Annotated in this window: 44 protein-coding genes, 1 other RNA gene and 3 pseudogenes; 18 read left to right on the plus strand and 30 right to left on the minus strand. The window is 40.4% G+C overall.

Translation table 11 applies throughout. The annotated features are described in order from the left end of the window. Nucleotides 1-185 precede the first annotated feature (185 nt). Nucleotides 186-928: pseudogene (locus F4W09_RS15415) on the minus strand (tyrosine-type recombinase/integrase); the annotation flags it as partial. Between the two features lie 2,351 nt (nt 929-3,279). On the opposite strand from F4W09_RS15415, the gene F4W09_RS17475 reads away from it, so the two are divergent. Further along, complete coding sequence (locus tag F4W09_RS17475; RefSeq protein ID WP_418655099.1) at nt 3,280-3,366, plus strand: helix-turn-helix domain-containing protein; 87 nt, start codon at nt 3,280-3,282, stop codon at nt 3,364-3,366. Here the strand turns inward: F4W09_RS17475 and F4W09_RS15425 are convergent. The 9 genes and pseudogenes from F4W09_RS15425 to ssrA form a co-directional block, all read right to left on the minus strand. Continuing rightward, nucleotides 3,350-4,420 (minus strand): hypothetical protein, encoded by a 1,071-nt coding sequence (locus F4W09_RS15425; protein WP_151505306.1) that lies wholly within the window; start codon nt 4,418-4,420, stop codon nt 3,350-3,352. The two genes, F4W09_RS17475 and F4W09_RS15425, sit on opposite strands and share 17 nt — an antisense overlap. 396 nt (nt 4,421-4,816) lie before the next feature. Next, nucleotides 4,817-7,250 (minus strand): annotated as a pseudogene (locus F4W09_RS17505) (DUF927 domain-containing protein). Continuing rightward, on the minus strand, nt 7,247-7,564 hold the full coding sequence (locus tag F4W09_RS15435) for a hypothetical protein (protein ID WP_151505307.1): 318 nt from the start codon (nt 7,562-7,564) through the stop codon (nt 7,247-7,249). Before F4W09_RS15435 ends, F4W09_RS17505 begins: the two are co-directional and overlap by 4 nt. A 2-nt stretch (nt 7,565-7,566) precedes the next feature. Further along, the gene (locus tag F4W09_RS15440; protein ID WP_151505308.1) at nt 7,567-7,905 is read right to left on the minus strand and encodes a hypothetical protein; all 339 of its coding nucleotides are present in this window, start codon (nt 7,903-7,905) and stop codon (nt 7,567-7,569) included. Nucleotides 7,906-7,908: 3 nt separating this feature from the next. Further along, entirely contained in the window at nt 7,909-8,610 is a 702-nt protein-coding gene (locus tag F4W09_RS15445) for a phage antirepressor KilAC domain-containing protein (protein WP_151505309.1), read from the minus strand. 3 nt (nt 8,611-8,613) lie between these two features. Beyond that, nucleotides 8,614-8,829 carry a transcriptional regulator gene (locus F4W09_RS15450; protein WP_151505310.1) on the minus strand — a complete coding sequence of 72 codons (216 nt, stop codon included), beginning with the start codon at nt 8,827-8,829 and terminating at the stop codon, nt 8,614-8,616. A gap of 160 nt (nt 8,830-8,989) precedes the next feature. Next, nucleotides 8,990-9,718 (minus strand): hypothetical protein, encoded by a 729-nt coding sequence (locus tag F4W09_RS15455; RefSeq protein WP_151505311.1) that lies wholly within the window; start codon nt 9,716-9,718, stop codon nt 8,990-8,992. Between the two features lie 429 nt (nt 9,719-10,147). After that, nucleotides 10,148-11,377 (minus strand): tyrosine-type recombinase/integrase, encoded by a 1,230-nt coding sequence (locus tag F4W09_RS15460; RefSeq protein WP_151505312.1) that lies wholly within the window; start codon nt 11,375-11,377, stop codon nt 10,148-10,150. Between the two features lie 180 nt (nt 11,378-11,557). Then, nucleotides 11,558-11,917, minus strand: a transfer-messenger RNA (tmRNA) gene (ssrA, locus tag F4W09_RS15465). A 129-nt stretch (nt 11,918-12,046) separates the two neighbouring features. On the opposite strand from ssrA, the gene glpK reads away from it, so the two are divergent. Next, complete coding sequence (gene glpK / locus F4W09_RS15470) at nt 12,047-13,531, plus strand: glycerol kinase GlpK (protein ID WP_151505313.1); 1,485 nt, start codon at nt 12,047-12,049, stop codon at nt 13,529-13,531. Nucleotides 13,532-13,577: 46 nt separating this feature from the next. Here the strand turns inward: glpK and F4W09_RS15475 are convergent, their stop codons facing one another. The 3 genes from F4W09_RS15475 to F4W09_RS15485 form a co-directional block, all read right to left on the minus strand. Then, the gene (locus tag F4W09_RS15475; protein WP_151505314.1) at nt 13,578-15,101 is read right to left on the minus strand and encodes a DHA2 family efflux MFS transporter permease subunit; all 1,524 of its coding nucleotides are present in this window, start codon (nt 15,099-15,101) and stop codon (nt 13,578-13,580) included. Between the two features lie 6 nt (nt 15,102-15,107). After that, the gene (locus tag F4W09_RS15480) at nt 15,108-16,241 is read right to left on the minus strand and encodes an HlyD family secretion protein (RefSeq protein ID WP_151505331.1); all 1,134 of its coding nucleotides are present in this window, start codon (nt 16,239-16,241) and stop codon (nt 15,108-15,110) included. A 274-nt stretch (nt 16,242-16,515) separates the two neighbouring features. Next, on the minus strand, nt 16,516-17,013 hold the full coding sequence (locus tag F4W09_RS15485) for a thioesterase family protein (protein ID WP_151505315.1): 498 nt from the start codon (nt 17,011-17,013) through the stop codon (nt 16,516-16,518). A gap of 108 nt (nt 17,014-17,121) precedes the next feature. Here F4W09_RS15485 and hemB point away from each other — a divergent pair, with 108 nt between their 5' ends. Both hemB and thiO read left to right on the plus strand, forming a co-directional pair. Continuing rightward, nucleotides 17,122-18,135 (plus strand): porphobilinogen synthase, encoded by a 1,014-nt coding sequence (gene hemB / locus F4W09_RS15490; RefSeq protein WP_151505316.1) that lies wholly within the window; start codon nt 17,122-17,124, stop codon nt 18,133-18,135. Nucleotides 18,136-18,151: 16 nt separating this feature from the next. Then, nucleotides 18,152-19,270 carry a glycine oxidase ThiO gene (thiO, locus tag F4W09_RS15495; protein WP_151505317.1) on the plus strand — a complete coding sequence of 373 codons (1,119 nt, stop codon included), beginning with the start codon at nt 18,152-18,154 and terminating at the stop codon, nt 19,268-19,270. Nucleotides 19,271-19,285: 15 nt separating this feature from the next. On the opposite strand, the gene F4W09_RS15500 is transcribed toward thiO, so the two are convergent. Together F4W09_RS15500 and F4W09_RS15505 are read right to left on the minus strand one after the other, a co-directional pair. Continuing rightward, on the minus strand, nt 19,286-20,182 hold the full coding sequence (locus F4W09_RS15500) for a TIGR01777 family oxidoreductase (RefSeq protein ID WP_151505318.1): 897 nt from the start codon (nt 20,180-20,182) through the stop codon (nt 19,286-19,288). A gap of 67 nt (nt 20,183-20,249) precedes the next feature. Continuing rightward, the gene (locus tag F4W09_RS15505) at nt 20,250-20,696 is read right to left on the minus strand and encodes an ABZJ_00895 family protein (protein ID WP_151505319.1); all 447 of its coding nucleotides are present in this window, start codon (nt 20,694-20,696) and stop codon (nt 20,250-20,252) included. Between the two features lie 307 nt (nt 20,697-21,003). Here F4W09_RS15505 and F4W09_RS15510 point away from each other — a divergent pair, with 307 nt between their 5' ends. The 3 genes from F4W09_RS15510 (at nt 21,004) to F4W09_RS15520 (ending at nt 26,339) form a co-directional block, all read left to right on the plus strand. Beyond that, nucleotides 21,004-21,381: a VOC family protein gene (locus F4W09_RS15510; RefSeq protein ID WP_151505320.1), complete on the plus strand. Its 378-nt coding sequence runs from the start codon at nt 21,004-21,006 to the stop codon at nt 21,379-21,381. A gap of 98 nt (nt 21,382-21,479) precedes the next feature. Next, on the plus strand, nt 21,480-22,733 hold the full coding sequence (locus tag F4W09_RS15515; protein WP_151505321.1) for an exonuclease SbcCD subunit D: 1,254 nt from the start codon (nt 21,480-21,482) through the stop codon (nt 22,731-22,733). Nucleotides 22,734-22,742: 9 nt separating this feature from the next. Further along, entirely contained in the window at nt 22,743-26,339 is a 3,597-nt protein-coding gene (locus F4W09_RS15520; protein ID WP_151505322.1) for an AAA family ATPase, read from the plus strand. A 111-nt stretch (nt 26,340-26,450) separates the two neighbouring features. Here the strand turns inward: F4W09_RS15520 and fur are convergent, their stop codons facing one another. Continuing rightward, nucleotides 26,451-26,888, minus strand: a complete 438-nt coding sequence (gene fur, locus F4W09_RS15525) for a ferric iron uptake transcriptional regulator (protein ID WP_016167254.1) — start codon at nt 26,886-26,888, stop codon at nt 26,451-26,453. A 114-nt stretch (nt 26,889-27,002) separates the two neighbouring features. Here fur and F4W09_RS15530 point away from each other — a divergent pair, with 114 nt between their 5' ends. Further along, nucleotides 27,003-27,401 carry an outer membrane protein assembly factor BamE gene (locus F4W09_RS15530; RefSeq protein WP_016167255.1) on the plus strand — a complete coding sequence of 133 codons (399 nt, stop codon included), beginning with the start codon at nt 27,003-27,005 and terminating at the stop codon, nt 27,399-27,401. Between the two features lie 45 nt (nt 27,402-27,446). Here the strand turns inward: F4W09_RS15530 and F4W09_RS15535 are convergent, their stop codons facing one another. The 10 genes and pseudogenes from F4W09_RS15535 to F4W09_RS15580 form a co-directional block, all read right to left on the minus strand. Next, complete coding sequence (locus F4W09_RS15535) at nt 27,447-27,770, minus strand: RnfH family protein (protein ID WP_044738227.1); 324 nt, start codon at nt 27,768-27,770, stop codon at nt 27,447-27,449. Next, nucleotides 27,770-28,852 carry a hypothetical protein gene (locus F4W09_RS15540; RefSeq protein ID WP_151505323.1) on the minus strand — a complete coding sequence of 361 codons (1,083 nt, stop codon included), beginning with the start codon at nt 28,850-28,852 and terminating at the stop codon, nt 27,770-27,772. Before F4W09_RS15540 ends, F4W09_RS15535 begins: the two co-directional genes overlap by 1 nt. A gap of 174 nt (nt 28,853-29,026) precedes the next feature. Continuing rightward, the gene (locus F4W09_RS15545) at nt 29,027-29,482 is read right to left on the minus strand and encodes a bacteriohemerythrin (protein WP_044738243.1); all 456 of its coding nucleotides are present in this window, start codon (nt 29,480-29,482) and stop codon (nt 29,027-29,029) included. Nucleotides 29,483-29,744: 262 nt separating this feature from the next. After that, nucleotides 29,745-30,592: pseudogene (locus F4W09_RS15550) on the minus strand (class II glutamine amidotransferase). Between the two features lie 99 nt (nt 30,593-30,691). Next, nucleotides 30,692-31,474 carry a GNAT family N-acetyltransferase gene (locus tag F4W09_RS15555; protein WP_151505325.1) on the minus strand — a complete coding sequence of 261 codons (783 nt, stop codon included), beginning with the start codon at nt 31,472-31,474 and terminating at the stop codon, nt 30,692-30,694. 145 nt (nt 31,475-31,619) lie between these two features. Beyond that, the gene (gene argB, locus F4W09_RS15560) at nt 31,620-32,519 is read right to left on the minus strand and encodes an acetylglutamate kinase (protein ID WP_104441502.1); all 900 of its coding nucleotides are present in this window, start codon (nt 32,517-32,519) and stop codon (nt 31,620-31,622) included. A 12-nt stretch (nt 32,520-32,531) separates the two neighbouring features. Continuing rightward, nucleotides 32,532-33,956, minus strand: coding sequence for a phosphomannomutase/phosphoglucomutase (locus tag F4W09_RS15565; protein ID WP_151505326.1), 1,425 nt, complete (start codon nt 33,954-33,956; stop codon nt 32,532-32,534). 206 nt (nt 33,957-34,162) lie between these two features. Next, nucleotides 34,163-34,615, minus strand: a complete 453-nt coding sequence (gene dut / locus F4W09_RS15570) for a dUTP diphosphatase (RefSeq protein ID WP_151505327.1) — start codon at nt 34,613-34,615, stop codon at nt 34,163-34,165. Nucleotides 34,616-34,650: 35 nt separating this feature from the next. Beyond that, nucleotides 34,651-36,690, minus strand: a complete 2,040-nt coding sequence (locus F4W09_RS15575) for a UvrD-helicase domain-containing protein (RefSeq protein WP_044738233.1) — start codon at nt 36,688-36,690, stop codon at nt 34,651-34,653. A 147-nt stretch (nt 36,691-36,837) separates the two neighbouring features. Beyond that, nucleotides 36,838-37,485, minus strand: a complete 648-nt coding sequence (locus F4W09_RS15580) for a YiaD family glycine zipper/OmpA-like lipoprotein (protein ID WP_016167265.1) — start codon at nt 37,483-37,485, stop codon at nt 36,838-36,840. Between the two features lie 268 nt (nt 37,486-37,753). Between F4W09_RS15580 and F4W09_RS15585 the strand changes: the two genes are divergently transcribed. The 6 genes from F4W09_RS15585 to F4W09_RS15610 all read left to right on the plus strand — a co-directional run bounded on the left by F4W09_RS15585 (nt 37,754) and on the right by F4W09_RS15610 (nt 42,134). Further along, on the plus strand, nt 37,754-38,692 hold the full coding sequence (locus tag F4W09_RS15585; protein ID WP_104441500.1) for a 1-acylglycerol-3-phosphate O-acyltransferase, YihG family: 939 nt from the start codon (nt 37,754-37,756) through the stop codon (nt 38,690-38,692). 4 nt (nt 38,693-38,696) lie between these two features. Further along, a complete protein-coding gene (locus F4W09_RS15590; RefSeq protein WP_104441499.1) occupies nt 38,697-39,746 on the plus strand; it encodes a hypothetical protein in 1,050 nt (349 codons plus the stop codon). Between the two features lie 122 nt (nt 39,747-39,868). Beyond that, the gene (gene minC / locus F4W09_RS15595) at nt 39,869-40,597 is read left to right on the plus strand and encodes a septum site-determining protein MinC (RefSeq protein ID WP_104441498.1); all 729 of its coding nucleotides are present in this window, start codon (nt 39,869-39,871) and stop codon (nt 40,595-40,597) included. Nucleotides 40,598-40,662: 65 nt separating this feature from the next. Continuing rightward, nucleotides 40,663-41,475, plus strand: coding sequence for a septum site-determining protein MinD (gene minD, locus F4W09_RS15600; RefSeq protein WP_016167269.1), 813 nt, complete (start codon nt 40,663-40,665; stop codon nt 41,473-41,475). A gap of 2 nt (nt 41,476-41,477) precedes the next feature. Next, a complete protein-coding gene (gene minE / locus F4W09_RS15605; RefSeq protein WP_016167270.1) occupies nt 41,478-41,750 on the plus strand; it encodes a cell division topological specificity factor MinE in 273 nt (90 codons plus the stop codon). Nucleotides 41,751-41,846: 96 nt separating this feature from the next. After that, nucleotides 41,847-42,134, plus strand: coding sequence for a PA4642 family protein (locus tag F4W09_RS15610; protein WP_016167271.1), 288 nt, complete (start codon nt 41,847-41,849; stop codon nt 42,132-42,134). Nucleotides 42,135-42,185: 51 nt separating this feature from the next. On the opposite strand, the gene F4W09_RS15615 is transcribed toward F4W09_RS15610, so the two are convergent. Next, entirely contained in the window at nt 42,186-43,088 is a 903-nt protein-coding gene (locus F4W09_RS15615) for an AEC family transporter (RefSeq protein ID WP_151505328.1), read from the minus strand. Nucleotides 43,089-43,195: 107 nt separating this feature from the next. Here F4W09_RS15615 and F4W09_RS15620 point away from each other — a divergent pair, with 107 nt between their 5' ends. After that, nucleotides 43,196-44,077: a LysR family transcriptional regulator gene (locus F4W09_RS15620; protein WP_151505332.1), complete on the plus strand. Its 882-nt coding sequence runs from the start codon at nt 43,196-43,198 to the stop codon at nt 44,075-44,077. A gap of 53 nt (nt 44,078-44,130) precedes the next feature. Here F4W09_RS15620 and F4W09_RS15625 read toward each other — a convergent pair whose 3' ends face one another. Continuing rightward, nucleotides 44,131-47,205, minus strand: coding sequence for a DNA translocase FtsK (locus F4W09_RS15625; RefSeq protein ID WP_151505333.1), 3,075 nt, complete (start codon nt 47,203-47,205; stop codon nt 44,131-44,133). A gap of 252 nt (nt 47,206-47,457) precedes the next feature. Here F4W09_RS15625 and trxB point away from each other — a divergent pair, with 252 nt between their 5' ends. The 3 genes from trxB (at nt 47,458) to F4W09_RS15640 (ending at nt 50,065) form a co-directional block, all read left to right on the plus strand. Next, nucleotides 47,458-48,411 (plus strand): thioredoxin-disulfide reductase, encoded by a 954-nt coding sequence (gene trxB, locus F4W09_RS15630; RefSeq protein WP_151505329.1) that lies wholly within the window; start codon nt 47,458-47,460, stop codon nt 48,409-48,411. 84 nt (nt 48,412-48,495) lie between these two features. Then, on the plus strand, nt 48,496-49,230 hold the full coding sequence (gene aat / locus F4W09_RS15635) for a leucyl/phenylalanyl-tRNA--protein transferase (RefSeq protein ID WP_044738239.1): 735 nt from the start codon (nt 48,496-48,498) through the stop codon (nt 49,228-49,230). A 19-nt stretch (nt 49,231-49,249) separates the two neighbouring features. Further along, nucleotides 49,250-50,065, plus strand: a complete 816-nt coding sequence (locus F4W09_RS15640; protein WP_044738240.1) for an arginyltransferase — start codon at nt 49,250-49,252, stop codon at nt 50,063-50,065. A 49-nt stretch (nt 50,066-50,114) separates the two neighbouring features. Here F4W09_RS15640 and rimI read toward each other — a convergent pair whose 3' ends face one another. After that, nucleotides 50,115-50,576, minus strand: a complete 462-nt coding sequence (rimI, locus tag F4W09_RS15645; protein WP_044738241.1) for a ribosomal protein S18-alanine N-acetyltransferase — start codon at nt 50,574-50,576, stop codon at nt 50,115-50,117. Between the two features lie 117 nt (nt 50,577-50,693). Continuing rightward, complete coding sequence (locus F4W09_RS15650; protein WP_151505330.1) at nt 50,694-51,575, minus strand: metal-dependent hydrolase; 882 nt, start codon at nt 51,573-51,575, stop codon at nt 50,694-50,696. Nucleotides 51,576-51,909 lie beyond the last annotated feature (334 nt).

The following is a 51,909-nucleotide window of genomic DNA, read 5'->3' on the forward strand; positions in this document are numbered from 1 at the left end:
AGCTGAATTTTATGACACTTTATGACGTAAATTGACAATCTAGAAAGGAAATTAGGCAGTATTATTTACACTATAGATGCATGATTTTATGAATGAAATGCGATAAATATTTAACGGCTTTGTTGCACAAAGATTTATAATTTGAAGAGTCTCCAGCTCACTCAAATTTAAGTCACAACTCGGGTATTCCACTTACGACCTTCCAAATCAAATTCATCCCAACGTGCTTGTAGTAACTCACTGACTCGAACACCAGTCAGCATAATTAAAATGATGGCATGATGTGTCTGAGCATCACTTAGGTAAGCTCTGACTTTTCCTAAAAACTCAGGCATCTCTGAAACTGTAACGATACCAAATTTTTTACACGCTTATTTTTCAGCGCATAAACCAAATCACCCGCAGGATTATCGTAGCGATAGCCATGAGCAATGGCATATTTCATAACCATTCCACAACGAGACAGAGTACGCTTAGCCACTTCAAGTGAGCCTCTTCCCTCAATCTTTTTTATGATCTGCAAAATTTCAGGTGCTTGAATCTGATTAATAAGCTTATTTTCTAATGAAAGATACAATTCATCTAAAGAGGCTTGTACATTACTAATGTGTTTTGGCGACCACGTTTCCTTCTGGTTATCAAACCAATCTTCACCTACTTCACGAAATAATGGTTTAAGCTCATCTAATTGTTCAGCTTTAGAATATTTATATTTGAGTTCATAAGCCAACTCACGGGCTTTCTTTAGACTTACTTCAGGGTACTTCCCTAGCGATTCAGATTTACGCTGCCCTTGGACTGAAATTCGAACATTCCAATATTTGTTCCCATTCGGATCAATTCTTAACGAAAGCCCATTGCTATCTGAAAGACGATATTGTTTGTCCCTTGGTTGAGACTTTTTACATTCAGTATCTGTGAGTGCCATAACTTTAACCAGAATATTAAGTGTTAATTTCTGGGTCAAATTGTCCCAATTTTGACCCATAAAAAGCAAAAATAGGGTCAAAAAGCTTTGGACAGAATCGGACAAACAAGGCAATAAAAAAGCCCTTAAACATTGATTTTAAGGGCTTTCTTACATTCAGTTGGATTTCTCTGAATTGAATTTTGGTGGGGTGGCGTCAATTGAACAAAAATAGTAAATACATGTTATTTAATAATTATTTTTTATCTTAAAATCATAGTGTACACCACAGTGTACAAATTATCTGTTGCTAGGCTTATTTCATTCAGTTTGGTTGCTATACAGGGAGTACAACTCGTGTATTCAATACCCTACTGATACCCCGGCGATATAACCGAACCACATTTAAAATGCTCATGGGTAGTATTTGAAATGCTAACCCTCGCACGCCCATGCGTTTCTTTTGATTATATGAATAGGTAGTTCAGGTTTGTTGTGTTTTATCGGGGCAGTCGAAAGGGCTAGAACCTTATAAAACCTTAAATCCAATACTGCATTTAAAATGGGAAATTGTTTTTAACTTTCGCCAGTGACGAAATTTAAAAGCACGTTTTCCTTGATGTACCTTGATGAAATCAAATAACCATCAAATAGCGATATGCCTTGTCACATATAGCTTTGAAGCCATTTTAAGGGGTTTTCTACTGGTGACTTGTCAAGGTAATTTGAATACCCCTGTGAAGCAAAAATTACTTGGATGTACTTGGATGAAATAGGCTCTTTTTCATCTATCTTGCTTTACGTAGCTTTACGAAATTGAATTTCAAATATCGCCGTGTCCCTTGTGGTGCTTGGCATGCATACCAATTTGTATAGGTAGGCTGTAAAGCAAAAATATAAGCCGACCTTGTATCTCTAAAATTGAGGCATTTTGTACGACCTAGTACGACAAAACAGACTTTTCTTACATGACGTAGCATGACAAAACGCACTTTACACAAAAGGTTTAAAACCCGTGTATAGCCTAGCTTTGAATATATTTTAATGATGATTTTATAGGCATCTTGTCAAACAAAATACAGATACCTTGTCGTACAAGATTTAGAGCCTTTTTGCGACACGTAGCGACACAGAACGGTGTATTCACCAATACGAATTAACCATGCTCAATAAGAGTAATTTCGGATTCTAAATCCTGAATCTTGCTGTACGTAGCTGTACGGATTTAAAAGCCATAAAACGCTGTATCCATTGGCAGATAAGGCATACATAAGAATCTAGCAACTGGGCTGTAAAGCTAAATCTTCTTAGATGTACTTAGATGGAATAATTGAAATAGCAAGGAATCTTGTGATACGTAATGATACAAAGGCGGGGCATTTACGTTGACGTACGTTGACCAAACACTACTTATTTAAAAAACTAAGGTTATTGTGCTGTAAGGCTTTGAGTGGGATTTTAACGTGTTTTTGTATAGGTGCTGTCAACGTAAATTAAAGAGAGGCTGTCAAACAAGAAATATTGCCCATTTTGTTTTACGTAGTTTTACAGAATTGCTAAATCCAATTTTGGATTAACCTTGCCATATAAGGCTTTGATGACGGTTTGAGTAATTATGCTGTAAAACAAAACTACACGGTGCATTAACGCACGTCACATACTCGCTCAACGTGCGTTAAAGTGAATTTAGGTTGACGTAGGTTGACAGAATGCCACTTTCACAAAATACCTGTATCTATTGGTGGGTGTGGCTTACAAGGTATTTTTACCCATATTTTTTGATAAAAGTTGTCCACCTAAATTTACTTGGATGTACTTGGACAAAAAGGTTTTTGTCAGAAGTAACGAAAAGGTAGATATGACAATGTTTGAGCTTGGTTTTAATGGTGCGTTATAAGGAGGCTGTCCAAGTAGTTTGGGTAAGCGATAGTTAGTTATTTTTAGTTATAAGCTAGTCATTCCTAACAACATGCTCCAACGGCGTTGCCCAGTCATCACCTACAAAATCCAGTTCATCAGAAAGATCGGCTGTAGCCACTGGAGTATGCCCACCACAAAACGATAGGCATGTTGTCCCAACCTCACTGGTCTTTATACATATCGTGTTATGGTGCTTCTGCTTTAACCTTTCCCAACAATCATCATCTTGGTCTGATTTCAAATCGCATCATCCTCAAAACTATTTTTCATTTAATGCCCTCTATCTTTGTGGGTACTATCCATTTTAGTACATAGTATTTTGGTCTGTCCTTTTTGGTAGATCAATCTTGCCCGCCGTTGGAATGTGACCAAGCAGTCCTTTGCATGCTGCTAATAAATGGTGCCTATCTCTCATCAACATTAGGCTAGGTCTATCAACATTAAGTAAAGCCTTGCTACTTGCTAAAGGAATCAGTTATACAAATATCTCTAAAGAACTAAATGTATCAAGAAGAAGCGTGATCAATTGGTATAAGTAGGTGGTGCAAGTGAGCCTAAATCAGATAACAGCCGTTTTTTTGTTTTTACGTTAGGTCTTACCTCATTAGCATTAGGTAATTTAGATAACTGTATTATTTTCTCTCCACTATTTACCTTTGTTGTTACTCGTATGATTAATCTCTCTGCATTCTGACACCAAATAAATATTCGATTGATTTGGTATTCATCCATGCTTTCATATTTCAGTGTGATTCTAGATGTGTTTTTTTCTAAAATATATTTTAAAAGCTGTAAACCTATTAGCTTTATATCTTCTTCGATCAGCCTTTTATTCATAGTCTTTCTTTGGGAAATTCTTAAATTTTTACTATCTTCAAAGTACATATTGTTTTTACTAGTAGTATTAAAAGTTAAGTAGCCTTTCTTTCTTAAAACAGCTTTTTTTATAGGTTCATAAAATGTAGGTTCCAGGACTGAATTTTGTATTTTTAAATTATTTAGAAGTTCTGGGGCATCTTCTTCTAATTTTTCAAAATATCCCATATTACAAAAAGTTAAATCAGTACCTTTCAAACCATTTGCTATTGCCTCTTTTTCATCTTGATGTGTGTGGGGAACGATATCAATTATTCTTACTTCACTATCTGTAACCTTCGCTATTGCTAAATAATCAGTACGTTTGACGAAACCTTTGTATTTTTTTTTAGTTTGGATTTCGTCAGATAAATGGAAATGAAATAAATCATCCCTATCAAACATAGAGTCTTGAAAATTTGCATTAACAATTTTATCAGATTGATATTTATTTAAATTATTACCCTTTTCTATATCAAATTTTAAGGCTTCAAATCCTTTTTGGATATCATCAGAATCAGGTAGATCCAGGGTCGGAGGGTAACTAAATTTTCTAGGTTGGAGGCTAATTATTTTATCTAAAAAATTATGGTATTGGTAATAACAGTTCTTATCCGAGAAAATAAGATTAGGGAGAATCTGTCTACTTTTTATTAAAGATTTTAAATCTTCTAATTTTAGTCTATAGAACTTATTCAAATCTTCCTCTAGATCATACTCAATAATTAAACTTTGCATCGTTCATCTCATTTTATTTAAAAAGGGCAAGGACATACAAAGAGCACTCTATACAAAAACTAAAGTTGTCGATATCTCCCAAGCCATTCCTACATTTACCCAAAGAATATATTCAATTTATAGATTTCTATGATTTCCTACTGTGACAACTGTGTCATGTGTGACAAACCCCATAAGACACTGATTTATATTATATAAGCATCATAAAAAGCATGTCACAGTAATAAAATGGCATTGTGACAAGTGTGACATGTAATCCCCATCTGTCACACTTGTCACAGTTTAAAAATACTGCTGTGACAAGACTTTCAATCAATATAGTTATTAAAAAACATAAAGTTAAAACTTATGTCACAGTTGTCACATCTGTCACAGTCCATTTAATCATTATCCTAATTACTCAAGGCTACTATGCATAGCTACACTAGAAAAATGCATTAAGCTAGGTCGAGTACCATCGGGTAGATTCGATTTAACACGCCTGGTAAAGCGTCCATCCTCGCAATCAATCCAACCATATTTTTTAAGAAGCTGCTTGACCTTTGTTTCATTCATGCCAACACATATTTCACTTTTAAACATAACAGTGGAAACAAGATACTGTTTACTATCAAGGTCATAGTACCCCACACGATTATTTATACGCTGAGGGACTTCATCACCGGCTGCATCACGGCGCACTAAAAGCGATTCAAAACGGCTGCTACCATGCGCCTCAAAGAATGCTTTGACCTGTGCCAATATTTCACGTTCTTCAAAGTCGCCTTGATACTCAAAGTTATTCAACCATTGATTAAAAACCTTTTGAGCTGCCGTAAATGCTGTACCAGCTTCCCATGCTGTAATGCCTGCTTGTGTTGCCATTTCCCCAGCCGTAGCAATCAAAGCAAAGGCACTTGCTACACGGTTAATATGTCCCTGTGTTTGATTGGCCGTAATCTGTTGCTGATACTGTGCAAATAAGGCTTTAGCTTCATCTATGCGCTGGGTCTTATTACTGGTGAGATATTCCAACCATGCCACACCTGCAACGCCGTAATTCAGTCCTACACGTTCATTAATCAGGTTAGATTGCTTTGCTCCATCTTCTTCAAAGTCGATACCATCAAAAATGCCATGCATTGACTGATCTACATCAATTTCGATTAAGCGAATTTCCTGCCCCAGCTTGGTTTTCTGCCCTTGTTCCTGCATGATTTCTTTTAGACTGCGTTCACCATTAGATAGGAAATTAAGCATCCATTGTTTAATCTCCCTAACGGCTAATTGCTTGCTCATACGTCCTTTACCTAACCCATTGGCAAGCATATAAACAATATTGCCAAGCTCTTTAGGGTTCGCAATTTCTCCTATTTCATCCAATGCTAAAAAGCTGTCATTGTGCATATAGGCTGTATGTTCTAAAGCATTACCAGTTGATTTCCATGTTCTGAAAAATCGTCTTGGTTCACCCCATACCGAACAAGCCAAGTACAACGCCGTACTCTTACCTTTAGATGAGGCACCTTTTAAATGAAAGCCTTTACCTTGCTGGTTAAGTGGTTTAAGCAATTGTCCTGCAAAAGCGGTAGATAGGGAAAAAACCAATTTACTATGTGGCTGCACCAATGCAGAAATATCATTTTTCCACTGCTCTAATGTGCCAGCCTGTTGATAGCGGTTATCTAGCCCATGTGCTGCTTGGTAGACAACTGCATCGGCATCCTGTGCACCTATGTTTTGATGAGGCAAAACATAAAACATCACCATGCCATCCAACGGAATCAACACAAAGTGCATATGTGGCCACCGGATAAGTCATTAAATAACACTGGAATAATTCACGCGCTTTTCGATCGGGAGCAATCGTTACACCTTGATGAGCCAATGCCTTTCGCAAGTCCACGCCATCACCTTGAAATAGCTCCATAGATACAGCCCATCGGTGTTTTATATTGGCGTCATCAGTCCATACTAATAAACGCCCCCAGTCATTAGAGGTCTTATCACGTGTCTTGGCTTTGACTAAAATAGGACTACAAACAAAGCGTTTATGCTCATTACCGTTTTTATCGGTTTCAATGTAGAACACACCGCTTTCAAGTACATGAAAATGACCATCACCATAACGGTACGGATTTGCCAAGTGTCCTTTAGGTAATAGGTCTTTTTGAGGTAATAAACCAATCGCCTCACTGATAAAGGCTTTCACCTCCTCGATGTCATCAGCCCTGCCCAATTCAGTTAAAAATTCGCTCTCACCAATTTTCTGATATTGATTGAGCAAACGCACCACCGTGTTTTGTTCAAGCTTTTGGAAAGCATCGAGTTGGATATATTCAGGTCGTACTGGTAGATAGAGCTGCTGATAACCAGCCTTTGATAATTGATTGATGACAAATTGAATCTGCTCAAAATCAAAAGGCTTAAGCTCGTTTTGCTTGGTATGACATAAGGTCGGTAATACCACCAGTATCACGGCGTGACCTGTTTGGGCTATTTTAAAGAATGCCTCAAGGCTGTAGGTAATGATGGCAGGTTTATCCTGGTGTAACTCACCCAACATAGCAAAGCCTTTGGCCAGTCCATTAGGGATAACTTGAATCTGCTGTTTGTCCTGTAGCACTGCACATTGAACAAGAGCTAATTGCCCATCGTAGATAGGCAGAATTAAAGGATTGTCATAGCTCACGCCGTTGATATCTACATGGCACTGGTCCACATAGATCGGCTGTAAAGAGCTGCCAAAACGCTGAATGACTGGATGATTGATATAAGTATCATCCAGTGGATTAAGTAATGTGCAATTTGCTAAGATGGTGTCGGGTTTGATGGAGGTGGTGTTATTCATTTGGCACCACCTTTTTCACTTTTTTGCCATTCAAAAGCCAAAGGCAATATCTTCTCAATCATTTCTAATTTGGTTTGGATTTCAAAAATCAGGTTTGCAACAATTTCACCATTAATGGTTAATTCCTTACCATTTTCAAAACAGTTGAAAGTAACGATTGAAATGTCTTTAGCACTTCCAACAAGGCAATGAATAACATCTTGAGCATTGAGATGGTTTGCATCTTTATGTGGTGTAAAAAATGCGCTGGTACAGCTTAGAGATGGGAAATAATCGTTATTAATTGGTTTCGATTTTTGATTTGAGTTAGGCATGATTAATGCACTCCTTCATTTGTAGGAGTCTTGCCATTCACGACCAAATGAGGGTGGCAGGACCAGAAAGGGTTGGTCGACTGGTAACGAAGGAAACCAGCACACCCGAAGGTGTCCCTCTCCAGCCCCGCCATAACATGCAGATGCATAGAGATATTACGCACAAAAAAAGTCCTATAAGCGGACTGTACGCCTTCATTGTTATAGCCGACCAAAGCTAATTCATCTGCTTTTTGATGAACGGAACTAGCATAAGCGGAACGTCCACAGCTTGCAACAAGAAAAACAGCAATGGTCCAGATGAAGAGAAGCTTTAGAAGGTTGATAGAGAGCTCTTTCATGCTTTAGCCCCTTATTCCGAAATGTTTAGCTAAAACTTCCATTCCTTTAGGCAGAATAAAAAATTCAATTTGGCTATAGCTTCCTAGCTCACCATTGGCTTTGATTCTTGTACGCTCTTCATACTTAGTCTCACAGTACCCACGTTCTTGGCTATAGTGGGTAGATGCGCGTGCATTGTTAAGTCGTCTATCCCAACCATGTTTACTGAGCCAATCAGCTAACACAGAACGCTTAATATTGAGAAGCTTGCAAGCCTGTTGGAATTTAACGCCGTGATTGGTTTGAGTTATTACCTTTATGGATTTTTCCAAGCCAGTATTTTTATGCTCTAACTCGATAACCTGTTCTGTGTATTCAAGTAATGCCTTGCGTAGTGCGTGAGGATTGTTAATGTCTACATTGTGCTGTTTGGACCGGTATTCCAGTTCTTGCCAACGGTCTACCAAGCGAGCTGTAAATTCTGGGCATAGCTGAGCTACAACGACAATACTATCTCGCTTGCCTTTTTCACCCAAAAAGACATAGACCTTAGGTATTACTCCATTTGCCGATTTAATCCCATCCTCAATTTGAGGATGGGCAATAATATTTGCATCGACAAGGCTCTCAATAGTTCGCTTAACATTATCAGGACGTTTGTGGACCAAATTGGCAATTTCTAAATGATCCATTTTGATACTTGGAAAAGATACAAATTGATTCATGAATTAAGCCTCCATTACCGCAAGGCTTTGCATTTTCTTGTTATGCCATTCAACAAGCTGGGCATAGTCAAAGTAGACTGAGGCTTGCTTACTTTCTCCTGTCTTAATTGGTCTTGGGAACGTAGCATCGGTACGCACGATATGACGCAATGATTCACGGCTTACATCTAATAACTCACACGCCGTTTTGAATTGGACACGAATTGGTTTGATAGTCACTTATGCACCTACATGGCTAAATACTGTTAGGGCATAAAAACAAATATATATTGGGGTCAGGAAGCATCAAAGGGGTGATGGCAATATAAAAAATCTGCCATTACCCCAAAATAAAGTTATGATTTTTATTGTTTTATTTGGGTAATCCCTTTAAGAGAATCTATGGAGTGATTTTCTTATTCCCTCCTGATTTTGCGATGGGGTGACGGCAGATTTGATCTATAGCTTTTCTCAAGGCATCTGATTCAATTTGAGGATGATTATCTGCAATCCATTGTTTTACAAATTCTTGCTTTGGTGGTGGAGAGCCTGCATCTGGATCATACTCCTCCCAGAACTCCCTTATAACTAATTGAACAACCTCCAAAGCTGGTGTAGTGTATGTTGGCTCAGGTAGAAGTAATACTTCTTTATCATTGGCGATACTACTTCCAATTTTTTCTACTGGATCAAGCTCAACAATCGTCTGCACTGGGTGCTCAAAGTAGTCATTCTTTTTTAGCCATTTAAATAATTCATCTCTATGTATTTTCGTACTTGTCAGTATAATTTCACTTGCATTTTCAATGCCTATTTTTGCTTGTTCTTCTACGATATCCCAAGTATTACTATAATCGGATTTTTCAAGATTAATAAAAGGTGATTTAATTTCATGAGTGCAAATAGCCTCTGAAAGCGACCTCATAAGCAATATAGCATGTTGCCAATTTATCGGTCTTTTTGTTCTTAACTCATCCTTGAGCTGGTAATCTGATAGATGGGAGTATTCAAGAGGATCAATACCGACTGTTAAAAGACTCGCCTCAACCAATGAAAATATTTTTACTGTTTTCCAGTGTGTAAGGTCTGGATTACCTTTAAATTTATATAGCTCTTGTAATGTCGCCATTTTAATTCAGCCTCCCACAGCTCCCCAATAAACTGCTAAGCCAATCGGATGGGTGTTCGACTTTCGCCCCGTCAGACTAGACTTAGCAAACTGAATATAAACGATATTTATATATAATTGTGTATGATTGGGTAAGTGGAGTGACAAGGTATGTCGCAATAAAATATACGAATCGCAGTCTATCGCAATTGAATCGTAAAGGCTTTGCGAAGCCCAAAGTCTTATATATCAAGACATACAAAACCAAATCGCAAAAACGCAGCATTTCTAGGGAAATATAAAATATATCCATTAAGCCACTATGCCAGTGCATAAAATACGGCAGTGCTTAATGAAATCCCTGTGATAGCAAGGCTTACAAGGTGATTAAGCCATTAAGCCACGCTTCTGTAGGGAATATATAAAATACAGATTGAATAGCCTGTGATGTCACTTAGTCTTTTTAAATTGAATGATGCTTTGATCTGCTATTTCTTCTAAATAATTGGCATACCACTGCATCATGTTTGCCCTGTCATCTAAATATTGGGCTTTGTTATATACCCCTGCTACGCCGTCCTTAACATGGGCCAAAGCAGATTCAATATGACGCTCATCAAAACCACGGTTGTTTAATAAGGTACTGGCAATATGCCTAAATCCATGTGGTGTCTGTCTGCCCTCATATCCCATACGGCGCAAAGCCATGATAAAAACTGTATCTGACTTAGGCTTACTCTTATCAGATCTACTTGGGAATAAATACTCAGAATTGGTTTCATAGGTTTTTAATTCATTGAGTATGGCAATGGCTTGCTTAGGTAAAGGCACAACATGCTCACGGCGTTTCTTCATGCGTTCCTCAGGGATATTCCATAAACCTTGTTCTAGGTCGAACTCAGTCCATTTAGCGCCCCGTAGCTCAGTAGGACGGCAGAACAACATTGCCAAAAGCTGTAAGCCCATACGGACATCCATAGTCGGGTAATTATTAATAGCTCGAATTAAGGTTGGTAACTCAGCCTCACTCACATGGGCCATATTCTCTTTTTTGCCCTGCTGTAGATACTTCTGAATGCCCTCTAATGGGTTGTAATCAATTCGCCCTGTTACCTTTGCATAATCATAAATATCACGGCACATGGCCCGAACTCGGCTTACCTGTTCATAGATACCCTGCCTCTGCTGAATACCTTTTAAATGATTCATCCACTCGATAGGTTTTATGCTGGTGTACAAGCGTTTACCAAAAACAGGAAATACATGCTTTTCTAATGCTCCCTTATTTCTGGTCATGGTGTCAGGAACCCATGTATTTACTTTGGTTTCTAACCACTCACGTGCCAGTACCTCAAAGGTAGCATTATTGTGGTCCAGCTCTTGGCGTTTGCGTTCCTGCTTGGTAATGATTGGATTATCGCCGTGGGATATATCTAGAATTATCTCGGATGCTTTCTTTCTCGCACCTTTACCAGACAATTCAGGATAAGTGCCGATACCAAGCCACGACCACTTGCCATCCGCCTTTTTATACCTGAATAGCCATGCTTTCTTACCATCAGGCTTTACACGGAAATATAAGCCATCGCCGTCTAACTCCCGATATTCTTTTAATTCAGGCTCAAGGTTAGCGAGTACGGTATCTGACAAAGGACGGCGTTTGATATCTGTTCTTTTCATGAGCTTGTACACCAGCGAGTTCAATAAATATTGCAATGTACATGACAGTGTACACGGCGTATGTACACTACAGCTAGTTATGTTTGGGTATATTCAGGCAAGAAAAAAGGCTTGATCCCTTTAGAATCAAGCCTTTCATCTACTATTTAAAACATATTTGGGTATGTTTTGTTAGGAATTTGGTGGAGGTGGCGGGAGTTGAACCCGCGTCCGCCAGCACTACACTCGAGAATACTACATGCTTAGATATCGTCTACTGTTTTAACTCTTTGTGACCCGACGAACAGGGTACAAATCGCGATCCTTTTAATTTAGTACGAAACCCCAAGGCTTGATTTCATACGGACTTGTGTGCGTGCGCTTCAGTCGGACTCTCTAACCACAAGTATTCGGAGAGGCGGACAAGCTGCCCTTAGGCAGCTAGAGCGTATGATTCGTCGTTTGCGACTATTAAAATGCAAATTTTATTTACGAGAGAAAATGCGCTCTCGGCATGCATCTATGAGTTTCATCACCAGCGTCGAAGCCAGAAACACCCCCAAAGTACACCACAATCATAACATAAATATCGAAAATTACGAGGTAATTTCACAGTATTTACAGGAGTGACTGCGTTCTATTACATTATTGCGGTAATCTTTCATATTTCAAGAGTTAAAAAATAAAAACATGAGCTATTTACTTGCACTTGATCAAGGAACAACCTCAAGTAGGGCCATTATTTTTGATGAACAGGGAAAAATCTACGCAACAGCTCAACATGAAACTCAAATTCGTACTCCTCATTCAGGTTGGGTCGAACAAGATGCCCAAGAAATTTGGAGTACCCAAATTGCCGTCGTGCAACAAGCCATTGCCTCTGCAAATCTCTTAGCAAAAGATATTAAAGCCATTGGGGTAACCAACCAACGTGAAACAACGGTTGTGTGGGACAAACGCAGTGGTATTCCACTTGCGCCTGCCATTGTTTGGCAAGACCGTCGTGCAACAGAATGGTGTGATCAACTCACTAAACGCAACTTATTAGCTACTATTCACAAAAAAACAGGTTTAAGGATTGATCCGTATTTTAGTGCAGGCAAACTGGTTTGGTTACTTGAAAATGTCCAAGGTTTAAGAACTCTGGCAAATCAAGGACATGTTGCTTTTGGCACGATTGATAGTTGGCTGGTTTGGAATCTGACACGTGGCGCTGAACATGTCATTGAAGCCAGTAATGCCTCGCGTACCATGCTCATGAATTTAGCAAGCCAACAATGGGATGAAGAATTATTAGAATTATTCAACATCCCCGCTTCTGTGCTTCCAATCATCATTTCGTCAGATCGGTACATTGCCAATACCGCCTCAGGATTATTGGGTGCAGAAATTCCAATTGCAGGAATTCTGGGCGATCAACAATCTGCTCTATTCGGACAATCTTGTTTTGAGGCAGGCACCGCGAAGAATACCTATGGTACAGGTTGCTTCATGCTGTTTAATACAGGTAACCAAATTCAATATAGCCAAAATCAATTGCTCACCACACTGGCTTGGCAATGTCACCAACAAAATACCTTTGCACTGGAAGGTAGTGTATTTATGGCCGGTGCGATTGTGCAATGGCTCAGAGATGGACTCGGGATTATTCAGCACAGTTCAGAAGTTGAAAAGCTGGCCTGCCAAGTACAAGATTCTGACGGCGTGGTTTTGGTTCCTGCATTTACAGGCTTAGGTGCACCTCATTGGGACAGTAATGCGCGTGCATTACTCTGTGGCATGTCACGAGGAACCTCAAAGGCACATATTGCCCGAGCTGCATTAGAGTCAATTGCCTTTCAGGTTTCAGATGTTCTGAGTGCAATGCAAGCAGATATTAGCCAACCACTCAAAGAGTTAAGGGTTGATGGTGGTGCCAGTCAAAATGACATGTTGATGCAATTTCAAGCCGACATGCTGAATGTACCAGTACTGCGCCCCAAAATGCTGGAATCTACCGCATGGGGGGCGGCTGCAATGGCAGGATTGAAGATGGGGATTTTTTCTAATGTTTCTGAGGTTGCTGCATCTTGGCAATTAGATCGAATGTTCGAGCCTAAAATGTCGGAAGATCAACGTCAGAAACATCTGCACCAATGGCGTACGGCTTTAAAACGCGCTAAATCTGAAATTTAGAGATATGAGCACCGCGAATATTCTATTGCGGTGCTCGGGCTAAACCTTAATGGCTCGGTCCTGTGACTTTAGTTTTCGGTTTTGGAGCAAGCCAAATCAATAAACTTGCCACAATAAACACCAAGGTTAAGATAAAGAAAACATGATCGACCGACATGGTCATGGCTTCTTTATCGACCAAGTTGGAAATCACACCCAAAGCCGTTTCATTAGTCATACCATTTTGCACTAAAGTATTTTGGACTTCACTGGTGTGCAAATTTGCGACCATTTCAGTACGTGCTACTTTGGCATGGTCATCCCAAATGGTCACGGCAATGGAAGCTCCTATAGCCCCTGCCATAGTTCTTAAGAAATTCATTAAGCCTGCCGCCGAGGCCATTTCAGAGGTCATCACGGAACCAAGTGCAATATTGGACAAGGGGATGAAAAAGAATGGTACAGCAAAACCCTGCAAGATCTGTGGCATTGCCAAAGTCATAAAGTCAGCATCGGTTACCCAAAAGGCACGCATCAAAGTTACAATCCCCATCAGCAGCAAGCCAAAACTGGCCAAAGCACGAGGATCATGCTTGTTTGCCAGTTTTGCCACAATTGGTGACATGGTCAAACTACCAAAGCCCATGGTGGCAGTCAGATAACCCGCCCATGTCGCAGTGTAGCCCAAGTTGACCTGAACCCACTGCGGAATTAAAACAATACTGGCAAAAAAGCCACCAAATGCAAAAGCTAGAGATAACACTGAGATGCTAAAGCCGCGATAACGGAAAATTGCAATATTCACAATCGGGTGCTGCTCAGTCAGTTCCCAAATGATAAATGCAATTAAACCAATGACCGTGATGACCGCAAGGAAGCAAATAAAGGTACTGTTAAACCAGTCATTTTCATGCCCCAAATCGAGCATGAGCTGTAAAGCTCCAATCCAGAGCACCAATAAACCTAAACCTATCGCATCAATTGGTAAGCGAAATTTATCTGTTTCTGCAGGCTTTAATAAACGTATTGCCGCTAAGGCACAAATAATGCCGACAGGAATATTGATAAAGAAAATCCAGTGCCACGACCAATTATCACTAATTGAACCGCCCAGAATTGGACCTAAAATGGGACCAACAACCGTGGTCATGGCCCACATGCCCATCGCTTGCGATTGTTTTTCAGGTGGGAAAATACGCATGAGCAAGGTTTGACTGAGCGGCATAATCGGACCACCAAACAAACCCTGTCCTATACGACAAAACACCAACATTTCTAAACTGGTGGATAATCCACACAAAACCGAAAAAGTGGTGAAGCCAATTAGGCTAATCACAAATAATCGTACTGTTCCAAAACGCCCTGCCAACCAACCTGTCAAAGGCACACAGATTGCTTCAGCAACTGCATAAGAGGTAATTACCCAAGTACCCTGCGAGCTTGAAACGGCCAAACTCCCAGTAATATGCGGAACTGAGACATTGGCGATGGTCATGTCGAGCACCACCATAAAGTTCGCCAATGCCAGTACAAAGGCAGCGAGCATTAAGCGGCTACCTTGTAAATCTCCAAAAGGACGATACTGGTTCATGAGCGATTACTTCGAACGTAAATCGATTTTGGCTTCCATTGAAAGTCCAACACGTAGCGGATGTTTCGCCAACTCTTGTGGATCAAGGGTAATTCGAACAGGTAATCGCTGTACCACTTTAATCCAGTTACCCGTCGCATTTTGCGCAGGAATGAGGGCAAAAGCAGCACCCGTTCCTCCAGAGAATCCCTGAACCGTACCGTGAAACTCAACAGTATCCCCATACAGGTCAGAAACTAAACTGACTTTTTGCCCTGCACGAACTTTTTCTAACTGGCTTTCTTTGAAGTTTGCATCGACATAGAGTTGTGACACTGGTACGACCATCATCATCACAGTGCCAGGTGCAACACGTTGACCTACTTGAATATTTCGGCGTGTCACTACCCCATCAAGCGGTGCTTTAATCTGGGTACGCTCTAAATCCAGAAGCGCTTGTTTTAATTTGGTTTCAGCAATCAATACATCAGGCGTTGAGTTCTCATTACTGTCCTGAATCAAGGCATCGTTCGCAGCCAAAGTACTTTGTGCCGCTTTTTGATTTGATTTTGCTTGGGCCAAAGATGCTTGCGAAACCGCTAAACCTGCTTTGGCATTTTCCACTGCAATTTGCGCCGTACTTAATTCTTCTTTTGAAATAGCACCTGAAGCACTGAGTTGTTGACGACGCAATAATTCTTTTTCCGCCTTGCCTAAATCCACTTGTGCCTTTTGCACCTGTGCCTCAGCGCTGTGAATACCATCATCACTCACAAAGACTTGTGAATTCAATGCACTACTGTTGGCACGCGTTTGCTTGTATTGACGCTTGGCTTTGGTGAGTTCTGCCTGTGCTGCGGCAACTGCAATTTTGGCATCGCGATCATCAATTTGAACCAGCACATCACCTTGTTTAACCGTTTGTGTATCTTTAACCAAAACTTGTTGTACTTGACCATTCACCATTGAGGTAATTGAAGCCGTTTCTGCACCAACATAGGCATTGTCTGTACTGACAAAATGGTTTAAAAATAATGCCCAAACTGCATAAACCACGGCAATAATCGCCAGTATTGCTCCAAATATCGCAAAGGACTTTTTACGTTTAGCTTGCATATTTGCGGCATTCGATTGTGGTGGAGTAGTTGAAGCTTCTGTCATCATTTCTTCCTTCAGCCAGACAGACTTGGTCACCACAAAATCCACAACTCAAACAGTTTTTTACTTATTTTTAAAAACCGAAGATTCGTGTCGATGAGAAAGTCATTTCTTTAATATAAATTTGGCTAGGAATTTTAAATAAAAAACTCATCATTTGAGAAATGATTTTTTAGACTGATCGGTTTATTAATTGATTCAAGCTGCCCTTATCTTGACAGCTTAAAACTTATTTTGAGAGAAAATTTCAAATAAAATAATTTACTTTTCAACTACTTTAGAACGCATAAGATGCAATCGCAGTCGCAATTGGTTTATCTTCATCATTTACCAAAGTCATACGCATGGTGCAACCTTTACGTCCTAAGCGTAAGGTTTCTGCATGGGCAACAAAGAATTTGCCACGTCCAGGAGCTAAATAATCGACTCGCATGTCCACCGTTGCCAGTCGCGTCACTTTCTTAATAGTGTCAGGCAATTGTTCAGGCTCAGTGCGTTTATACAGCTCGCCCATTGCCACGATTCCACCTACACTGTCTAGAATTGTTGCGGCAACGCCACCATGTAGAATTTGAAAAGCAACATTTCCAATCATGTAGGGCTGCATTTCAATATAGCCTTCAATCTGCTGATCAACCACACGCATCGTCATGCCATTATGGGAGAAAAATGGCGAACTATTAAAGGCATGACATAATTGTTGCAATACCACATCAATATCGACTTTCGAACCCAAGTGGATTCCTCCCGTCCATTTCTTTTCCATATCGCTCATAAATTACTCAAACACCTAAAATTTTGAAAAAACGACCGCATTTTGCCCCTAAAGCTGTGTGATGGGTCTACAATACTGCCTAGTTTAATACTGATCAGTGAGATTGTTATGACTTATACGTTCAATCGTCCAGCATTTCCTGCCACCCGTATGCGTCGTATTCGAAAGAATGACCAATTACGTGCCATGGTTCGGGAAACTCAACTCACGACTGATCACTTGATTTATCCTGTATTTGTACTGCCAGGTCAAAACCAAACCCAAGATATTCCAAGTATGCCGAAGATTCAGCGCCTTTCTGCTGATCTATTATTAAAAAAAGCGGAAACGTTATTAGAACTTGGTGTGTCTAAATTGGCACTGTTCCCTGTTACGCCACAAGAAGATAAAAGTTTAACTGCTGAAGCAGCATGGCGCGACGATGGTTTAGTGCAAAATACCGTTCGCTTACTTAAAAAAGAACTGCCTGAAATGGTGCTCATTACCGATGGTGCGCTGGATCCTTATACCATCCACGGTCAAGATGGCATTATTGATGACACTGGTTTTGTGCTCAATGATGAAACCGTTGAATGCCTGATTAAACAAGCTTTGAGTCATGCAGAAGCAGGCGCAGATGTGGTTGCACCGAGTGACATGATGGATGGTCGTATTGGTGCAATTCGCCATGCCTTAGAGGCCAATGGACATATCTATACCAATATCATGGCATATTCGGCGAAATATGCATCGAGCTTCTATGGTCCATTCCGTGATGCGGTTGGGTCTGCAAGTAACCTAAAAGGTGGCAATAAATACAATTACCAAATGGATGTTGGTAACCGTGCTGAAGCCTTACATGAAATTGCACTGGATATTCAGGAAGGTGCAGACATGGTGATTGTTAAACCAGGAATGCCGTACCTAGACATCGTGCGTGAAGTCAAAGATACCTTTGGTATTCCAACTTTTGTTTATCAAGTCAGTGGTGAATACGCGATGTTAGCGGGTGCCATTCAAAATGGCTGGTTATCCGATCAAGTCATTATTGAATCCTTGATGAGCTGTCGTCGTGCGGGTGCAGATGGGATTTGGACCTACTTCGCGGAAGAAGCAGCGCTTAAACTTAAAGCCATGAACTAATTCATCTCAAATTTTTATGAATATCGTCATTATTGGTGCTGGCATTAGTGGTCTACTATCAGCTTTAGAATTGGCCGAACAAGGTTGTCAGGTCAATATTTATAACCAAACCTATGCAGGGCAAGCCTCATGGGCGGGTGGCGGTATTCTTTCTCCAATGTACCCTTGGCGCTATCCACGTGCTGTCAACCTCTTGGCACAACATGGTAAAGCCCTGTACCAAACATGGAATGAAAAATTGCAGCCCGTCACAGGCATAGATTTCGAAATTCATGAAACAGGGATGTTAATTTTGGACGAAACCGATTTTGAAGTTGGTTTAAATTATAAAACTCAATTCCAAGACCCCATGCAGCACTGCGAATACTTGCAGCGGGAACAACTAGATCAGGTCAATCCGCATCTTTCCGAGCAGTTTCAACATGCGATTTACTTTCCAGAAATCGCCAACGTACGCAATCCTCGACTATTACAATCCCTGCGAAATTATTTAGAACAGCATCCGAAGGTTCAATTTTTCGATCAAATGCCTATTCAGAAATTTCATATTCAGCAGGACAAAATTGAATATGTAGAAACTGAAACTGGACAGAAAGTTTATGCCGATCAATTCGTGCTAACAACAGGTGCTTGGTCTGGTTTATGGTCAGCACAACTGGGCTTGGAACTACCCATTCGCCCAGTACAAGGGCAAATGGCACTCATTAAAACCCCTGCCCACTGGTTACCAACCATGTGTATGAATCGGGTGATGTATCTCATTCCACGGATGGATGGTCATATTGTCTGTGGTTCTAGCATGCAAGAGTGTGGGTTTAATGCTAAAACCACCAAGCAGACTCAACAGAATATTTTAGAAGCTGCTTATGAAATGGTGCCTGAGTTAACCCAATTCCCTGTAGTGCAAAATTGGGCTGGCTTACGTCCTAGTTCACCCGAAGGTATTCCTTATATTGGCCAACTACCTCATCTGCATAATGTCTGGGTCAATCTGGGACATTTTAGAAACGGTTTATGTATGGGACCTGCATCGGCACAACTGCTACGTCAGCTTATCTTGAAGCAACCTACATCTGTAGATTCGACTATTTACAGTCCAGAACAATTGCTTAAACCAGAAATAATGACCAGTTAAAAACACTGCTCCACATCAAAGCAAATCATTTAATGCTTCTTTTAAAGTCGGAAACTTGAACTCAAACCCTGCTTGCTGAAGGGCTTTAGATTGCACGAATTGACCATTTAAAATCAATTGTGATTGCTCCCCCAATAGGCTTTTAAAAACCCAAGCTGGCATACTTAACAACGGATGTCGTTTTAAACTAAGTGCTGCAATATTCACAAATTGACTCTGTGTGACTTTTTCTGGTGCAACCACATTAAAGACTTTCTGTTCAGTCTCATGGGTCAGAATAAACTCCATCGCACGTAGTACATCCTGAATGTGTACCCAGACCACAGGCTGCCGCCCATGCCCTATACGTCCGACCAAATTCCATTTAATTGGAAACAACATCTGCGGCAATATGCCGCCACCACGCCCAAAAACCACACCAAGCCGCATAATTTTAGTGTACTGCGTCGTATCTGCACGAGCTGCCTGTTCCCACTGTTGGCAAAGTTGCGACATAAAAATGTCTTGAGCAGGTGATTCTTCTGTACAAACTTGCTGCCATTGCTCCGAAGCATCAATACCGTAGTATCCCACCGCAGAACCCGACAAAATACATTTCGGGAAAATTTGTCTGCGTTGTAAAAATTGATAGAGGGCTTGAGTTGTTTTGACCCGACTTTGAATCAGTTTTTGTTTGCGCTGTGCAGTCCATCGACCCTGCGCAATACTTTCACCCGCCAGATTAATCACATAATCAATAGAGTGCAGTTGTAGTTCATCAAAATGCTGAATCCAGCTTAAATCAGGATGGGTTCTGGGTTGTGGTTTCCGAGAAACACCAATCACCTGATAATCTCGCTCCAGTAAATAAGGCAACAAATGGGAACCAATAAACCCTGAAGCTCCCGTAATCAACACCACAGGTTTGTACATAAAACAATCTCTTGGCTAGATGTTTTATCTATAAATGAGATAGACAATAAATACAAGTTTATATGCATTAACCCAACATTTTGTTTGCCATACGTTGTGCTTGGGCACCATAAAACCAATAGGTGAGCAAATATAGTGGAATGGCAATTAACAAAAACATAATCAACACCACTGCCATAAATTGCGGTTGTTGCAAATACAGCAAAAGATCTTGCCAAATGGTTGGATTACTGCGTGAGAAGAAATAAATCCCACCGAGTAAGCCCAGTAAATTATAGCCCCAGAAAATCAGGCTAAACCCCAAAGTAAAATGCTTTCGTTCTGTCTGCGTTGGGGCACGCTTTTGTTCTTTCAGGAATTTGAATAATACCCAAATCATTGCCACCAGATAAGGCACCGCCGTCAGTACCCCTCCCATCCCTCTTGGCATCAATGCTGCCAAAACACCGCAAATACATGTGAACAGAAAGCACAGTACAAAAAACCAAATAAAATAGCGGCGCAGTGGTATCATGAATACAGCTCAACAGGGGCAAAAAGCCATTATAAAAAAAATTTCAATCTTTTTTCATTTTCTTGTCAACCAATTCAAACTTGTTCACGTTATTAAGAGTACAAGGTTCGAAACCGTCAATTTGTACTGGCATCCACAATATTTTCGGCGACCTTCTACCTAAAGCAATAAGCTTGGCGTGAATGTCAAACTTTTAAAACAGCAGCTTAAAAGTTTGGTGTATCCACCGTTTTTTGACCGACGATTTCATCATCACTCGAATCGTCGGTCTTTATTTTTTAGAACAATAAAAATAGGAACTCAGATCATGCAGCCATTGGTCTACTTTGAAATTCAATCATCAAACCCTGCACGTGATCTTAAATTTTACCAAGCGGTCTTTGGTTGGACATTTACCAAGGTTGAAGGTCTTCCCATCGAATATTATCAAATTGATACAGCGAATATACATGGCGGTTTATTAAAGCGCCCTGTGGAAATTCCTCCGACACATTGTGGCACCAATGCCTTTACCTGTTCCATTCAAGTCGAAGATTTTGATGCAACCGCGGCAAAAATTTTAGCGCTAGGAGGACAAGAAGCCATGCCCAAATTCGCTATTGCAAATAAATGTTGGCAAGGCTATTTCATCGACCCAGATCACAACACTTTTGGCTTGGTACAACTCGACCCAAATGCAGCGTAAGGAATAATTTTCGCGACTAAAATTGTCATCACCTACAGCATATCTGGGCATGTAAAATATGCTAAGTTATACACGGCATTTTCACGCTTTGAGATCATATGACTGTTCGCTTTTTTCATACTTCTGACTGGCACTTGGGACAATTTTTTTATAACCACTCTCGTCAGTATGAACATGAACAGTTTTTAACGTGGCTGATTGATCAAATTAAATTAAAACAGCCACATGCCCTACTCATTGCAGGGGATATTTTCGATGTGATTAACCCCGCATCTAGTGCGCAAAAACAACTCTATCAATTTTTGGCGGATGCACATGCGGTGGCTCCGCACATGCAAACGCTCATGATTGCAGGTAACCATGACTCAGGTTATCGCATTGAACAGGTCGAGCCATTGCTGTCTAAATACAATGCCAAAGCCGTTGGAGTCATTCATAAAAATACCGAAGGACAGCTCGATTTAAATCGCTTACTTATTCCTATTTATAATGAACAGCAGCACATTGTGGCTTGGTGCCTAAGCCTACCATTTTTACGTCCTGCTGAAATTACAGGAATCAACGAACAAACCAACGATAGTAAAGCGGCTATCGCCCATTTGCATCAACAGCTCATTGCGGCAGCTAAACAACGTAAAACGAAAGATCAAGCCTTAATCCTGATGTCGCATGCCCATATGCAAGGTGCAGAAACCTCAGACTCAGAACGCCCGATTATTATTGGCAATGAAGAAGCACTTTCAACGGCGCTGTTTGATGAGGTCATTGATTATGTAGCATTAGGTCATTTGCATAAACCACAAAAGGTTGGACAAGACCATATTCGTTATAGTGGCTCTCCCATTCCACTGTCCTTTAGTGAAGTCAATTACAAACACCAAGTCTTAGAAATTACCATAGATCCACAACTCGCTTCTCCAGAACGCGTACAACTCGAAGTGTTGCCTATTCCACGCAGTATCGCCCTACACCGCATTCGTGGCGAAATGCATGATGTATTGCAACAACTTAGCACTTTAGCGACGGGAGAAATTGAGAATATTGATCAACGTGAATATATCGATATTGAATATCATAGCCTGACACCGCCTCCTCCCAATTTACGCCAGCAATTTGAACAGGCATTACCTGAAAATCGCTATCGTTTAGTCAGAATTTCACGCCAATATTTATCTTCGGAGCAAGATGGATCAAATACACAAGCGATACAGCTTGAACCACCAACCCCAGCACAACTTTTTCAAAATGTATGGCAGAAGCAGGGCTATTCCGCCGATGATGAAGTTCTGAATGACTTTATGAGTTTGGTACATGAAGCAGAAAAGATTTTAGAAGATGAACAAAATAGTTAAAGGGTTGCCATGAAAATTTTATCCATTCGAATTAAAAATCTGGCATCTCTTGCAGGCGAACATTTAATTGATTTTTCTGCTGAACCCCTTGCCAACGCAGGCCTCATCGCGATTGTAGGTAAAACAGGCGCAGGGAAATCGACCATTTTAGATGCGATGTGTTTGGCACTGTTCAATAAAATTCCACGTTTAAAAGACAGTGATGGTAAATTGCTGGATAGCGATGGCTCAGAGTTACTCACCAATTCGCCACTCACGGTTTTGCGTCGCGGTACAGGGCATGGTTTTGCGGAATTATGTTTTATCGCCCAAGATCAAAAATGTTATTTGGCGCGTTGGGAAGTCAAACGTGCGCGTGAAAGTGCCTCAGGCAAACTTCAAAATGTACAACGTTACTTAAAATGTTTAACTGACGATGTCGTGATTGCTGATAAAAGTAAAGCCGTCGAAACTCATATTCAACAACTTACCCAACTCAGTTTTGAACAGTTTACCCGTGCAGTATTATTAGCACAGTCAGAAGTGACTGCTTTTTTAAAAGCCCGTGACAATGAACGTGGCGAATTATTAGAATATCTGACCAATTCCAGTATTTTCGGTAAAATTGGACAACTGGCTTATGAAAAAACCAAATCAATTGCAACACAACGCAAGGAACTGGAAAATGTCTTAGGTCATATTGAAATTCGCTCAGAAGAAGAAATTACAGCGCTATGCAATCAATATGAAACTACTCAACAGCATTATCAAAGACTTGAAGAGGAAAAATCACAATACCTTCAACAACAGCAATGGTTTGCACAACGCTATAAATTAGAACAAGATATTATTCTGAAACAGCAACAGTATGAAATCCAGCAACAAGCCCATGCTAACTTAGCGCAAAATCGCCAACAACTGAATCAACTCGAAACTTTTTCTGCCATACGTCCCATCGTATTTCAACAACAACAGATTCTAAACACGCTACAACAGCTTGAACCGCAAATTCAGCAACAACAACATCATTTTATTAGTTTAAGTCGCCAGTTTGAGCAAGAACAAAATCGTTTTCAACATGCCGAAACCACCTTACATCAGTTACAAGATTTCGAGTTGCAACATCAGCAAGAACTGAGCGATGTCCGTAAATATGTACAAGAACGCGACTATATTGCGGATGAATACAAAAAGACGAAAACTCGTCTGCAACAACTAAGTATGCAGCAGCAACCCCTACTCGAACAGCAACAACAGTTTGAACAACAACTACAACACTTGATCACTCAGCAGCAATTCTGTGCTACTCAATTACAACATAGCGATCAATTTGCCATTTTAGATCAGGGCTTACAGGCTCATCTTCAGCAAATCAATCAATTTATTGATTACTATCAAAAAGTTGAATCAAGCTTAGGGAATATCCCGCAAGCACAGCAACAGCTTGATCAAGACAAAATTCTGCTACAAAAATTAGTCACAGAATTTGGGACGACGGCTGAAATTGAAACGCAACGAGAACAACAACAGAAAAGCAAAGAGCAACAACTTACTCGACTTAATCAACTGGATTCAGCTCAGCAAAAATTGGCGTATTTCTTTACTTTAACTGATGAAATCCTGAGTCTAAAGAGCAAACTAAACAACATTCAACAACAGCAGCAACAATACGAACAAAGCACGAAACAAGCAGAAATCGAGTTTCAGGTGGCAAAAGAGGAACGAGAAAAATTACAAAGTTTCTTACAACAACAACGCTTATTACATGCTGAAAATGTTGAACATTTGCGTGCAGCATTACAACAAGGTGAAGCTTGTATGGTCTGTGGCAGTACAGAACATCCTTATCGTGATGATGAAAATCAAGTTTCCAAAGCATTGTATGAACTGCAACAACAGCAGGAACAACAAGCGATTCAACAGGAACAACAATGTCTACAGCTTTGGCAAACGGCTCAACAACAACTGACTCAAATTAGCGCTGAGCAAGTCCAACTACAGCATTCACTACAACAACTGAATGAAAAATCAGAACGACAAAGAAATGAATTACAGCAGCATCTCACACTATCCGAGCTAGCTCTAGATTTAACTCATCCTCAACAGGACATCTTGACTACACTACAACAAAGCGTTGCCGAAAATACACAACTCAAACAACAAACTGAACTTCATTTACAACAGCTCAATCAAGCCTATAAAGAGCTGTTGCAACTTACACAACGCATTCAACACCATACACATCAACTCGCATCGGTGCAGCAGTGGCAACAACAAATCCAGCAGATTATTGATTGTCTAGCACCGCACGAACAAGCTGCATGGGTAGAACAACCTCTACTGACTGCACAACACACAATGCAATGTTTACAGCAACGCGTACAGCAAATTGCACAACGTGATAATTTAAATAAACAGAAAGAACAGGCCGAACAACAACTAAACATTCTCAAAGCGAATCTTAATCATTTGAATGTACAGCTCATCGAGTTCGAGCAACAACTCAAAGCGGTTGAAGCGAAAGGCAAACACAATGCTGAAGCAGCTCAGCAACTTATTGTTAGCATGATTGGCTCAACCGAGCTCAAGGCGAATGAATGGCTTCAACAGCATGATCAACAACGTCACCACTTACAACAACAATACCAACAGCTCAAACTTAGTTTTGAACAGGCACGTCAAAATTTTGAACAACATAAAAATGCCTTGGAACAAGTAAAAGCACAACAACAACAACAACGACATGCACTCGAGCAAACTCAAACAGAAATTTCAACATGGTTAACGCAGCACAGTGAATTTACTGAGCCATTATTAAAAACACTACTTGCGATTTCCTCAACTCAGGAACAACAACTGCGTTTATCTTTACAACAAGCGGACCGTCAATTGAATGAAGCTGCCTATGCTTTGCAAACACTGCAAGCTCAATTACAGCAACATCAGCAGCAACAACCTGAAACTGACCACGATCAATTGCTCCAATTACTTGAACAAAATGCTATGCAATTACAACAACTGTTGGAACAACGCGATCAACTCAAATTAACACTGGAATTGCATCAGCAAAATTTAGCCAAGCAACAGCAATTCGCTACCCAAATACAACAAATCCAGCAACAGGAACATCGTTGGGCTAAAATTTCGGGCTTGATGGGTGATGCCACAGGGAAAAAGTTCCGCGACTTGGCACAACAATATCATCTTGATATTTTAATCGAATATGCTAACCAACAATTAGCCCTTCTATCACAACGTTATACCTTAAAGCGCTTGGATAACTCGCTCAGTCTCGCCATTATTGATCATGATATGGATGGTGAAACCCGTTCGGTTGCTTCGCTTTCAGGGGGAGAATCTTTCCTAACCGCATTGGCTTTATCCTTAGCTATTGCCAATATGGCAGCAGGCTCGATGAAAATTGAGTCGCTATTTATTGATGAAGGTTTTGGCACTTTAGATGCTTCGTCTTTGCATATGGTCATGAATGCTTTTGATCAATTACAAAATCAAGGACGCAAAGTCGTGCTAATCTCACATATTCAAGAAATGCATGAGCGCATTCCAGTTCAAATTCAAGTACAACCCATGGGTTCTGGCTCGAGTCGTATTCAGATTGTGTCTTAAGTGTTTATAAGTAATATTCAGTCAATTCAACCACCTTTCTTAATCCATCAGACAATAAAAAAGGCTTCGTTTTAGAAGCCTTTTTTATGTTCAGCAAGTGCTTAAGTTACATTACTTTTTACGTAATGCATCCTGACATTCTTGCTCATCACAGTAGCCATACAGATTTAATGAATGTCCTGTTAAGGTAAACCCATGTTTTTCTGCGACTGTATGTTGTTCATGCTCAATAACTTCGTTAGTAAATTCAACAACTTTATTGCAGTTTTGGCAAACCAAGTGATCATGATGATCATCTTGCATAATTTCAAAAACAGAATGATTATTTTCAAAATGGTGACGCTGAATAATACCAGCAGCTTCGAATTGCGTTAACACGCGGTAAACAGTTGCTAAACCGACATCTTCACCCTGTTCGAGTAAAGTCTTATAGATATCTTCCGCGCTTAAATGATGTTGCTTTGAATTTTCTAATAATTCTAATATTTTAATTCGTGGAAGTGTAACTTTAAGTCCAGCTTTGCGTAAGTCTTGGTTTGAAATAGGCATGTAAAAAGGTCTCTCTCAACAAATTTAAAGTTGGAATATGCAACAAAGTTAAGATGCAGTATGATCTATCCGTGGATCAAATGCATCAAAATTAATTTGGGATAGTGTAGCAAAATGCAAAAAATCATGTTGACGTTATTCGTCACTTCACTGCTCGCGGGCTGTTCGACCTTGGGCGTTTATAAAGTAGATATTCCTCAAGGAACACCATTAACACAAGCCCAAGCTTCAAAAATTCAAGTTGGCATGAGTTACCAACAAGTGCGTTTTTTACTCGGTAGTCCAACCATTACAGATCCATTAAATCCATTACGATGGGACTACGTCTACAATTATATCCCAGGAACTTATGCTAAAAAAGCCAAGATCCCCGCAGCGCATGGTCAGCATTTGAAAATTTACTTCGATCAAAACGGTATTGTGAACAAGATTGAAGGTCTAGAAACGATTCCAGAATCACAACCTGGTTTACCTGGATCGAAAGAAGCGATTTTAACTGCGCCTCCACTATAGACGCTTTAAAATAAAAAGAAACCCCTCATTGAGGGGTTTTTCATATCATTTCAATTGTTTAAAGCGATTGCCTTTGGCGTATCGTCCTACAGGGTTATTGGCTGCACGGTTACGTCGAATGTCCTTTGGATTAATGGTCAACGCCCGATAAATCTCAACCCGATCACCCACTTGCAGCAAGTGTGCAGAGTTTTCAAGACGTACACCAAAGATCCCCAACTGCAAAATTTCAGGTAATTCAACCTGCTCTCGAATTCCACTTTGCTCGATTGCATCTAATGCAGTCATGCCCAATTGAAAGGGAACTTCCAGATGAAACTGTTGTTCGGAGGTTGCATAGGCTACCCAAACTTTAGCTTGCTCCGCCATCAGATCAATTGTCCTAATACCGACACAATTGCAAGAATGATCGACAATGGTAGTACAATACGCACCGCAATACGCCAAAGATTGTAAAATAGCTCATTACTAAAATTCATCGCTTTGCGCAAATGGCTAATTTTCATAATCCAGCCCGCAAAAATCGCATAGATTAAGCAAATGACTAGACCCCAAAGCACCAAAACAATATGGAATACGGGTGTAATTTCTGGAATAGTCCACACGAACACAGCAGCGACGAGAATTGCCCATTGCACCGCAACCATTACTTGACGTTGTACCAATTGCTCACGTGCAAGTTGCAGCAGTAATGCCGCCCCTGCAACAGTTGCAACCAACAAAGCAATCACAGGTAATTGTGCCGCTACAGCAAAATAGGCAAATGCCAACACAGCCACCAACTGGGCAATCCAAATAGGCAATACAGTTTTGCTGGCAACATCATCTTGATTCACTTGAACTAAGCTGGTTTGCCAATACAGCCCCAAACCTAAACCGCTCGCAACCAATGCCAACACGGTTGCACTGCCCCACTCGCTAAACTCAAGTGCAGTCATTTGCCAAGTAGGTAAAGCTGTTCCACTCACTTGTGCAAAAACCAACGCGGCAATGACACCAATAGCGGTGATTAATGCCAAAATCATACGTGGGGCTAAAGATAAAATAACAGCTGCAATAGCTGATCCCACAAAAAGATATTGTGGGGCAATGCCTTGAGCTACCCATTGTGCGCTGTATTGACTGACACTAAATAACATCGCGCCCGCTAGAAATGGAATAAACACCACCGCCATCCAACCGACTAAACGCCATCTTGGAGATGCATCTGCATCACGGGTTAAATTAGATAGTGCATTTAATGCTGTAGTTTTCGAACGCTTAGCCAAAGCAATTTCTAAATAGCAAATTGGCAAAGCCAAAACCAACATAGTGCCTAACCAGAGCAACCAGAAATCGAGTTGACGCTCTGTTTGTATTCCCACTATTGGTGCCACAGTGGCAATAATGATGAATGACAAACAAAAAGCCATCAGCGGCGATAACCATCGTGACATAGCATTGTCCTGCATGATGCATTCCTAATAAAAATCTATCGCTATTTTGCCTTTGTCATGCATGAAAATCAAAAAGAAAAGCAAACCACCGTATTCGATGGCTTGCTGCGCCAATGCTTTTATTTCTTTTTTTAGCTTTTTAATTCTTTTGCACAGCTTGTCCTTGCCGAATCTTAGACCCTGCTGTACTTAAGAGAAGAACCGAGCAAACCAATTCTTACCTTTTTTCTTCTCTTTTTCTTTAATAATTCCCATCATGTTTTCTTTGACAGCACCAACATAATCAGCATCATCGTGTTGGATATGGTTAATCAACCATTTCGCCAAGACTTCATGTAATTCTGCTTCAATCGAGTGCCCCATTTCAAAACGGTCACGGTACGACTCAATTTTTTTAATAAATAAGTCATGCACACGTTTATGCGGTACACGGTATTTATAACCCGCTTCTTCTTGTAGAGACTCTTCAAAAGTAAAATGCGATTGGGTGTAATCAATAATATTATCGAGAATTTGTTTAATGCGATCACGGTCGGTGTGAAGAGCAATATCATTAATTTCATTAATATAATCAAGGATTCGCTTATGCTGATCATCAATCACATCGATACCAGTATTATATTCTGGAACCCATTTCATCTTGATACGCCCCCATTTAAAATTCATCATTCGTTACTTGAAAAGGATAGTAACGGTATTAAATTTAAATAAAAAACAAGTAAATCAGTCTGGATTCAAGTTTTTAGCGAAAATCATTGACTAAGATAATGATATATATATATTAATTTGTTTATACCTGACTAAAAGAATAAGATATTTTTTAACCAAAAAGTTTATTTTTTCTTTAATTATGAAAACCTTAATTTTAACAATAACGTAGCATCATTATGCAATTCCCGCACCGGTCTCAATATTGATCAGCACGAGTGATGCGTTTTAAAGTCGGATTAGTTTCTCACGAACTAAGCGCTCGACCTGAGTAAATGCACGCTGAATTGGTTGCCCGTACTGGAATAAAATCATTTCGCCAGGTTGAAATGCCTGCCAGATTTCATTTTGTGTCAATGGTTCGGTTGTAATGACGGCTACGCGATCTTCAGGAGTTGTCACTTGACTAAAATCAACTTCGACATCGAGATCAATTAACTGTGCAGGTTTAAATGGGTATTCACGTACCAACCAATGTAATTTGGTAATGGCATAGCTAAATAAAGCCTGACCATTGGATAAACAGAAATTAAAAGTTCCGTGTTCTGCAATTTTTGGAGCAATTTCTAAGAGTAGCTCAAATACTTGAGCTAAAGATGGTTCGACATAACCAAATTTTGCGACCAATTGATCTAATAAAAAACAAAATGCGCGTTCACTGTCCGTATTGCCAATCGGGGTAAAATGTCCAGTTAGTGGTGGACCAAAATCAAGTAAGTCACCATTATGGGCAAAAATCCATTGACGCCCCCATAACTCACGCATGAATGGATGTGAATTTTCTAAGTTAATTTTGCCTTGTGTCGCTTTACGAATATGCGCAATCACATTGCGTGATTTAATCGGATAATTCCGTATCAGTTCCGCAATTGGAGATTCAACCGCAGACTGATTATCCACAAATAAACGGCAAGCTTTGTCTTCAAAAAAAGCAATGCCGAAGCCATCACAATGATCTGAAGTAATGCCCGCACGCTGTGAAAAACCACGGAAAGAGAACGTAATATCCGTTGGGGTCGCACAATTCATTCCGAGCAACTGGCACATAAGCAACTATAAACACTTTAATAGATTATGGGTTTATTGTGCATGACGACAGCAAGGCTTGTAAATCTTAATCTGTGCTAGGTTCATTAATTTTAATGCTTAACGCTGAATCGGCTTTTTCAGGACAAAACTCTTCGCCATTTTATTCACTTCGAGTAACACAAAATAATCCAAACAATTAAATTCACGATCATAAAATGCCTGCTGTGATAATTTGGCATGCATTTTTAAATACACATCAAACAATTTGGGAATTTTTTCATCTTGCGCAAAACTGTATTCTGGGTATGTGGGTTCATACGCCACTTGGGGTTGAATCGCACACGTTTGTTCAGGACTGAGTTGTTTTAAATATTGATGCGTATAATAAGCACGTGCCTGATTGCCTTGTAAGCGAATACTGACACAACCAATCAAATATTTTGCCCGCATCTCCCAAAGTACCTTAGGAACAAGATTGAGCCACAATATGGATAAGGCACGACTAGAACGATAGCGATGATGTACACATGTTCGTCCAATTTCTACAATATTGGATAAATGCCCCAGTTCATCAATAATTTTAAATTCTTGCGTGCTATAGCTCTGTGCCAAATCTTCTCCTTGCAAGAGTTTTAAACGTGTATAAGCAACAATTTCATTGCTGTATTTATCGCGCAGTACTGCATGTTCACAGCCAAAATCATACAAGTCCTGATCGATGTCTTGATCAAATTGAATCCCGAATTGTTGGGAAAATTGTGCTGCTCGGAATTTCTGGACTTCGTGCAATTGCTTTAAATCTTCTACCCATTCAAAGTGGTATTGATGAGTCTGTTTTGTCGCTTTTTTTTGTAATGGCAAAGTAAAGTTTTGACGATATAGATTCAACTTTTCAAACATTGTTATGTGCTCTTCTGGCTTTTTTCATACACTAGGCAATCCAGATGACAATACAATGACCAAAAAAGGACGGCTGTTAAATAATCTCCACAATAAAAAACCAGTCCTTAAGGACTGGTTCTAAACATAAGATAAAGCGAATGGGTTAGTGTTTGGCACGATTGGTAATTAATGTACCCACACCATGATCGGTAAAGATTTCTAATAACGTTGCATGTGGAACACGACCATCCACAATATGTGCGCTCACCACACCACCTTTAACCGCATCTAAGGCACAGCCCACTTTTGGAATCATGCCACCATAAATCACGCCTGTTTCAATCAGACGGTCAACTTCCTGCGTGGTTAAGCCCGTAAGCAAGTTTTTATTTTCATCCAATACGCCCGAAATATTGGTCAGCAAAATCAGCTTTTCTGCACCGAGTGCTTCAGCAACTTTGCCAGCAACCAAATCTGCATTGATGTTATAAGTATTCCCTTGATCATCGACACCCAACGGCGCAATTACAGGAATAAAATCACTTTGGGTAAACATTTCCAGTACATCAGTTTTAACACCAATGACTTCACCCACCAAACCTAAATCAATTTCTTTGACTGAACCATCTTCTTGGTTTTTCTGCATCAACAATTTTCGTGCACGAATTAAATTGCCATCTTTACCTGTTAAACCAATGGCACGACCGCCATGTTGGTTAATTAGATTAACGATGGATTTATTCACACTGCCACCCAGCACCATTTCCACCACTTCCATGGTTGCAGGGTCAGTCACACGCATACCATCAATACGGTCAGACTCACGCCCCAATTGTTTTAGGAAAGAATCAACTTGGGGGCCGCCACCATGCACCACAATTGGGTTTAAACCGACGGTTTTTAATAAAACAATATCACGTGCAAAAGAGCTTTCCAGCTCAGGATCGGTCATTGCATTGCCGCCATATTTTACGACCAGCGTTTTACCCGAAAAACGTTGAATATACGGCAAAGCTTCTGTCAAAATTTGTGCTTTGTCGATGCCAGTCTGCTGATGTGGCATTCGCCTCTCTCCTCAATGAGCATTTAAAATGTCGTGTGCGATTTTAGGATATCGATCACTTAACATGGAAACAAAAGATTGCCGAATATCGTTTAAACGAGCAGGATTATCGGCGTCAAAACGAACAGTAAAATATTCGCCAGTATTGGATGCTCGAATAATGCCAAAACCATCTTCAAAATCAAGCCGTACACCATCAATTTTACTTAATTGAGCAGCGATATGATGGCTCTGGACTTCAATATCAGCCAATAAGGACTTAGGATCAGCACTATAAGTACTGATATAAGTATCTTCAGTACCACAACGTTCAGGGTATTTGACCAGTGCTTGCGAAAGGGTGAAATCTGGACGTTGACTTAAAAATTCGAGTACGCGTAAGGCGGCATATAAGCCATCATCATAACCAAAACCGCGCCCATCATTAAACACGTAATGTCCAGCATATTCCCCACCAAACACAGCTTTTCCGTGTGATTGCATGAGATATGTCTTTAAGAAACTACTGCCAGTGCGAATCATTTTGGCTTGCCCACCCAATTCACACACCGTATTGCGTACCATCGTTGAGCATTTTACATCAAACACCACTTCATGCTGAGGATGAGTGGCTAAGCACATTTCAGCGAATAAAGACAATAATCGATCTGCGCTAATGATGCTGCCGTGTTCATCGACCAATACCAGTCGATCACCATCTCCATCGAGCGCAATACCCATATCTGCTTGTTGCTGCCGAACAGTTTCAGTCAAAGCAATTAAATGACTGGCTTGCGATGGGTCTGGGGCATGATCAGGAAATTCGCCATTCGATTCACAACGCAGTGCCGTCACCTGACAACCTAACTTTTGTAAAACTAAAACGGCACAGCGACCTGCCGAACCATGTAAACCATCAATCACGATATGGAAAGGTCGTTTCAGTTGAATATCTTCTAAGATGGCTTGCTGATATTGCAAACAATAGCTCACATCAAATTGATGCTGAATATGGGCTAAAGGTACTTTACGTTGTGGTGAAAACTGTAAGCTCGCGACATAACCCACCTGTTGGATCATCTCGGGACACGGCGGTTCACCTCGCATAATCCACTTGATGCCATTGTCACTTTTCGGATTATGGCTCGCGGTGACCATAATGCCATTGCCTGCAAATTGGCGCGCACTGTAATACAGCATTGGGCTAGAACAACAGCCCACATTCACGACATGAAAACCTTGTTTTTCGAATATTGTTTGTATAATTTGGGCGTAAGCAGGACTACTCAAACGAGCATCATAGCCAATCACCACAGTGGTTTGAGCAGCTTGTTGATACTGGCATGCCAGACCATAGGCAATTGCTTCGACCAACTCTGGTGTTAATAACGTTATTTTTCCACGAATATCATAGGCACGAAAGACCTGCCATGGAAATATAGGTTGTTGAATATTCATATATTTGTAACTTCTGAATCCAACGAATACTTTAAAAGTTCGTCTTATTCATACAACGTAAATGTTTTAAAATATTTCTAGTTTATATCTGAATAGAATTGAACTGTTAATACTATTTAAGTGTTGTTGACAGCTTATAAAGTTGTATTGAATAAAATCTTTTATATTTCAGAATGAAAGAGCCGTAAGGCTCTTTCATATCAACATCAGTTTTTACCTGTATGTCCAAAACCGCCTGCACCGCGCTCAGTCGCTACAAATTCGTCTACTTGTTCAAATTCTGCTTGCACCACAGGAACAAGTACATACTGGGCCAAACGTTCACCTGGCTCTAAGGTAAAAGCTGCTTGACCACGGTTCCACACCGAAACCATCAATTCACCTTGGTAGTCTGAATCGATTAAACCCACAAGGTTACCTAAAACGATGCCATGTTTATGACCTAAGCCTGAACGCGGTAGAATTAAACCTGCAAAGCTTGTATCTTCGATATAAATAGCTAAACCTGTTTTAACCAATACCGTTTGACCTGGTTCAATCACTGTTGGTTCAGTTACACATGCGCGCAAATCCAGACCCGCTGAACCTTGCGTCGCATAAGTTGGCATGGGCCATTCTTGTCCTAAACGTGCATCTAGAACTTTAACTTGAACCTTCATATTGTTTCCTGCTGTTTCAAAAATAAATATCGAGATTAACGCTTAATTAAAGCGCGTAAATTTTCAAGGTAGTGTTGTGCTTGCTGCTTGGGGTCAACATTGCCCGCGAGCTTTTTCTTGCGCCCCAACCACTCCAATTCATCCTGTGGCAATTCATCTAAAAAGCGGCTTGGGGTCATTTGGCGCATTTGCCCACCCGCCTTGCGCTGTTCCGCTAGCGTAATGGTCAACCCCTGACGCGCTCGGGTAATGCCCACATACATCAAACGACGCTCCTCCTCGACCGTTTCAGCCACAATCGAGTTTTTATGTGGCAGTAGCTCTTCTTCTAAACCAATTAAATATACGAATGGAAATTCCAGACCTTTAGATGCATGCAGAGTCAACAAATTGACTTTATCAGTGTCTTCTTCTTCCTGTTGTTGCTCCAACATATCCAGCAACACCATTTTGCGAATTACACTTTCAATGTTGCGCTCATCCACATCTTCAGCACGGTTAATCAAACTTTGAATACTGGTGTATAGCACTTCAATATTGTCGAGTTTGGTTTTTTCCTGTGCAGGTGTAGCCGCAGATTCTTTTATGTAGTCGATATAACCCGCTTCGAGCATCATTTGACGAATAATCGGTACAGGTTCATCATCTTCTAGCAATTCACGAGTAAAGTTGCTAATGAACTCAGCAAATTCAGCCAACTGCGTGGTTGCTTTTTTCGGAATCGCCATAGTCAACCGTTGGTCGCCTGCGGCTGCCAATAAAGACAAATGATTTTCTTGAGCAAACAAACCGAGCTTTTCTAAAGTTACAGGTCCAATCGCACGTTTTGGTGTATTAATAATGCGTAAGAATGCACTGTCATCTTCTGGGTTAATGATCAGTCGCAGATAACTCATGATGTCTTTGATTTCTGCACGCGCAAAGAATGATTGACCACCTGACAATTTATACGGAATCTGCATTTGACGCAGTTGCGTCTCTAAAATACGTGCTTGGAAATTACCCCGATACAAAATGGCATAATCTTTCCAATTTTTGCCATTCATCAGTTTATGGGTAATCAGGTCTTTTACCACGCGTTCTGCTTCATCATCATCATTACGGCAGGTAATCACGCGAATGACTTCACCATGACCTTTGTCTGACCAAAGTTTTTTATCAAAAATATGCGGGTTATTCCCAATCACCGTATTCGCTGCTTTTAAAATACGGCTGGTCGAACGATAGTTCTGTTCCAGTTTAATGACTTTTAAATTGCGAAAATCTTCATTTAGCAATGCCATATTTTCTGGCTTTGCTCCACGCCATGCATAGATCGATTGGTCATCATCACCCACAGCGGTAAACTGCCCCATTACACCGACCAAAAGTTTCACTAAAATATATTGTGCGGTGTTGGTATCTTGATATTCATCGACCAACAAATAGCGAATACGATTTTGCCAACGATCTCGTACTTCTTGATTCTCTTGTAACAAACGCGTCGGCATCACAATCAGATCATCAAAATCTACCGCATTATAAGCACGCAAATTACGCTCATAAAGTTGGTACAAATGCGCCATTTGAATATCTTCAGGTGTTTCACAGGTGGTGTGTGCCTGTTCAGGAGGAATCAAATCATTTTTCCAATCTGAAATCATCTTCATGGCTTTCGCGATTAATTCTTTGCTTTCCGCACCTGACATATTATCGCGGTGCATTAAGTCCATGAGAATACGCTTACAGTCATCAGCATCTAAAATAGAAAAATTGGCTTTTAATGGCGTATTTTTAAGTTCTAAACGTAATAAATTCAGACCAAAGGTATGGAAAGTGGAAACTGACAAACCTTTCGCTTCTTCACGTGACAATAACTTGGTCACGCGCTCTTTCATTTCACGCGCTGCTTTATTGGTAAAGGTCATTGCAGTAATACGGTATGCAGGAATACCACAATGCTTAACCAAATAAGCTATTTTACGCGTAATAACCGAAGTCTTACCCGAACCAGCCCCTGCAAGTACTAACAAGGGTCCTTGAGTATATTTCATGGCTTCAAGTTGCTTGTCATTTAACTGACTTGCCAGTGACATAGTCTTTCCTCTTTTTGATCCGAGCTAGATTATAGACATCAAATACCCAGATGCCTAACCTAAAATGACGATTCTCTGTTCATAAAAAAAGCCACCTAAAGGTGGCTTTCCCGAAACTCAATGATTTCTAAGCAAACAAAACTTCAATTATTTTGTTTCATACACTGTAATTTCTACACGACGGTTTTGTTCACGGCCCGCAGCAGTATCATTGCTCGCGATTGGTGAAGAAGAACCATAACCACGCGCAGTCATACGTGAGCTTGCAATCCCTTGAGAAGATAAGTAGTTCAATACAGAGTTTGCACGGTTTTGAGATAATGGGTTGTTAATCGCATCAGTACCAGTGTTGTCAGTATGACCATGAATAACAAGTGCAAGTTTGTTCGCTGTACCATCTTCACGTAAAACACGCGCAACATCATTCAATGCTGTTTGGAAACGTGGTTGAATAGTAGAAGAGTTTGTTGCGAAAGTAACGCTTGGCATTACAAGATTAATCGAACCATCTTTGTTACGATCTACATCAACGCCAGTACCCGCAAGTTCTTCACGAAGACGTTTTTCTTTTTTGTCTAATAAAAGACCAGCACCGCCGCCCACTACAGCACCAATCGCTGCTGCTTGACCCATTTTATCTTTGTCTGCATTTGAATAAGCAAGACCTGCACCCAATAATGCACCTAGACCTGCACCGATTGCCGCTTTGTCATATTCCATTCCTGTGCCAGTAGATTGACAACCTGAAAGAACCAACGCCCCTGCTACTGCTGATGAAATTAATAGTGCACGCATGACATGCCTCCATTTGTGTGTTTTGTTTATGCCTGAAATAGTCGCTGAAAAAGAAGACTTAGACCATTGATTTTTTGTTAATAATATCGCGTGTGGTTACATTTTGTAATAATTAATTTCAATTTCGAATGTGCATTCATCACAATCCCTTCATGTTTGATCAATCATGAAGGATAATTTATCCAAACAGAACGCTTGTTTTATTTTCAGAATTTGCAACTATATTCAACAACGATAATGGATGATTTTACTTAGGATTATTTTTTATATGTCATCTCAAGCAAACAAACAACCCATATTAAAAAAAATCACACGTGGACTCACTGTTGGCTCTGTCATGACAGGCAGTACTTTTTTTCATGGACCACCAGTACTTGCACTCGGTTTAACCAAATTATTTAAACAATCGCAAAAAGTCGATAAAACCAATATTCAAATTACCAATAGTTGGTTAGGCGTGAATAACTGGCTGATTGATCACGTTCTACCCCATCTAAAATGGGATATTACGGTTGATGAAAATCTCGATTTGAGTATGCAAGGTCGTTATTTAATGACTTGCAATCACCAAAGTTGGGTCGACACGACAGTAAATCAATATTTTGGGCTGACACGAATGCCACTGACACGCTTCTTTACCAAATGGGAGCTGATTTTTATTCCCTTTGTTGGACAAGCCTTCAAAATTTTGGGCTTCCCGATGATGAAGCGACATACCAAACAAGAAATTGAGAAAAATCCTGAGCTTAAAACCCGAGACATGGAAGAAGCACGCAAAGCCTGTGAACAATTATTAAGCCAACCTTTTACACTACTAAACTATTTAGAAGGTACTCGATTTACCCCTGAGAAACACAAGAAACAAAACTCGCCTTACCAAAATCTTCTTAAACCCAAAGCTGGCGGACTTGCATTGGCCTTGAATATTTTAGGTGATCAAATTGATGCGCTAGTGGATATGACCATTGTTTATCCTGATGGTGCACCAGGTTATGGCGAATTCTGGCTAGGTGAAGTGGGTCGTATTGCGGTGAATTTACGTAAAATCGAAATTCCTGACTGGGTTCTAGGTGGAAACTATGAAGATGATGATGAATATCGTGCACAATTCCAAGCATGGGTTGCTCATCTCTGGACTGAAAAAGATCAGTTAATTAGTCAAATGAAAGCGCAATATTCAACAACTGCTGAAGTGAGTACGGTGTAATCTTATGAGGCAGAACAAGTCAGTACCCAAATCAAAATATCATCGTGTCGATCCACAGAGCTTGTCGTTCAAACTCTATCTGATCTATGACACCTTCATGGTATTTCTGATTATTTTTAACTTGTTTTGCTTAGCTGCCAATTTTTTCTTGATGAGCAATATTGGTGGTTGGTTCCTAAACTCGATTCATTTAGATGAAGTGCTCAATTTTTATCGTACACATCTACATCCATGGGTGATTACCACCGAAGCTTGGTTTATTTTGTTCTTAATTACTGAGCTTTTGGTACGTTGGGTGATTGCGGTCATTTATCGCCACCATCGTCGTTGGTTTTTTTTCCCTTTTATTCATTGGTATGAAATTCTAGCCATTATTCCACATCTGCGTTTTCTACGTTTATTCCGTGCAGGGATTATTGTTTTTCGTCTGCATGAGTTAGGTTATAACGTCATTCCTGAATCAATTCAGAAAAGAGCCAAATTTTACTACCGTGTGATCATGGAGGAACTATCTGATCGTGTAGTCATTACTGTATTAGATGGTGTGAAACATGAACTGAATACCAGCTCAACCCATAGAAAAATTATTCATGATTTAGTCGATCATCATCGTACCCTATTTGCGCAAGCTTTAGCGGAACTGTTACAAGAGTCACTGGCGACGGAACTACAGCAGCGTCAGAGCTTGATTGCTCAAAATATTGGTGCAATTGTAAATCAAGCCATTGAGGATACGCCTGAACTTACCCAACTGTTACGTTTAATTCCTATTGTTGGTGGACGAATTGAACATCAAATCCAGAGCATTGGGCAGCGTTTAGGAGAAAATATTACCTATGGTATTTTAGAACCGTTAGTCTCTGGAAGCCCTGAACAGCCTAATCATACCTATAAGCTGATTGCTGAAAAAGTCAGCGAATTAAATATTGATAATGAGGCATTGGAACAATTGGTTGAATCTGCTGTATATGAAAGTTTGGATGCTATTCGCAAGCAAGTGAAAGTAAAACAATGGTTAGAAGACCTTGAAGAGCTCGATCAAGCTAAAGAATAAGCATTAAGATAAAAAAGTTACAAACTTGGCTAGAGAATTCAAAGAATTTGTTCTAGGATTTGCTCTATTTACAACATCGCTTCGGCATAAAACCAATAGCTTCGAAGTCTTAAGGATAAAATATGGCTGATATTCGGATCACCGGTAGAATGGTTAACTTTAGTAGATTAACCTTCGACACAAATGACCATAATGCCATTCGTCAACAACTGACCCAATTACTTCAAGACAGCACAACTCATGGTGCGCTTGTTATTTTAGACAGTACCGTTGAACAAGAACTGATTGCCCTGATTCAACTACTACTTGACTTAGATTTACAACCTATGGCTGTAATTGAAGGTCTATTGGGCGATGAAGCACGTGCAATTCAATTTCCAGTACTCCCTGCCGACAGTAAATCGTTACAACGTATTAAAGCCACTCAAGAACAAGTGGTTGAAACTGTTGTCCAAGCACCCGAAGCAACAACAGACAATACGCAAAAAGTAGCGCCATTTCCGCGTAATATTGGACATATTACCTCGTATCACGATGAAATCTTACGTACAGGTCAATGTTTAGTGCAAGATCATGGCGATATTATCGTCAATGCAGGTATAAATAGTGGTTCAGAAGTAATTGCTTCAGGAAATATACATATTTATGGCAGTGCTCGTGGTAGAGTTATCGCAGGTGCTGGTGGAAACAGTGCTGCTCGCATTTTTTGTCACTCACTTGAAGCTGAATTGGTTTCAATTGCAGGGACATATTGTGTCGCCGATGATATTCCACCCCATGTCTTAAAGAAGTCTGTACATATTTATTTAAATGAAAACCAAGAGCTGGAATTTAAAGCTCTGGAATTTTAATGTATAAATAAACACCAAAACCCCGCTAATTAAAGGGGGGATTTACCATAACAGGAGTGGATTCGGTGGCGAAAATTGTTGTCGTAACATCAGGCAAAGGTGGCGTAGGAAAAACTACGACCAGTGCATCTTTTGCAACAGGTTTAGCCCTTCGTGGTCACAAAACTGTTGTTATTGATTTTGACGTAGGTCTACGTAATCTTGACCTCATTATGGGCTGCGAACGTCGTGTTGTGTATGATTTTGTGAATGTTTTAAATAACGAAGCACGATTACAACAAGCACTTATTCGTGATAAAGATATTGAGAACTTATACATTTTACCTGCATCACAAACGCGCGATAAAGATGCGTTAACCGATGAAGGCGTTGCACGTGTAATGGACGAATTATCTCAAGAATTCGATTACATTATTTGTGATTCTCCTGCGGGGATTGAGCGTGGTGCTATTCTAGCTATGTATCATGCAGATGAAGCGATTATTGTGACCAACCCTGAAATTTCTTCAGTACGTGACTCTGACCGCATTATTGGCATGCTAGACAGTAAAACTAAAAAAGTAGAACAGAATGAAGGACGTATACGCAAACACTTGTGTATTACTCGTTTTAATCCTGAACGTGCAGACAAGCAAGAAATGCTCACTATTGATGACATTTCAAAAGACATTTTACGTGTACCTACACTAGGTGTCGTGCCTGAATGTAAAAGCGTTTTACAAGCCTCTAACGAAGGTAAACCAGTCATTTTGTTCCAAGATGCAGAAGCTGGACAAGCTTATGAAGACTTGGTTGCACGTTTCCTTGGTGAAGAACGTCCTTACCGTCACATCACAGTCAAACCTAAAGGCTGGTTAGCACGATTATTTGGAGCGTAAATATGGCAGGATTCTGGAGTAAATTATTCAGTAGTGATGACAAACCATCTAGCGCACAAATGGCGAAAGACCGTTTGAAAGTCATTGTTGCGTCTGAACAAGGCTTAGGTAAACGCTTAAGCCAAGATAAAATTGACCAAATGAAAAAAGAAATTATGCAAGTGGTCAATCGTTATGTGCGTGGAGTGGATGAAGAACATATCCAAATGTCTGTTCGTTCTGAAGCCAATATTGAAATGCTAGAGATGAATATCAATTTGCCTGAAGAGCGATAATCTGAAATCTGATTAGTCAAGCAAATTGATTCAAGGCAAAATAGCATCAGCTATTTTGCCTTTTTAGTTTGAAAAGAATATACCAAGGAGTTTGCAATGGCATTATCTCAGCCAGCAACGTTTAATGAAGAATGGTCGGATGAGCGCGTTTTTGCCTATTTAAATCAGCTTCCTCCTACAGGAGTTAATGCCGACTTTCATGTTCTTTACCACGCATTCAAACATATGCGCCCAACGGACTACGAGCGCTTGTTAACTCAATTCGTTGCAGATGGTCGCAATGTCAATGCAACCAATCCTCAAGGTCAACGTATTCATGATGTAATTGCTGAATACCCACGCCAACGAGATGGATTCTTAGAAGTCTTGGCAAAATTTGCTTAAGTCTTAAAGCCTACTTCGTGTAGGCTTTTTTATGCTCTGCTTATAAATGAACTAGAATAATAGCCCCATCAACAATGGAAAGGTCAACGCAAATAAAAGCGTTTGCAAACTAATAATGGCTGCCATGAGTTGACTATCACCATTAAAGAATCGAGTTAGAATATAAGATGCCGATGCTGTAGGTAAAGCAAAGAAAACCACCAAAATCGCTATATGTAATGGTGCTAAGCCGAAGCTTTGTACCACAAAATAAGCTAGTATAGGTACTCCAAGTAACCTCGATACACTATTCAACATAACACGCCCGAAATCTGGCTTGAGCTGACTAAATTGTAATGCAGCCCCGACAGAAATCAGACCTAATGGCAGACTACTACTTGCCAACAATTTCAATAATTGCGATATACCTTCTGGCATCAACAACCCAGAACAATTAAATACAATACCGAATAGACAAGCGGTAATGAGCGGATTCTTTACAATCGACATCAGCGTAAAACGCAACTGACCCTGCGCACTTTGGGTAAATGAGCAAACCGAAACAATATTGACCAATGGAATTGCCACAGCAATGATCATAGAGAACAATTGCATGCCTATCGAACCAAACATTAAACCCATCAATGAAAGCCCAATATAGGTATTGAATCGAATCTGGCTTTGGATATAAACCCCGAAACGAAGAACTGGAATGTGGAAATAAAACTTCAGTCCCCATAACAACAGACTGATTAGAATAATGAGTATGCCAAGTGCAATATAAAGCATGACAACCGAACCTAAATCTAGCTTTACACTCGAAAGATTGCTAAACAATAAAGCTGGGAAAAGAATGTAATAATTTAATTTTTCAGAGTTTGCCCAAAATGCCTCCTGCAAAAAACCTGTCTGCTTAAACACATATCCCATCCCTATCAGAAAAACCAACGGAAACAGTGCCATGATTATGTTCATTCATTTCTTCCAATTGCTGCACATCAGTCAGCTTTGACTCATTTTGGAAACAGAATATAATCCTTATTCTCCCTCATAATAAAATGAGTATTTCCTCATACCCTCAAATGACTTTTAGCCAACTTGAAATCTTTTTACTGGTTGCTAAACATCAAAGTTTTAGCAATGCGGCAAAACAACTCGGAATTTCACAATCCGCAGTGTCACATGCCATTAAAAGTCTGGAACATTTTTGGCGTGTACAGCTATTTAGTCGTGAACAAAATAATGTGGTACTGACTGAGATAGGACAACAGCTTCGCATCCATGCACAAGAAATTTTAAATACAGCACAAGTCATGCAACAGCAAGTTGCCGCAACACATGGACTGCAACAAGGTACTTTAAGAATCGGTTCATTTGGAGCATCTGCATCGATTCATCTTCTACCTGAACTACTGCAAGCTTTTAGGACTAAATACCCTCAAATTGAAGTTTTTGTGGAAGAAGGCACCGATGATGAAGTCACCCAATGGATTTTAAACCAACAAGTGGATGTCGGATTTGCAGTTTTACCCAACCATCAATTGGATACTTTTCCATTGATTAAAGATATTTTTATTGCCCTTATTCCTAACTCCTACCCTATTGCCCAAATGAGTCAGGTGGATATTACCCAACTAAAGCACTACCCTTTTATTTTAACCAAGGCGGGCAGCCAGACCCATATTGAAAAACTGCTTAAACAATATGACATACAGCCCAAGATTCAATATCAACTCTCACAATTATTAACCATTCTAAATATGGTCAATCAGCATGAAGGCATTTCGATTGTGGCGGATATGGCCATGACGCCAGAGCTGCTTGCACTGCATCCGAATGTGGTGAAACGTCCTTTGCTACCGAATACACAACGTGAAATCGGGCTCGCCGTCCGCAATCAAAAACTGATGAGTCCTGCCACACGTGCCTTTATTGAACTGGCACAAACCATGTTCTATGACTAAATTCAAGCGCATAAAAAAGCCTGCTCTTAGGCAGGCTTTTTAACAGATGAGCACTAGGCGAGAATATCCCGCTTACCATTCGCCCCCATCGCACTGACAATGCCACTTTCTTCCATTTGGTCGATAATACGTGCTGCACGGTTATAACCTAGACTGAATTTACGCTGTAGTGATGATGTCGAAGCTTTTCGTGTTTCTAAAACAAAAGCCACACATTGATCATACAAGGCATCTCGATCTGAACCGCCATCGCTCTCTTCAAAACCGCGTGAAGTTGGTTCTTCATCATACGGAGTCAAAATTTCATCAACATAATCAGGGTCGCCGCGTTCACGCCATGCATCACAAATACGGTTGACTTCATCATCAGAAATAAAAGCACCATGCACACGTTCAGGTTCAATTTTACCTGGGCCTAAAAACAGCATGTCTCCATGACCCAACATGTCTTCCGCGCCACCTGCATCGAGAATGGTGCGAGAGTCAATTTTACTGTTTACACGTAATGCAACACGAGTCGGAATATTGGCTTTAATCAAACCTGTGATTACATCAACCGATGGACGTTGTGTTGCTAACAACAAGTGAATACCCGCAGCACGTGATTTCTGCGCCAAACGGGTAATCATTTCCTCGGCTTTTTTGCCCACCTGCATAATCATATCGGCAAATTCATCTGCCACAATCACAATCGAAGGTAAAGGCGTTAAACGGGGTGCACGCTCACCCACAACAGAGTCACTGGCCTTCCATGTCGGATCAATCAGATCTTCACCATTTGCCAATGCTTCTTCAACCTTACGGTTATAGTCCGCCAGTTTACGAATTTTAAGGAATGACATGAGCTTGTAACGACGTTCCATTTCATTTACACACCAATTCAATGCATTAACTGCATCTTTCATGTCTGTCACGACAGGAGTAAGTAAATGTGGAATATCATTATAGTTAGCCAATTCCAACTGCTTCGGGTCAATCAAAATAAGGCGCAATTGGTCGGGGGTATATTTCAATAGCATCGACAAAATCATCGAGTTCACAGCGACAGACTTACCTGAACCTGTGGTGCCTGCAACCAGCATATGCGGTGCTTTACCCAAATCAGTAATCACTGGATTGCCTGAAATATCTTTACCCATCGCCATGGACAGTAAACCCGCTGGGTCACGATAGGCTGGCGTTTCTAGTAATTCAATTAGACGGACCATTTCACGTGCACTATTCGGTACTTCAATTCCAATATATGGCTTACCTGGAATTACTTCGACCACACGTACCGAAGCCATCGACATGGATCGCGCCAAGTCCTTCGAAATATTGGTGACTTTGGATGCTTTGACCCCTGGGGCTAAATCCAATTCAAAGCGCGTCACGACTGGTCCTGGTTGTGCCTCGACCACTTTGGCTTTGACATTGAACTCTTGCAGTTTAATTTCAAGTAATTCCGAAAGACGTGCCAATTGTTCAGCCGTGAAATTGACTTTTTTATTCGGATCAACACGATCTAGCAAATCCAATTCTGGTAGCGTAGATAAATCACGACGTTTTTGGGCAACCTGCATAGCACGAGACATTGGGCGTCCCGCAGCATCCGTCAATGGTGCATCAAAGTCAAAATCATCTTCTTCTTGAGGTTTGCCAGCAGTTTCTTGCCATGCTTCGATGAACGCCTCTTTAGACAATTCAGCCTTAGTCTGCTCAATAAAACGCTCTGGTACTTCTATAGCAGTCTGCTGTATCGGTGTTTTAACAAAGGCTGATGATTGAGCGTAGGAAGATGCTACACGTGGCTCATCTACTGTGGCTGTCTGTTGTTCTTCTGCATCAAAATCGTCCAGAAAACGATCTAATTCATCGTTCAACATATGTGCCTTTGTTGCCCCAGCAGCAACACCTACCGCAGTAGAGATACTCGAAATTGGAGCTTCTGCAACGGCAATATCAGGAATTGCGGTAGCTTGAATAGTTTGAACTTCGCTACGTTGGAATGGACTATGTACATCCGAAGCTGCCTTACCACTAGGTACAGCAGCAAGTAGCTCATCAAAAATCTCATCATCGTCCCAATCAAGATTACTTTTGACTGGTTTCGGAGAAGATTCTATCTGAACATCAACGGGATATTGACGCTCTACTACCGAATTGAAATCATGCTTAGGAACCACAGTTTCATCTTCAGCAGCTTTTAATAATGCTTCAATGTCTTGTTTATGTAGTTGATCATTATTGGTATTTAAGGCACGCCAAACTTCACCTGTCGCAATGGTGCGCTGGCTATCTTGTTCAAGTTGATGTGCTTTGGCGATAGTTTTTTCAAACTCTTCATCGTCATCTAAATCGAACTCAGTTGGTTGATTCAATTGAGACTCTTTCTGCACCATATCATCAAACAAACGCTCTGCTGCCACACCTGCAATAAATGGTTGTTCTACAGAGGCTTGAGATGGTTTGCTATGATCCGATTCTGTTTGATCAGCAACCTTGCTTGGAGCAACTGCAATCACCTGTTTTTTGACTTGAGGTGTGGTACGATCAAAATCAGATTCGCTCTCGGGCACATTTTTATAAAATAAATCTTGTAAATACGCAGGTGTAGCTCGCAAGGTATCCCACGTTTTGTTCCACTTTACCCCAAAGGCCAAAGTAAACAACACTACCCAAAACACCACTAAAAACAGTGCGGCACCATAAATGGTCAGCAGTTGACTCAGACTTTGCCCCAACTCATAGCCAATAATCCCACCAGAAGCATTGGCTAAAGTATCTGCAGGTACTTCCCAAAATAAAAATAAGAGTGCTGCCGTTGCCAACAAAATGAAAAACTGGGCAGCATAACGAAATGGTCGGTTCAAAAAGCTACGTGGCCACCAAACCTGAATCGCTTCAATAAATAAGAAAAGCGGGATGAGTAAGCTTGCCCAACCTAAAAATCCAAACAATAAATCTGAAATCCATGCTCCAGCGACACCGCTTGCATTGGAAACCTGTTGGGTGTCACTCGAAATATGCATCCAACCTGGATCAAAAGGTGTATAAGTGACTGTTGCAAGGAACAGATAAATCCCAAATGAGACTAAAAATAACGTCATCATTAAGCGCTGTGCATAAGCACCTGACACCGCAGCCATACTCTGTCCTGTAAGCATTTTTTCATTCATGTTTTTTTGGAAAACAACCTGAATTTGTTTCTTAATAAAACCTGATATTATGCACCTGTTCACGTAAAAAAGATGCAAGATTATGAGGGCTTGTTGTTAACTTTATTCTATATAGCTCAAATCGATTTGTATGATCAATATTACCCACATTGAACACACACAACTGTTATACACTTTCACGTATAATTTCATAAATTTTGAAAGAAAAAAAGGATGTCGCGAATGAGCGTTCGTCACTCACGATTAATTATTTTAGGTTCTGGTCCTGCAGGTTACAGTGCTGCAGTTTATGCTGCGCGTGCCAATTTAAAGCCAATGCTGATTGCTGGCTTGCAATTGGGTGGTCAATTAACCACAACAACGGAAGTCGATAACTGGCCAGGTGACCCAGAAGGTTTAACAGGTCCTGCACTAATGGAACGTATGCAAGCTCATGCAGAACGTTTTGGCACTGAAATTGTGTATGACCACATCAATGAAGTTGACCTCAGTGTTCGTCCATTCGTCCTTAAAGGCGATATGGAAGAGTTTACTTGTGATGCACTGATTATCTCAACGGGTGCAACTGCACAGTATTTAGGCTTAGAATCTGAAGCAAAATTCATGGGGCAAGGCGTGAGTGCTTGTGCAACTTGTGATGGTTTCTTCTATAAAAACCAGAAAGTCATGGTAGTTGGCGGTGGTAATACCGCAGTCGAAGAAGCCCTCTACCTGTCTAACATTGCTTCACACGTGACGCTTGTGCATCGTCGTGACAGCTTACGTTCAGAAAAAATTCTACAGGACCATTTATTTGAAAAAGAAAAAGAAGGCAAAATTAGCATTCTTTGGAACAATCAAGTGGATGAAGTCTTGGGTGATAACACAGGTGTAACTTCTGTACGCTTAAAATCAACTGTAGATGCAAGCACACAAGATATTGATGTCCAAGGTTTATTCGTTGCAATTGGCCACAAACCGAATACGGGGATGTTTGAAGGTCAACTCAATCTACGTGATGGCTATATTCAAGTGCAAAGTGGTACCTCTGGTAATGCAACAGCAACATCGGTTGCAGGCGTATTCGCAGCAGGTGACGTTGCAGATAGTATTTACCGTCAAGCTATTACTTCTGCAGGTTCGGGCTGTATGGCTGCACTTGATGCTGAAAAATATCTGGATGCTCTAGGTTCATAATCCTTTGCATCTACAATGAAAACCGTCCGAAAAGGGCGGTTTTTTTATGTATGATAGCGTAAAGAATAATCCCTGAATTTAATCATGCAGCATACTTTAGCACCTTCTGAATATTTATTTCCCGATCCCATAAACTCAGACCCAGAAGGACATGGACTGATTTGCATAGGTGCTGACCTCTCCCCTTCTACGCTTTTTGAGGCCTATACACACGGTCTTTTTCCATGGTTTTCTGAAGGTGAACCTATTTGCTGGTGGTGTCCCGAGCCACGCTGCATTATTCGACCTGAGCAATATCATCCGAGTAAATCCTTGCTGCGGAATATGAAAAAGCATGACTATAAAATTACCATTAATCATGCTTTTGAATCGGTAATTCGCTCCTGTGCCCTGCCTCGCAGTTATGCAAATGACACGTGGATTTCCGAAGATATCATTCAAGGTTATTTAGGTATGTTTTCAGCAGGTTATGCCTATAGTGTGGAAGTATGGGAACAAGATCAGCTTGTCGGTGGGCTGTATGGAGTAAACATTGGCAAGGGCTGTTTTGGTGAATCCATGTTCAGCACACGAACTGACGTGTCTAAAATGGCATTTTATACCCTAATGTTACTTGGGCAAGAAAACCAGTTACCTTGGATTGACTGTCAATTGGTTAATGATCATTTACTCAGTCTTGGTGCTTGTACGATTTCTCGACAAGCGTATTTAAATTCGTTACAAGATATTATAAAACAACCCCCTATCGATTGGAAAAAGTATCAAGAGGGTGTATTTTCAAGTAAAAGAATAGCGTTATCTTCGCAATTAATCGAATGAAAACAATAGAGGGATCTTTATGAATTCATATCACCCGAAGTCCCTGTTAAATGATTTACAGTACTATATTACGCCACCACATGAATGCAGTTACCTTGAAAAGAAATCTGCTCGCATGGTTTTTCTAGATCCAGCCCATCGGATTGATGTGGTCACGTTGTCTGAACTTTCACGTGTCGGTTTTCGTCGTAGTGGAGACTTTGTTTACCGTCCTGAATGCCATTTGTGCCGTCAATGCTTGTCTTGCCGCGTTCCCGTCCAAGAGTTTCAAATGAACAGCAAGCAAAAAAAAGCTTGGAAACGCAATCAAGATCTCACAGTCAAAATTACTCAACCGAAAGATGCGAGTGATGTACATTATGCGTTGTATGAACGCTACATTCGTGAACGCCATGCCGACGGTGATATGTTCCCCCCTAGCTATGACCAGTTTGAAAAATTTCTGATTCATACCTGCACTGAAAGTTTTTTTCTGGAACTGTGGAAAGATGAGCAGTTGCTCTGCGTTTCGACCTGTGACCAACTTGATGATGGTGTGTCTGCGGTATATACCTTTTTTGATCCCAATGAAAATCGTCGTTCATTAGGGGCTTTTGCCATCATGAAACAAATCCAATATGCGCAACAACAGCAATTGGACTATGTTTATTTGGGTTATTGGGTGCCCCATTCCAATAAAATGAATTATAAATCGCAATACACGCCTTTAGAATTATTGCTTGATGGACAGTGGCGTCGTATCAACCGCTCACTCAGTGCAGAAGAAATCCAACTTTTGGGAAACTCATTAATGACCACACTTCCTTCAGGATGGAATAATTCAATCATTAAATAGATGTATTATTTTGATGGAGTTTATTCACTCCATCAAAGAATGCTTTGAATCATAATTTAAATAACTGAGAAAAATCGTCAGTACATGCTTTAACCATAATAATCGCATGTTCACGCCCATCATTCGGGCATGGATAATAATTCTTACGTAAATCGATCTGATGAAAACCAGATTTTTCATACAGTGCAATCGCAGCTTGGTTGCTTTCACGCACCTCTAAAAAAATTTGCACAGGTTGATTCTTAAGTAATGCAATTGACTCATCTAACAGCCTATATCCTAACCCTTTACCCTGCTGATTGGGATGAATAGCCATGAGCAATAAATTCGCCTCATCTAAAACTGGCTGCAAAATACAAAAACCCACAACTTGTCCAGCCTGCTCAATCACCGTACTTTGGTAACTGTGCACTGCATCCTGAAATTGGTTCAACGTCCAAGGATGACTTTGTACCAGCTTTTCAATTTGAGCAACCGCATTGACATCAGTTTGTTGCATTAAACGAATCATGCACGTTCATCTTATCGATCTAAATAGACCTGCATTATAAAAATATTTCGCAGAGAAACGAACAAAAACAGGGATATTTTTCATATCCCTGTGATCTTTAAAGCCCATCACCAAAGACTAAAGCCCTAGCTTTGCTTTCCAATTGGCCAGCAAACTTACCGTATCCAAATGATTTGGATGGAATCCTGGTTTAAAATACGCCAACATCTCACGTCCCATTCCCGTAATAATCCCTTTCGATGGACTATAACCATAAACATAGATATCTTTTAATGCCTTTAAATTGAGTTGATTATCTTGTTTTAACAAGCGTAGAACAAAATAACTTTGCACAACAAATAAGGTCGCCATGGCAGCAATTAACGAGCCACAACGTGCTAGATAGGCTTTCACTCCAGTTCCAAATACACCCTCAAACACATCATAAGCCACCGCTTTATGTTCATTTTCTTCGATCGCATGCCAGTACCACATAGTCGACATGGTTTCGTCAGTCATGAGTTCCTGAATATGGCGATTAATCAGTAATTGCGAAGCAATCGTTGCCGTAAAATGCTCTAAAGCAGTGGTTCCCATCAAGTCGATCATTTCTTGGGTAACACCCACAGGTTTAAATAATATTGCAGCTGTCTTGCAGAAGCCTTGAATGACTTTATCTGTTTGTTGTTCTAAACACGCGACATCATGTCCGTACTTTTGTGCCGAAGCATTAAAACCAACATGTTCTTGCGTATGCATGGCTTCCTGCCCAATGAAAGCACTGATTTCTTTTTGCAGCAGCTCATTGTCTTTAATTGCAGGGTGATAACGTACTGCACGCACACTATCTATGAAAAATTGCTCACCTGCTGGAAAAAGTGCAGACAACGCCGTCATGAAATGCGTCAGCCCTGCCGAGCCATTCATCCAATATTCAGGCACATTTTCAAAATTAAAATTCATACGACGTACAGGAAAACTTGCTCCTGCACGATTGGTAATTTTTACCTTAGCATTCATTCTGAGACTCCTACAGACCCATTAGATCTAACCATCTTTATGCTTGTTTTTCTTGATTCTAATATTACGGTTTTCACCACCAGCGATAAGGGCAGATAAGGTCAGTGAAGTATCAGTTAAGGACAGTTTTGAGAGTAAATTGTCTGACAATCTTATTTTTCTACAGCTAATGCCTACAGGCTATATGAACCCATGTCTCGTATGAATAAATTCTCAGAATGTCTAAGTCATGGATAGAAATACAAAAGAATAGAATTTTATCTACATAAAAAAAGCGCCCCAAAGGAGCGCTTTTTTCACACAATAAAGTGATTATGCAGTTACTTTCGCAACA

This window comes from Acinetobacter tandoii (assembly GCF_008867985.1).
GTDB lineage: Bacteria > Pseudomonadota > Gammaproteobacteria > Pseudomonadales > Moraxellaceae > Acinetobacter > Acinetobacter tandoii.

Bases quoted from the DNA above. Each gene is read 5' to 3' on its own strand.
- hemB (WP_151505316.1), top strand. From the start codon at position 17,122: ATGACTTATACGTTCAATCGTCCAGCATTTCCTGCCACCCGTATGCGT.
- F4W09_RS15475 (WP_151505314.1), bottom strand. From the start codon at position 15,101: ATGAACCAGTATCGTCCTTTTGGAGATTTACAAGGTAGCCGCTTAATG.
- minE (WP_016167270.1), top strand. From the start codon at position 41,478: ATGGCAGGATTCTGGAGTAAATTATTCAGTAGTGATGACAAACCATCT.
- F4W09_RS15505 (WP_151505319.1), bottom strand. From the start codon at position 20,696: ATGATACCACTGCGCCGCTATTTTATTTGGTTTTTTGTACTGTGCTTT.
- F4W09_RS15580 (WP_016167265.1), bottom strand. From the start codon at position 37,485: ATGCGTGCACTATTAATTTCATCAGCAGTAGCAGGGGCGTTGGTTCTT.
- F4W09_RS15590 (WP_104441499.1), top strand. From the start codon at position 38,697: ATGAGGCAGAACAAGTCAGTACCCAAATCAAAATATCATCGTGTCGAT.
- rimI (WP_044738241.1), bottom strand. From the start codon at position 50,576: ATGATTCGTTTAATGCAACAAACTGATGTCAATGCGGTTGCTCAAATT.
- F4W09_RS15535 (WP_044738227.1), bottom strand. From the start codon at position 27,770: ATGGCGGAGCAAGCTAAAGTTTGGGTAGCCTATGCAACCTCCGAACAA.
- F4W09_RS15585 (WP_104441500.1), top strand. From the start codon at position 37,754: ATGTCATCTCAAGCAAACAAACAACCCATATTAAAAAAAATCACACGT.
- F4W09_RS15650 (WP_151505330.1), bottom strand. From the start codon at position 51,575: ATGAATGCTAAGGTAAAAATTACCAATCGTGCAGGAGCAAGTTTTCCT.
- dut (WP_151505327.1), bottom strand. From the start codon at position 34,615: ATGAAGGTTCAAGTTAAAGTTCTAGATGCACGTTTAGGACAAGAATGG.
- fur (WP_016167254.1), bottom strand. From the start codon at position 26,888: ATGCCTATTTCAAACCAAGACTTACGCAAAGCTGGACTTAAAGTTACA.
- F4W09_RS15640 (WP_044738240.1), top strand. From the start codon at position 49,250: ATGAATTCATATCACCCGAAGTCCCTGTTAAATGATTTACAGTACTAT.
- F4W09_RS15625 (WP_151505333.1), bottom strand. From the start codon at position 47,205: ATGGCTGCGGTGTCAGGTGCTTATGCACAGCGCTTAATGATGACGTTA.
- F4W09_RS15485 (WP_151505315.1), bottom strand. From the start codon at position 17,013: ATGAGCGATATGGAAAAGAAATGGACGGGAGGAATCCACTTGGGTTCG.
- F4W09_RS15540 (WP_151505323.1), bottom strand. From the start codon at position 28,852: ATGCAGGACAATGCTATGTCACGATGGTTATCGCCGCTGATGGCTTTT.
- F4W09_RS15425 (WP_151505306.1), bottom strand. From the start codon at position 4,420: ATGCAAAGTTTAATTATTGAGTATGATCTAGAGGAAGATTTGAATAAG.
- F4W09_RS15435 (WP_151505307.1), bottom strand. From the start codon at position 7,564: ATGCCTAACTCAAATCAAAAATCGAAACCAATTAATAACGATTATTTC.
- F4W09_RS15615 (WP_151505328.1), bottom strand. From the start codon at position 43,088: ATGAACATAATCATGGCACTGTTTCCGTTGGTTTTTCTGATAGGGATG.
- F4W09_RS15620 (WP_151505332.1), top strand. From the start codon at position 43,196: ATGACTTTTAGCCAACTTGAAATCTTTTTACTGGTTGCTAAACATCAA.
- trxB (WP_151505329.1), top strand. From the start codon at position 47,458: ATGAGCGTTCGTCACTCACGATTAATTATTTTAGGTTCTGGTCCTGCA.
- F4W09_RS15500 (WP_151505318.1), bottom strand. From the start codon at position 20,182: ATGTACAAACCTGTGGTGTTGATTACGGGAGCTTCAGGGTTTATTGGT.
- F4W09_RS15480 (WP_151505331.1), bottom strand. From the start codon at position 16,241: ATGACAGAAGCTTCAACTACTCCACCACAATCGAATGCCGCAAATATG.
- F4W09_RS15445 (WP_151505309.1), bottom strand. From the start codon at position 8,610: ATGAATCAATTTGTATCTTTTCCAAGTATCAAAATGGATCATTTAGAA.
- F4W09_RS15530 (WP_016167255.1), top strand. From the start codon at position 27,003: ATGCAAAAAATCATGTTGACGTTATTCGTCACTTCACTGCTCGCGGGC.
- F4W09_RS15610 (WP_016167271.1), top strand. From the start codon at position 41,847: ATGGCATTATCTCAGCCAGCAACGTTTAATGAAGAATGGTCGGATGAG.
- glpK (WP_151505313.1), top strand. From the start codon at position 12,047: ATGAGCTATTTACTTGCACTTGATCAAGGAACAACCTCAAGTAGGGCC.
- minC (WP_104441498.1), top strand. From the start codon at position 39,869: ATGGCTGATATTCGGATCACCGGTAGAATGGTTAACTTTAGTAGATTA.
- F4W09_RS15515 (WP_151505321.1), top strand. From the start codon at position 21,480: ATGACTGTTCGCTTTTTTCATACTTCTGACTGGCACTTGGGACAATTT.
- thiO (WP_151505317.1), top strand. From the start codon at position 18,152: ATGAATATCGTCATTATTGGTGCTGGCATTAGTGGTCTACTATCAGCT.
- aat (WP_044738239.1), top strand. From the start codon at position 48,496: ATGCAGCATACTTTAGCACCTTCTGAATATTTATTTCCCGATCCCATA.
- F4W09_RS15440 (WP_151505308.1), bottom strand. From the start codon at position 7,905: ATGAAAGAGCTCTCTATCAACCTTCTAAAGCTTCTCTTCATCTGGACC.
- F4W09_RS15510 (WP_151505320.1), top strand. From the start codon at position 21,004: ATGCAGCCATTGGTCTACTTTGAAATTCAATCATCAAACCCTGCACGT.
- F4W09_RS15555 (WP_151505325.1), bottom strand. From the start codon at position 31,474: ATGTTTGAAAAGTTGAATCTATATCGTCAAAACTTTACTTTGCCATTA.
- F4W09_RS15460 (WP_151505312.1), bottom strand. From the start codon at position 11,377: ATGAAAAGAACAGATATCAAACGCCGTCCTTTGTCAGATACCGTACTC.
- F4W09_RS15455 (WP_151505311.1), bottom strand. From the start codon at position 9,718: ATGGCGACATTACAAGAGCTATATAAATTTAAAGGTAATCCAGACCTT.
- F4W09_RS15520 (WP_151505322.1), top strand. From the start codon at position 22,743: ATGAAAATTTTATCCATTCGAATTAAAAATCTGGCATCTCTTGCAGGC.
- F4W09_RS15575 (WP_044738233.1), bottom strand. From the start codon at position 36,690: ATGTCACTGGCAAGTCAGTTAAATGACAAGCAACTTGAAGCCATGAAA.
- F4W09_RS15565 (WP_151505326.1), bottom strand. From the start codon at position 33,956: ATGAATATTCAACAACCTATATTTCCATGGCAGGTCTTTCGTGCCTAT.
- argB (WP_104441502.1), bottom strand. From the start codon at position 32,519: ATGCCACATCAGCAGACTGGCATCGACAAAGCACAAATTTTGACAGAA.